This is a genomic window from Butyrivibrio sp. YAB3001 (assembly GCF_900112195.1).
Taxonomy (GTDB): domain Bacteria; phylum Bacillota; class Clostridia; order Lachnospirales; family Lachnospiraceae; genus Butyrivibrio.
Map to the genome: position 1 here is coordinate 173014 of NZ_FOKR01000005.1, position 57671 is coordinate 230684.

Consider the following 57671-nt stretch of genomic DNA (forward strand, 5'->3'; position numbering starts at 1 on the left):
TTTCAACACTTCTTTCGTCGCTACATCATTATTATAATAGCCAAGCATAACATGAGGACCTTTCATGCATACTTCGCCTTCTTGATTATAGGTTAACTCTTTTCCCGTTTCCTTATCAAAAACAGATATTGTCGTGTGAGTGAATGGGATTCCTACACTGCCTGTTTTATTATATGTCATTTGAGCAGATGCCGCTGCTGCTGCACATATTTCGGTCATTCCGTAGCCTTTAATTAAATTTGTACCACAACCATGACTCAATAAGAATGAACTGATTCCTTTTTCATGCTCTTCTTTTATCCCATCACCACCAACTACAGGAGATAAAATAAAAGACATATCCAAATTCTTAACCTTTTTGCTATCTACCACTTTCTGATAATGAGATGGTACGCCTACAATATGTGTCGGTTTATACTTTATCAGCAATTTGTCATAAGTATTGGGATCAAATTTAGGTATAATTATTAGTTCCATACCAATGCTCAATGGCAAATGGAGGCTATTACATATTCCATAGGCTATAAAAGGAGGCATAATGCCAAGCCATCTGTCTCCTCTATTAAGACAAAAACCGCTTAGATCACACTGCTTAGCACCAGCATTGATATTTTCATTTGAAAGCATTACCCCTTTTGGCATACCGGTTGTCCCTCCGGTATGCACTATAACGCAACACTCGTTTTCTATATAATCAGTGTCTGTAAGATTTGTTTCCTTGCCTGAAGCTATAAACTCTCTCCATGTGAAACATCCAGTAGCAATACTAACCTTATTTCCCATAAGATATAGATGTCTTTTTATAAATGGTAATGAGTCAGAAGGAGAAACTACAATTATGTTTTCAATAGTTGTCCCGACCACAGCCTGTGCTACTCTGCTGTATGCCAAGTCTATGACAACCACTACCTTTGCAGATACTTCTTCTATGTAATTCCTAATCCCCTCTATGCTGGTTCTTGGATCAATCATATTGGAAATTGCCCCAATACGATTAAGGCCATAGAACGTATATATTATCTCAGGAAGTGTTACGGATACAACTGCGACGATATCTCCTTTGCGCACTCCCATATTACTAAATGATTTTGCAGCACCTTCTATATTTGAAAACATTTCTCCATAGGAAATATGACTATCAAAATAGTTAATTGCCACATCATCTAAGTTGTTTTTATTATTATTCCAAATATCATCATATATTTTACATTTTGGTAAAATTGTATTTATCGCTTCGGAACTATAATATTTTAACCATGGCTTATCAATTGAAGGATATCCGCTTAATTCCATTCTTCTCACCTGTACTCTATTATCACTTATAACTAATGTTTAAAGATATAGCTTGTTTGCTAGGTTACCTGCTTTTTCGCATCATTATATTGCGTTTCAAAAATTAGACATTTTGAAACAGTATTATTAAAATGAATTCAAGTAGAGTTTATGGAATTTTATAATTGCCAGAACGGCATTTTTAGATGTTTCAGATTGCCTACTTTTCGGAACAAGATTTTTGAATAATTATCCCGTTTTGTTTTTCTTTGCACCTACGATAGAAAGTAGTATGCTTCATTCCAGCTTTTTCAGCCGCAACTCTGGACGATACTTCTCCGGAAATCCACTTATCAAACCATATATCAAAATCAGTTGTAGGCTCAATTTTTTCTCTTCCAAAATGGATTCCTTTAGCAATTGCTATGGCTATCCCTTCAGCCTGTCGCTGTTTAATGAAGTCTCGCTCGGTCTGAGATACATAGGCCAGAAGTCTAAGCAAAATATCTGCTATCAATACTCCTGCAATACCATCAATCTCTTGAGTAGTATTCAAAAGCGGAAGATCAATAACCTCTATATCCACACCTTTGGTTCTGACTATCTTTCGCCATTCCTCAAGAATTTCCTTGTAGTCTCGTCCAAGTCTGTCAATGCTTTTTATAACCAGAAGATCACCCTTTTTAAGCTTTTTCACCAACTTCTTGTAACTTGGTCGGTTAAAGTCTTTACCAGAAAGTTTGTCTGTAAAGATATTCTTTACATTCACACCATATTCCAGCATCGCTTCCATCTGTCTGTCAGTTTTCTGTTCCTTTGTGGAAACTCTCACATATCCATACTTTGCCATGGAATGCCCTCCTTTATATCCTGTTTAATATAAAAGTAGGCAATCTGAACATCATTGAAATAATGTGTACTTATTTTAAGTACATAATGCAATTATAGCATCATTCAATACTTAAAATGTACTTATATCATGTTTTTAAAGTATGGAGAATTTGACTTATGAATAAAGAAAAGGATAAACACATAGGTTTACGCATAGATTCGGAAACACATACCAAATTAAAAGATCTTGCCGAGTACGAGGGACGATCCATTAACGGAGAGATCATCTATCTTATACGTCAGGCAATCAAAAAAATGGAGAATGAAAAATAAAAGCGATCCCGATTCTCACACACGCTCCGGGATCGCTTTTTTAGTATTTACGTACTTCTCTTATGTTCTTTACAATACTCAACCCTATCTCGCACTGCCTTCACAGTTTCAGCGCGAACAGCCTTCTCGATATACGCTGATAGCATAATCTTATTTACCTTTTCATAGGTATGGTCAATCATGTTCCTGAACTGATATAAAACACTTGTATCTAGCGTTTTACTAAGCTCATTCTTGCTCTCTGTTGTAAGGTGCTTAACCTCCTCACCGATCTGAGCCATATACATAGCACACAGATCAAAAGCCATTTCATCATTACAAATGAAATTCTTTGCTTTCTGCTCAAAAGAAACATCGAAGCGACTCACTACATCTTTTATCTTCTTCTGATTCTTCATTATGCTGAGCAGTAATGCCACATCTCTGCTATATGAAGCACTACTCAAACCAAATTACCTCCCGGTTCACAGTTTTATATACGGAATCCTCATTTATTCCCAAATCAAACTCTTTTGCAATATTATCAAGCTCGATATCCTCTTTTCTGAGGAGTGGAAGGAATAATATGTCCACTTTTCTTTTAAACAGATCATGAAGATAGCTCTTTATGAAGTCTATCGCATCAAGTGAAAAGCCATCAGAATCTATTACAAGATCGATATCGCTATTCTTTTTTTCTTTTCCCAACGCAATAGATCCGGCAATACCAAACTTAAGACTGCTGATCGGAATATCATTAACGTCATTCCCGGCTATTCTCTTCTTGATCTCTGGGATAGTACGAAGTATTTCGTCCCTAAGCATAAAGAGCCTCTCCTTTCTACAAAATTTCTCCAAAATATATATCGGATTATTCTCTTATAAGTATTATAAAATATCACATCGCCCACAATCAAGTTGCCAGCTCCCACTCGGTCTCCAATCTTTCAAGAGTTTCTACTACACCATTTACTACACCATTTTTATAAAAAATTATGGTATTTTGCGATAAGTTACGATACTTTTATTTTATTGCTCATCAGCCATATCACCTGAAAACATCAGCTTTCGTGAACATTTCAGGGCCTTACATTTCATCCACAACCTGGAAGATCACGAACTTCAAATAATATGATGCAGCTCCTCCCCACAGAATCGGATGGTCTGCCGCCTGCTGTCTGAACTCCACCTGTTTTAAACGCTTATGTGCATCTCTTGCAGCCTCTTTTATAGTCTTAAGAAACAACTCTTCATCCATAAAATGTGAACATGAACAGGTTGCAAGATAACCACCATTCTTAACCAGTTTCATTCCTCTCATATTGATTTCTTTATACCCTGTCACAGCCTTTTTAATTGAAGCTCTGGATTTGGTAAAAGCAGGAGGATCAAGAATAACCACATCAAACTGTTCACCTTTTTTTGCCAGATCCGGCAGTAATTCAAAAACGTCAGCACACTCGAATTTTGCGATATTCTCAAATCCATTTAATGCTGCATTCTCCTCAGCCTGTCTGCATCCCAGATCAGAAGCATCCACGCCAAGTACAGATGAAGCCCCGCCCGCTGCAGCATTAAGTGCAAACGAACCTGTATGTGTAAAACAGTCTAAAACTTTCTTTCCTTTGCATAATCCTCTGATAGACTGCCTGTTAAACTTCTGATCAAGGAAAAATCCGGTCTTCTGTCCATTCTCAACATCGACATAATACTTTATTCCGTTTTCCTCAATCTCTACTTTTGTATCGAACTCAGAACCGATGAAACCTTTAGTTCTCTCAAGCCCTTCAAGCTCTCTGACCTTTGCATCGCTTCTTTCATAGACTCCGCGAATAGTAACACCATCTTCAAGCAAAACTTTTTTGCATGCATTAATTATTTCTAACTTGATGCGATCTGTTCCCAAAGCAAGTGACTCAATTACCAGCACATCTGAAAACTTATCAATCGTTATTCCCGGCATAAAATCTGCTTCACCAAAAATTAGTCTGCAGGACAGTTTTTTATATGCATCTTCTTTCTCAAATGAGAGGTATTCATCGATATAACTTGCCATTACTGCCTTCCTGTATTCCCAGGCATTTCTGACTCTTAATTCAATAAACTCCTCGTTTATCTCAGTTCCCTTTTTTCTGGACATCATGCGGATTCTTATCTTGGAATTCTCATTGATAAATCCATATCCAAGAAAATAATCATCAAAATCATGAACTTCTATGATATCGCCATTTTCGAATGCTCCCTGCACTTTAGCTATTTCGTTATCATATATCCAGGCACCGCCTACTTTAAATTCACGACCTTCACCTTTTTTCAAAACTGCGATTGCATCTGATTTTTTCATTTCTTTTTTGCTCATATTATCTCCACTTTTATAATAACACCCTAATCTCTCACATTCACCCTTAAGCAAAATGCAAAAGACCTCTTCAAAGACTACTTTCTTATATTTTAACACATCCATAGCGTAGCGTTTTTTATTGGATAAATCTATTTCTATCCAACAAAAAACCCCAGATTTAATCTGAGGTTTTGTAATAAAAAGAGCGATAGACGGGGCTCGAAATATTTTATCAAAGAAAAAAGAAAGGAAACATGCGGGTTTCCAGCTGTCTGCCCCGGCTATACACACACTTATACACACACCTCTTGATTGAAATCAAGTTTTGAGTGATTAGAAAAAGAAGATGCACAAGAGTACACCTTCTTTTTTATTACTTGTTTTGAGATTCTTCTCTGGCCTTCTTCATTTCCAGATATTTTTTCTTGATGTCCTCAGGGACATCTAAATCAAGATCAATAAAATTCTCCATGATATAATCTTCCAGCTTCTGAAATTCATCATCGCTTTGAGCATCAGCACCCAGGACATATGATTCTATGCCAAGCTCCTTGGCGCGTTGTTCTCTGCGTTCTGTGAACTGTCTAAGCTCATCTGATATCTTTAGAGGAGAATTGTATGTACTTGTAGGTTTGGGTTTTTCAACTATATTTACCATAACGAACCTCCTTTATATTTCGCTGTAGACGATTCCAAAAGCACTAATCTGCCTAATTACCGTATCATAGTCAATGTAATTCTTTTTCCAATCAAGTAATGTTTTTCTTGCTGATATAATCTCATTTGGTAAAAGATCGCGGGTCTTTTCTAATATGTATATCGACCCATTATTTCCAAGAACAATAAGGATAGACATATAAACTGCATCTACAAATGCTTTTATATCTGTTCCTGAAAATGGAGAGCTACTTGGATGATTGTGCATAACGAGAAATGCATAGTCTGTTCCTCTCATCTGATTGACAAGAAAATCTATTCCAACCTTGTGTGCTTCATCAAATACCGGAAGTAACACCTCGAAAGTATCAAGGTTTACAGCTCTGGCAACTTCCTTCGAATCATTCTTTTGCTGCGCTATCTCTAATACTTTCTGGCACTGTGTATGTATGAAATCGATAATGTCATTGTCCGAAATTGTGCGAAAAGCCAATGGTTTAAGCGTTAGTATGACTTCATCTGTTATCTTCTGATCCTCATCAAGGGTCTCATTAAGTATTTCTTCAGGCATAAAACTCCTTTCTGTGCCTTCATTATACCATTTATTATTAGCGCTGACTTAACTAAATGATTGTTCACAAAAGTTTAAGGGTTAAGCATGTACTTTACACCTACCAGATCCTGCCCATTCCGGAACACGCCCATCCGCCTCGATGCAACCGGGACAGGAGCCTTCAATTTTCTTAGCACAGCCTACACAGCATTCGCCACAAGCTGTTATCGTTGAAAAATCTGTCATATAATCTCCTGTAATTATTTATAATGGTGGATTACCTTCAGCTGATAAACCTTCTGTTTGTAAGATATTCTACCATTTTCCATCCAAATCGATTCTTCTTAAGGTCGTTCTTTTCTGGTCGAAAGCCTAAATCATAATATACTTTGCATGCAAGCCAAGTATTGGTCTGCGTGTGAATCTTGACGCTTTTATATCCAAGCTGCTTCATTATTCCAAGAACAAATGTAATAAGCGACTTTGAAAGCCCTTTTCCCTGCGAATCTTTCTTTATAGCAACCCAGTGAAGCTGCCCTTCATCAGGCTTGCCATTGCCATGTATATCGTAAAAAGCTGTTGCAGTAGCTACTTTCTTTCCAAATTTATCTTCTATGAAGTACATTCTTTTGGGAAGCTCAGGCTCTGCTTTTCCAAAATATCGTTGCCAACATTTCTCACCTTGCTCTTTGTCAATTATTTCTTCAGCAGATAATTCTATATCAATCCACGCGTCTTTGTCTCCAGGTTTGTAAGGGACAAAATGATAACCATTAGGTATTTCAAAATGAGGTATATCATCCAGATTTCCATCAAAAAGCAAGTCTATATAGCATAATCTATCATCATGCGTCTTAAAAGCTCTTGAATTGGGTGCCAGGAGTTTCCTTAAAACTGAGCAAATATCAGTCTCAATTGAAGACAGATATTTTATTCTGTTTATGGTGTTCTCAGTTTCTGATTCTCCAAGTCTTATTTCATCGATATTAGAGCTCACAATACCCAGGGCTCGTTTGATACTGTATTCCAGCCATTCTATCCATGTATAGGCTATTCCAAACAGCTCATCATATGATCTGAATCCATTGTCATAAGCGCTAAGATATCCTTTGAAAAAAGCTTCCAAATTATCTTTACTGAATTTACCATTTACTGTACCTGCCCATTGCAAAGACAGATCCAGACATGATGATATAGGATTGCTATAACCAAGACACTCAAGATCGATTACATAAGCTTTTCCGTCATGCCACATAATATTCTTGGGATCCATATCATCATTGCTGATTGCTTTCATGGCAGGAAGATTTTTCCGAGCTTCATTTAACTTGTTCTGAGAATCCATAAGAAGTGACATATTTGCTTCAAGTAGAGGTGCAATAACACTATCTTTAGCTTTTGCATCTTCCAGAAATGTTTCAAAATCAGCATTTGAAAGTATAGGTTCTTCCGGTGATATATTATGCGCATCAATGCGGTGTATTTTCCCCAGGATTTCACCGGCTTTAAAACTCTGCTCGCTACTAATCTTGTTGAAATCCGTGATTTTTCCTTCCTGCCAAGGGAAAATGTAATAATATCTTCCATTAGCCGAAATCATCTTTTTTCCATCAAAAGATAGAGCCGCCACAACAGGAAGAGCGTTATCTTCTAAAATCCGTTCCAACCTTTCGGCTTCAGAATAATTCTTCATTGCATTAGGACGGCTCATTATTTCCGGATTCAAGCATTTCACAGCATATGTTCCGGTTGTTGTATGCACTTTGAACATCTTGTGCATCAATCCGCCGGATAAAGGTAAAATCTCTCCTTCAATTGTCCCTAAACCATATTGCTCAATCAATATATTAAGCTTATCCATTTTACACACCATAAATTCTTGCAGTTTTTAAGATTGCTGCGACGGTTCCGTTTACGCATATTGTATTATCCATGCACATAGAAACCGCCTTCTCTAGCGGAATAAATCTATATTTTATGTCCTCTCCCATATCCAATTGCTGATCAGATACTCGTTTTATACCTTTAGCCAAATAGATATTTACTTGATTAACATCTTTAGTAGGATAATCATAGTTTGTAAATAGTAATTCCCATTCATCTGCTGAATATCCTGTCTCTTCTAATAATTCTCTTTTAGCTACGTCCAATGGATTTGTTTCGCCTAAATCAAATGTTCCACCTGGCAATTCAATTAAATGCTTATCTATAGGATATCTGTACTCGTCCTTTATAATGATTCTTTCTTCTTCATCCATTGCCACTATCAATGAAACATTTTTCTTTTCAATTACAAAAAAGTCATCAATAATAACTCCGTTGGGTAGTTTTACTTTGTCCTGTCTGACTTTTAAGAATTCATTATCAACTAAATACTGTCTCCCCAAATTTTCCCATTCCATATCTAAAAACACTCCCATTTTATGTTTTATCTACCAACAGTGAATTTTCCTTCGGCAACTATCTCAAATGGTTCTCTTTTAAAATTGAAGCAGCTAATTGTTTCACCAGTCGTTAGCATATTTTCAAGCCGCTTTTTTGTCAAAGGAAATGTTACCAGATTCAAAGCGTCATCTTTGTTAACCCATTTTACATGCAGGCTTTCATCACTTGTAGCAAGCTCTCCTCCAATGTACTTACATGAAAAGTCTATGTTAACAACATCCTTTTGAATGTTCTTACACACTCCGATAAAACCGGTTATCTCAACATCCGCTCCGGTCTCTTCCTTGATTTCCCTGATAAGTGCATCCTGAAGTGTTTCCCCCGGCTCAACCATTCCGCCAGGATATTCCCATCCTCTATTGGGGCTTTCCAATAATAGAACTTCGTCCTTATCGTTGTAGACCAGCCCTGCAACTGAAACAAAATGAGTGTATTCCACTTTTTAATCCTCCTGAAATCTATAAAAGCGTCACTTGTATCATTATACTTGATAAAATTCTCTTCAAAAAGGAATTTTTCGTGAAAAACTGGGATAAAATCGGGATAGTTATAGGGTTTTAATCATTCAATTTCTTGTGTATCTTCACTGATGCGGAGATTGCGCAGATAAAGGAAAGAATCCGTGAAGATATGAAGGATAGGAGCTATGATTTTATCGGTTATGCCATGCTCTTTTCCATTGCTACAGGTGTCCGTGTAGGCGAGATCCCAGTTATCAGATGGGAAGATATCACTGAAAAAGGTGTCCATATCCACAGACAGCAACCATGCTTTCAGAATGAGCCTTAACAGCAATGTTTTCATTCCGCTTGGTCTTCCTGTTACACAGAGGGCTTATCTTCTTGGACATTCAGTAGAGACAAATGAGAGGTTCTATTCTCATATGAAGACAGAGTCACTTGTTAATCTGAAGGATGTTCTGAACAGAGCCAGCCACACAAATGATGCGCAATCTGAACCTATACACACACATACACACACCAAAATCGTCGATTTTGGACAAATAAAAAACTCCGAAGCGCCCATAAATACTAGACATTTCGGAATTTAATCAAGCGAGCGATAGACGGGGCTCGAAATATTCCGTCAATTAAAAAAGAAAGGAAACATGCGGGTTTCCGAGTTGTCTACCTTGTTATACACACACTTATACACACAATTGAATAGTGACGAGCAAGAATTGCAAGTATTCTATGATATAATTTATTATCTACGGTAGAAGTCATCAATAAATATCTTTTTTATCACTGCTGGAGCTTTTTCGATTAGTGCCATAGTATTCTCAATCGTACAGATACTATGCTTCTCAATTGTATCCGTATCCCATTTTTTAAATTCAAAATCAAATAATTGTTTAATTCTGTTTTCGAATACTGAATCATCATAAACATCCGATATTGAATAAGATCGACCTTTTTTAAGAGTATCCACTATGTTTTTATCTTTGGAATATTCCTGGAACAAATAGTAATTCACACAATAGCTTTCATAAGAAAACTGCTTTTTCTTCTCTACTATTTCATCTTGAGCTAAAGCTTTATAAAAAGGAGCATATATCTCGTTATTAGAGCATATATCTGTTAGAACATGAACAATGTAACCTAGAAAAAAATCTCTATCATACTTATAATAATTGTTAACATAAAATTCTTTTATGCTATCAAGCCATTCGTCATATTCATTTTCACTTGCTACCTCACCCCATTTTAATCCTTCAGCAAAAAGATGACTTTTTTCTTTCAACGTTGGTGAATAATTAAGGTTTGCATGGACTGCATCAGGTGCAATAGAACCAACTATATATGTATCATAGTCTATTGGACAATCAAAATATTCTAAAACTTTTTCCGCAACCAATATATGTGTCATTGTATAGGCCATATTGTAAATGTTTCTCCCTTAATAGATAACTGTATTTTTCAATCCTTATGCATAGTTAAATAGGTAGTGCTGCTTTTCCACACCATCTTCTTCAAATTCGTTAGTCAAAATACCTCCACAGCTCATAGCCGTGCTTGCTGAAGCGATATTGTCTTTATCACAAGCAATAACTACCTGTTTAAGCGGGATCTGCTTAGCAAATTCCAGACATAGTTCTAACTGCGTTCTGCCATATCCCTTTTTCCTTTCGGAAGGTCGTATGCCATAAGCAATATGTCCACCATTCCTCAGCTCGTCTGTCAATGAATGGTGTATCTTAATGCATCCAATGAGTTTTCCATCAGAGACACGTTTGGAGAAGAATGTACTTGTTCGTACTCCGGTCTTAGGATTCAGATTCTTGATTGTATTTATGTGATTCAACCATTCATCAAAACTATCAAAATATGCCAATCCTCCAGTGCCATGAACCTGTGTATCACCATAATCAAAATGTTCTTTCTTATATTGAAGAATTTGTTCTTGCATATCTTTTGAAGGAAAGACTAATACTAACTCTTGATTACGCATTTTTTCTCCCTTAGATTATGCCATTATATTCATGTTGTATTTAATCATTTAGCTTGTTTCTGTTAACCAAAAATAAACACACAAGAATAATCATATCATAGAAATTTTTCTCGTGGAATATAGTCGATGTTTGGTGTTATAATCTCCTTAAATATTTTTGAAAGAAGACTATTTATGCTATCTGTTTATCAGTTGATGAAGTATCTTAGAAATACTCACCACATTAATGTCAAAAGTTCTCAAACACAAGCTCTTAGGAACATAGGTTATTATCATGGTTTTAAAGGATATAGGTTTATCCGTGAAGACACCAACAAGGTGAATTTTACTTCTTTGGATGAAATTATTGCATTAAACAAGTATGATATGCAGCTGAAAACAGTACTTTATCCAAAAGTAATGTTCATTGAGAATGCCTTGAAGAGTTATGTTATTGAGGCGCTGCTATCCCATAGTAAATCAGAGAATTTTGATGTCATATACAACAAGTCATTAACAGCATATAAAAATCATACGCCTGGTAGCAAGCCATATAAAACTGAGTATACAAAGAGAATGAATCTTAAGGGAAAGATTAATGCTGCTTTGGTTCGTGATTATAATAAGAGAAGTGTAGTAGCGCATTTCTTTAATAATGATATTACTATCCCTGTATGGGCCATTTTTGAAACTCTAACTCTCGGAGAATTTGGCACACTGTTTGATTGCGCATGTACAGATGTTAAGTTATATGTCTCAAACATTATGAAATTACCAACCAATTTGGATTCTGATGGTATGAATACCCAGTTCTTCATTTTTACACTTAAAGATCTCAGAAATGCAATAGCTCATAACAACGTGATATTTGATACCAGATTCAAGACAGGTAAAATAGATCAGAGACTTGTAACACTACTGGAAAAAGAAGTTAGCATTTCTAATATCGATTTCAAATACATGGATGCATATGTCATAATGATTACATATTTCCTGAGAAAAATGGGCGAAACTAAAACAGCATGTAAGCAGTTTGTAGCATCTTACCAGCAGCAGACTGAGTATTTGAGAAATGAGCTTCCTGTCAATATCTATAATCAGGTAGTTGGAACACAGCACAGACCGAATATGACTGCGCTTTTGAACTTTATTAGCATTTCATAAATTTCTTGCATGGAGCGCCTAATAGTAGTATATTATAGTTAAGAATTGCGGTGGACATCTTCGGATTACACCTGGAAGAACCTGATGCGTCGGGTTCTTTTTTTGTGCCTAAAATAATAGGCAGCAAAACCGCCTATTGATGTTATAGCTCCCGCTTATGGCTGGGAATCGCCTGTTCTGCTTCTGTTTACACATTTTCCATCACTTCATTTTCCCACTCCCTATAAATCTTCATGGATTGCACATCTTCATATCTTCCGGAAGCGACAATCTTTCCTTTATCCATGATGTGAATAACATCAGCATATTCCAATAATTCTGGATTATGGGTCGTAAAAAGAATGGAAGAAGCGCTCTTAATCAAATTTCCAAATACTTTTCCAGAAGTTATAGGATCAAGATTTGCGGTAGGTTCATCGGCAATCAGTATATCTGAGCCAGCGACCATAGCTCTTCCTATGGCTACTCTCTGAGCTTCACCTCCTGATAAGTTTTCATCGCCGTCAGGTAATATTTCTGAAAGCCTTTCATCGCCAAGATTCTTTAGCTCGGCAAGATTCTCAATCTCTTGAATACATAATTCAACATTTTTGCCATTTCCATATGATATGTTTTCATGAATCGAAACTGGGAATAACTGAGATGCAACTGGAATATAAGAGTATATACCATCGATCTGTTTCTTTACGCTTCCACTTGTCGGTGAAAGGAGGCTTAGCAGGATTCTTATAAATGTCGTCTTTCCGGATCCATTCTTACCAATAAGCGCCACCTTTGTGTTTTTAGCAATGCTAAAGTCAATTCTATCAAGTATTGTCTGACCATCTACGCTGTAACTAATATTCTTTGCTTCGATAACATGATTGTCGTCGCATTTTTCAACGCTCCCTTCTTCGCAATCAACATATTTTAAATACTTATCAAGGACATAAGAATTATCCTTTATTCCCATATAAGCAGATGTGATACGTCCCATATACTTCTTCATGGTATTATATACAGAAAACATCGTAACAATTATTCGGACGCTGCTGTCTTTTATAAATAAATGTGCTGTGACCAAAAGAAGCATATAAACAGAGGCATCTAATAGTCTGATCAGATTCGATCTTTGCGCCTGGTTAAATGCTGCCTTTTCACATTTATTCGTGTATCCATCAAATAGCTTATTGACCTCTTCTACGTTAGAGTCATACTTTCCGCTTACAATATAACTCTCAGTTCCACTGATCAAGCGCTTAAATGCCCCGGTAATCTTTGATTTTTCTTCAAAGAGTTGCTCGTTCTGCTTATTTATGGATTCACTTCCAAGCTTTCCTATGGCTAATTGCAGCACACTTCCGATAATTACCACCAATGACATCCAACTACCAATGTAAAAGCTCCAAATTCCAACAGCTATAAAAACAACCATATCTGCCAGAATCTCGTTCAGATAAAATAAAGTATTAACAAGAATATGAGCTTTGTCCGCCAAAAACGAATATGCTTCGTTCCCATCATAGTTTTTATCTATCTGAGCCATGTTTGAGTTGTAGAGCGTATTAATACACTCCTCGCGCACATTTTCAATTTCGCGGAAAAAGAACTCTCCGTTGATGAATATATCAAAACGATATTTTACTACGATATAAATAGCTGTAATCAAAAACCATATGGCTGTATAAATGGCCATTCCGCGATAATTGTAGTTTTCATATTGTTCCATCATCAGATTGATAAATGCTGGCAATAAAGCCAGCTGTATCAAATAGTATATTTCCATACAGAAATCGGCTAAAAAGAATCCTCTTGCATTTTTATTAAGCATCAATGGAACACAAGCTCTCTTAAGTTTATTTATCATGCTTCTTCCTCTTTAAAATCACTATTTATCCATCTGTAAAAATCATTCTCGTTGCTGCATAACTTTTCAAAACTACCGTTTTCCAGTATCCTACCCTGATTCATATAGACGATTTCATCGGCTATATCAAAATTTGTCTGTCTATGAGAGACCATAATTACAGCTGTCCCATTACGTGAACATTCCTTTAATTTCTCGTAAAAAATTCTTTCTTTTCCCGGATCTATAGCAGAAAAAGACTCATCTAGTAAAACAAGTTCTTTTGTGTTATACAACACACTCGCAAATGCCAGCATCTGTCTTTCGCCTGATGACAATGGATATCCGGACTGACTTATTGTAAGTTCATCTGTAAAATTGTTTTTCTTAAATACATCAAGCAGTTTGGACTCTTTCAAAGCCTTGTTATATGCAACCTCATTTAAGCTGCCATACACAATGTTTTCTCTGATTGTGCCTTGTGTAAAAACATGATTCTGTTCAACATAACCGGCTTTTTGGTAATATGACTTTCTGGTCACCTCAGAAAGATTCGTATTATTCCAACATATACTTCCGCCATCCAGAGGAATTAGCCTAGCGATTGCTTTAAGTAAGGTGCTTTTTCCACAACCGGAGGAGCCTGCAATAACGTAGAATTTCCCTTTTTCAAATTTGAAATTTATGTCTTTTATTATTTCCTGATTGTCATAACTGATTTTCAGATCTTTAACCTGAAGAAATCTGAATTCTTCATTAAGTTCGAGCTCACCTTTATCATCAGGTATCTGTTCAAACTTTATAATCCTTGATGCAATGCTTTCCAGTTCCTTCAGCTGTATCATCTGTTCCGGAAGCTCGAATATTTTCTTTTGAACACTACTAAGTGACTGAATCATTGCAAGCATATTAGCTGGCGGCATAGCCCCTATAATCATGGCTACAAAGCTCAGGCTCAATATTACTAAAGTGAACATCATATCAGCTGTCTCTTCTACAAGATACACTTTTAGTTGAGCTTCCCATGATTTACGCGCAGTATTTGAGTAGTCATCATCTCGCTTCCTGTGTTCGGAAATGATTTTTTTCTTGGAAAGGAATACTCTGATAACTTCCAGATTATCCAGGGCTTTCCACAGATAATTGGTCCAAAGACCATATTTATCATTTATTTCTTTATTGAATTCATATAGTTTTAACTTATTGTTTTTATTCAAGATACTAAGTACTATGCTGGAAACAATAATCATCAAGGTGATCCAAGCATTTATGGTTATTCCATATATTACATAGCATGGTATAACCATAAAAGAAGAAAACAGAAATGCTTTATTTATGAGACTGTCGACATATCTTTCCAGGTCTCCGGTTACAACAGATACTCTGTCATTGGAACTTAGATTCGCTCTACTCCAGCAATAGAGATTTGAATTCTTTATCAGCAGTTTATTGCTAAGTGCAAGTTGAAGCCTTCCTCGCACATGGGCTATCAGATAAGCATTTACATGAACCATAATGATAGTGATAATCATTACGGTACAAAAGATTATGCTGCTCATCATCAACCGTTCTGTTTCATGTGACAGTAAGTAATTGAGCATTCTCCTACAGATTTCTATGTTTGCAATACTAATAACTTCAATGAATACTTGCACCAAAGAGATTAGTATGATTCCACCAAGATTCAATCTTATAGGCGTATTAAGTATTTTGTTTAGAGCATTGTTCATTATTTTTTGCACTTTTTCACCCCCGTGTTTTATTGCCCATATAATGGCAAACAAAAAAGCCTATCCTGCGTACGCAAAATAGACTCACACAAATAGACATACAATACATTCAGGCTACAAGTGCATGATAATCTAATTTAAGCGTACACAAAACAGCTGCATAAGCAGCTATCCCCAAAATCATTGTGTTCACTCAAGTTAAATTATCAGAAAAATGACAGTTCACCTAAACGCAAAGCGTTCTTTCTTTATATTTTAAGACCTTTTTCATACTAACACTGATACCGTGCAGTTTCAATACATTTTTGAACAAACGGAATCTCATTATTGTGATACTATAAATCAAGAAACATTGATAATTCTCAAAGAATGTTGAGGTGACCATTTGGAACTTTGTGATTTTAGCAACGTAATGAAAATCATACGTGATTATATAAGTGATGCCAGAGCTCTCAGCCAGACTGACCTTCTTTATGAAATATTTGCAACGTTCATGGCGGATGAAGAAAATGCTGACTATGACTTTGATAATGCGTTAGTCTGTCGATGGATGAATGGACAGGCAGCCATTTCGCCAAGGATCAGTAAATATTATATGGAAAAGGATAAAGAGTCTATTCTTATTACTGATATCCGTAAAAAGATTGTACCTATTCTCTATGATGGTCCTATGTGTGTTGAAAAGCTCCATGATATTCTTATGCTGGATGATTCTGTTTCCGGTGTTATGAAAGATTATATCTGCAAGGACTATCCAAGTGCAGATAGTGGATTGATTGCGTCCTTCATGGGAAGACTGATGTATTTTATTCTTCAGCGCAAGTTTGTAAAGCATGGCAGTGAAAATGAACTTAGCATATCCGAAGGTAGGATGTCTCCAATGATAGCCACCTATATTATCGGATGTATTCCTCCAAATCCCTGTAAGCATTTTCTCGGAAGGCAGAAAGAGATAGAGTCAGTTCATAAAGCTTTTTCTTCTAATAGCAAAGTTTTTCTACACGGAGTTGCTGGTATGGGCAAAAGTGAAGTTGCAAAAGCTTTTGCTAAATACTGCAAAAAAGAATATACCAACCAAATCTACATCTTATATTCAGGCAGTCTCAAAAAAGATATAGCAGATTTGGATTTTGTAAATGACAGATATGGTACTTCTGTTGATGAGCTGTTTATACAACATAACCGCTTTCTTAATACCTTAAAGGAAGATACACTGCTCATAATAGACAATTATTATGAGATGGATAAGTCGGACCCTGTCCTCTCTGAGATTATGAAATATCAATGCCATGTGCTGATTACTACGCGTAATGCGATGAGTATTGGTGAAAATGTATTTATAGATGAACTTTCACATGATGAACAGATAGCTCTTATCACAAATCTATCTGGTGGAGTTTATAAAGAAACTGATACAGTGATAGATATCCTGTATTCAGTACATGGGCATACATTTGCTATAGAGTTGGTGGCAAGGTTGCTTAAATCAGGAATTATGAGTGCTGATGAGGTACAGCAACGTCTCTATTACGAAAGGGCGGGTATGACTGCCAATGATATAATAACAGTCACCAAAGACGGGACAACTTCCAAAGCTACTTATATGGAACATATAAGAAAGCTGTTTGGATTGTTTAATCTTTCAAGTGAACAGCTTGGTTTATTAAAGTGCGCTACCCTTATCCCCTATGGAGGCGTTTCGAAACGTTACTTTGTGCGTTGGTTAGGACATTCCTATGCAAATGGTGTGAATGAACTTATAGAACTTGGATTACTTCAGGAAGATGACAGACACGAAGTCTGCCTTAATGGACTGATACAGGATCTCGTTCTTGCAGACTATGCGCCTACAGTAACAGACTGCAAGACATTACTTGAAAACATCAGACATGACTGTACAATGCATGGAATAGATGATCCCCCATACTACGATGTCATGGCTCATTTTTTAGAGAGCTGTCTTCTGAACCTTATCAGAGACGATAAGCTGTTTCTCTTACGATTATATGAGGATGCTTTTGCATATTATGACAGGCCATTTACTACGGCAGAGCTTGATTACTTTCTTCACATAATTGAAACGACGGCAGATGAAGTTGGTGATTTAAGAGATAAAGTTTTACTTTTGGACTATAAAGCGTCTTATGCTGCGAGTTATGATAACGATGAAGAAGCATTGGAATTCGAGAAACAGGCAGCTGAACTCATAACAAATGTAACAAAAGAAAATGCACATCTCTATTCCAACATCCATTCAAACCTCGGGATGATGTATCTGGCTCATGGGGATATAAATAAAGCAAAAGAACATATTGAAGAAGGTGTCCGTATCCTCAACGAGTTTGGGCTTATGTATGTACATGATACCATCCCTCAGGCTGTTAATTTTGCAATGCTTAAGGCTGCTCTTGGTCAGCACTCGGAGGCAATGAAGATTTTGGAAAAGGCAGAGGAATATGTTGGTCATAATTGCGGAGAATATTCTTCTGATTATATGAACATTGAAGAAGCCATGGGTGCAATTATGATTTCTGCAGGACAAAAGCGCAAGGCTATAGACCATTTCCGAAATGTCCTGAAAGCTTCGGCAGAGATATATGACTATAACATGAATGATATGTGGGAAGTTGTTTCTAAGCTTTCTGAATATTTTCCTGACAAAGATAATGGTCTCGACTACCTTGCTGATTATAGTAAAGCATTATGCGATAAGAATTATATTTATTAAGCAGTGAATTTGAAAATACAGATTTCTCAATTGGCAGTCAATCAGAAGTCAATGCGTCAAAAAATGGATGCGTTACACTTATAATAACCAAAGGAATGGGAGCAAGCAGGATATAAAAATCCTGGTTGCTCTTTCTTTTTGAAGGCAGGGAATTTTCTCTGCCTTTTTCTTTTGGGCTGAGCGGCTCGCGATGCCCTTTCACAAATCCGCTGAGGTATTTGTGAAAAACAGAGTGAAGAGAAAAAGATTATCCCCATGCGAGATAATCTTTTTTCTTTGCTCTGAAGCAAGAGTGCAGAGAGAAGCATTTTCTTTGCCATTGAAAATGGGTGCACACATTTTCGATGAAAGGGGTCAAGGGGGCGAAGCTCCTTTGTCAGGTCGAGGGTGAAACCCCGCCCAGTAGATATGGCCTATTTTTTGTCGTCTGGGGCATGTTCGCCCTCGAGTGCGTAGGTTCCGCCCGCGAGCAAACTTTCTCAAAACAAACTGCTAACAACAAAAAGAAAGGAGAACTATTCGTTATGAGATGTTCAAGACACAATGGGAGATCAGGCGCTCATGGAGCTTATAATCCCAAACACAATGACAGGGAGTTCGAGCTGGAAAAAGCTGAGGAACTCAAAAGAGAACTTACAAGAAATAATCTTTACTGGAACTGTATTGACAGAGAGGTTGTTCGTCATGATCAGAGAGGTGAAGGAGATCACACCTTCACAGAAATCGAAAAGGGATTCTATGACCTTGTTTATAATGCCTATATCGAGGGACAGAATGCTCGGAATGAAGCTGCAAGACACAGTGAAAGAAACAGAACTGCGGATGATCTTAGAGAGAATCCAAAGACCTGTCCGGAAGAGACTATTTACCAGATTGGAAACCTGGACAAACATGTTGACTATGAGGTTCTTGCTAAAGTGACTTTTGAGTTCTTCAACCTGCTTCAGGAAAAGTATGGATCTCATATGCACATTCTTGACTGGGCGCTGCATCTTGATGAAGGTACACCTCACATCCATGAAAGACATGTCTTTGATGTCATCAACAAATATGGTGAGAGGCAGCCTAAACAAGAAGAAGCATTAAAGGAACTCGGCTTTGAACTTCCGAATCCGGAGAAAAAGCCTGGCAAGTACAACAACCGCAAGATGTCTTTTGATGCAGAATGCAGGAATCTGTTTTTGGAAACCTGCAAGAAGTATGGTCTTGAGATCGAGGGAAATCCCATTTATGGTGGGAAGAAATACCTCGAGAAGCAGGACTACATCATTGAGAAGCTTAACGCAAAAGTTGAGAATCTCTACCAGACCATAGATACATGGGAAGAGATCGGCAAAGAACTCCAGGCTGAAAATGACAGGCTTGTCGAAGAGAACAAGAAGCTGGAGCTTAAGCTTGATGATGTCGAGGGACTTCTTAAAGAAGTTTCTGATATCGCCTACGATAAGGCATGCGACACCCTGATCGATGACATTACTGATAAGGTCAGGGAAGAAGATGATGCCACTATCGAATACCATAAGAACTGGCTTATGTCTGGTGACAGAAAAGCTCCAAAGAACGTTAGGGAATATGCTGTCAAACAGCTCGACAACTTACAGAACAACCTTAAGGACCTAAGGGACAAGGTTGTGAATGCTGTCAGAAAGGCATTCCATCTTCCAGAGAGAAAGGCTGCTTTTATCGAGCAGATTATCGTAAAGGCTAAGCCAAGTACCCTGGAACTGATCAGCAAGTATAAGGCTCAGATCAAGGAGGATGATGCTAAAAAGCCTCGCCTCCAAAAGCAGAATCGAGGTGAGGTCAGCAGATGAGCGTGTTCGATACTGTAAGGGAGAATATCCCCGCAAGAAAAGCCTTTGAGCATTATGGTATCCGTGTTAATCGTAATGGAATGTGCTCCTGTCCATTCCACTGCGACAAACATCCGAGCATGAAGGTTGATGTCAGATACTACTGCTTTGGCTGTGGCGAAAAAGGTGATGCTGTCGATTTTGTTTCAAAGCATTTTGGCCTAGGGCTTAGAGATGCGGCAGTTAAGATATGTGAAGACTTCGGTCTGCCCTGTCAAAGTCCTGGGAATATGACCTATCATCCAAAGGCAATACCTAAAGCTTTGGATGATAAGCTTTTTCAAAAGACAGAAAGATACTGCTTTATAGTTCTCTCTGATTATCTCCATCTTTTAAAAAGATGGAAAACTGAATACGCACCTGTGGATGAAACGAGCAAGTGGCATCCATATTTTGTTGAAGCTCTGAAAGAGATAGACCATGTGGAGTATCTGCTGGATACGATACTTTACGGAAACATCTCTGACAGAGCTTTTTTGATTGCTGATTACGGAAGGAAGGTGATTTTAATTGAGCGAAGGCTTAATGAGCTTAGATCAAAAAACTAAGGATAAAATCATGGAGGCGGCAAGAATGCTAGAGGCAGAAGAAGCCGCTTCCGGAGATTGTCCTGTCTGGTTCGATGTTAAGACACACAGTATTGATGAGGTAGAATACTGCGCATGGTTTATGGGTAAGCACCCTATTAAGTTTGTTGGTGGTATCTTTTACGACATCGATGGACTTCTCTCAGAGGAGAAACTTCGAAAAGAGATCGTAGACGACCTCAAACCTTATGTGAAGACAGCCATTGTCAGAAAGGCTAACCAGATACTGGATGCACTCAGGTATGAGGCATTGTGTGATACACTGCCCAGGCATACTGATAGGGTCCATTTCAAGAATGGTACCTATTATCTTGATGGCGGTTTTGTACCGGAAAAGGAGTTCTGTTGCAACAGACTTCCGATAAACTACAACCCTGATGCAAAGGAGCCAAAAGTATGGCTTAAATTCCTTGAACAGCTCCTATATCCCGAGGATATAGCAACACTTCAGGAATTCATGGGCTATGCTTTCATCCCGACTACCAAAGCACAGGTAATGCTGATGCTCATAGGAAGTGGTGGTGAAGGAAAATCCAGGGTTGGATTTATGGAAAGGAATCTTCTGGGAGACAACATGAATGTCTGCTCCATCAGTAAGCTCTCAACAGACAGATTCAGTGCAGCCGATCAGGAAGGCAAGCTCCTTATGATCGATGACGACACTAAGACGGAAGCCCTTACGGATACTGGCCTTCTTAAATCCATTGTTACCATGGAGGATAAGATGGACCTTGAACGTAAAGGTAAACAAAGTTACCAGGGATACCTTTATGTGAGGATCATGGTCTTTGGCAATGGTACCCTCAATTCCCTGTATGACAAGACAGATGGCTTTTATCGAAGGCAGATTGTCCTAAGGGTTAAAGAAAAGCCTGCTGACAGGATTGATGACAGGGAACTGTCAGAGAAACTTGCTCTTGAAACTGAAGGCGTTGCATTATGGGCGCTTGAAGGTCTTAAGAGGCTTGTAAAGAATGGTTTTCACTTTACCATCAGTGAGCGTACCAAGCAGAATCAGGCTGAGATGAGGCGTGATGAGGACAGCATCATGGATTTCTTTGATTCAGAAGGGTATGTGACTTTTGATGAAGAAGCCCTTTGTTCTACCAAGGATCTGTACGAAGCATACAGACTCTGGGGAGAGGATAACCTTGTAAAAGTTCGCTCTGAAAGCTCTTTTTCCAAAGAACTTAGGCAAAGAGCTGATAAACTGGGTCTTACCTATATGAAGAATGTTTCCATAGATGGTAAGACCTCTCGGGGGTATAAAGGGCTCTATGCTAAGCATGCCATTAAGGATGTCCCTTTCTATGGCAGAAAAGGCGCGTAGGCGTCAGTTTATGATGCTTGTCCTTAATCATTTTATTGCCATACTGATTTTTATAACAGAGTTACCAATAACGTGCCTATGTGCCTGAGCCCAGTAAGGACGATGGCTACATAGGTTTTTTATATGCCTATTTAGTGCCTGAAGGAGCCTATAACGAGAACAATTATCCAAGAAAGGAGGTGTTCCTATGGCAAATGAATGGTTAGAGAGTGGGAGCACCTCTTCCTATGTAATGCTTGATGGTAGTATAATTTCCCTAGACGGCGACGAAACCCGCAAGTTCAGGGAAATGGTCAAAGAAAAATATGTAGCCACAAATCATAAGCGTAAGATTACTTTCGTGGAGTCAAGAGATTTATGGCGCACATTTGTCGGCAATCCCAGAAAGGAAGTGACAAGAAAAACTAAAAAAGCTCTTATTGACTATCTTTACGATTACTATGTAAAGGATTCTTTATCTGATTCTACTGTCATGGACGTGTTCAATCGCAGGCAGGAGTACAGAAGAAACAGCCTTAACCGTTCCGCCAGTACTATCGACAGGGACAGGCAGGCTTTCATCAGAGTATTTGATGAGGAATTCTGTAACATGAAGATCAAGTGTCTTACTGATGAATTGATCTCTGCCTACATCAACATGAGGTCCAGGTCTCTCCATATTAAGGAAAGAGCTTTGCAGGACGCAGTCCGTATCCTTAATGGCGTTTTCGATTATGCCATGAAAAAGGATAAAATCATCATGGACAATCCTGTGAGTAGAATTGATATGGATAACTATTACCAGAATTGTGATCTATCTATGAAGTCCTCTGATGAGAAGATTTTCACTGAGGATGAGATATCCCGCATAAAGGACAGAATCCGTGAGGAAATGGCAGGCAGAACCTATGATTTCATTGGATATGCCATGCTGTTTTCAATAGCTACCGGTGTCCGTGTAGGCGAAATTCCTGTTCTCAAGTGGGAAGATATCACAGATAAAGGTGTCCATATCCACAGACAGCAGCGTTCAACCAAGGTAAAAGGTCAGAAAAAGACTTTGGAGGAACTTCCATTTACCAAGAATGAGCGAAGACATCCAAAAGATGGTCGTTACTTCCCTATCACAGACGAGATAGATGCTATTCTGGAGGAAGTAAGAGCCAAGCAGAAGGAACTTGGAATTGAATCTGAGTACATCTTTTGCAGGGAAGATGGGACATGGTTTGATAAGGATATCTACGCACAACGCCTCAGAAGACTGTGTGAACGCATGGGTTATAACATCACCAATAATCATGCATTCCGTATGAGCATTAACAGCAACGTGTTTATCCCGCTTGGACTACCTGTCACTCAGAGAGCTTATCTTCTTGGTCATTCTGTTGAAACTAATGAGAGATTCTATTCTCATATGAAGACAGAGTCACTTGTTGATCTGAAGGATGTTCTCAACAGAGCATGCCAGACAAATGCTGCACCAGATGTACAAAATGAATCTATACACACACATACACACACCAAAATCGTGAATTTTGGACAAATAAAAAACTCCGAAACACCCATGAATACTAGGCATTTCGGAATTTAATTAGGCGAGCGATAGACGGGGCTCGAACCCGCGGTCTCCACCTTGGCAAGGTGGCGCTTTACCAACTAAGCTACTATCGCGTATATGTTAAGTCGCTCTCGCGACGACAAAAAGAATTGTACATCAATCCAAAATAAGTGTCAATACTATTTTTAATTTTTTTTTATTATTTTTTTGTTTTAATGATTCAAACTCAGAAAGTGCCGCAAATAGGCCTAATGGTGTCGGCTACACCCATGGCCTACTTGCAAACTTCTTTATAATGATTATTTTTCCGGTCCTGAATATGTACTCTTAACTGCCTCGTAGCTCTTCATATCACCAATGTCATGTCTTACTCCGGGCATTTTGTAGGCATGAAGATCTGTCTTGCTGCTAAGCCAGGCTGCAAATGAACCCGGAGCATCAGGATTACAGCCTGCATCAAGTGCCTCCTGAATCCTTATGACATCCTCTGATCTGTAAATATAAAATGGCGGTACTGCAAAATGAGAGCGGGGATTTTCTGGTTTTTCCTCGTAACTTGTGATCCTCTGATTCTCATCAAGTGTTATAACTGCTGTTTTTCTAAGCTTTTCCACTTTTTCTTCCACATGACACATCACGCAGCTTGTTCCGACATTTTTATAAAACTCAACAAATGGTTTTAGTGAGAATGACAAAACATTATCTCCGGCCATGACCAGATAGTCATCATTTTCTTTTCCTTCCAAAGCAAGCTGAAGGTCTCTTACTGCTCCAAGTCTAGTCTCATTAGTCAGTGTACCATCGTCAACAACAGTAATTTTCTCCGAATGCTTATTACTCCATTCCGTAAAATGATCAGCAAATTTGTGATTTGTAACCACTATAAATTCACTAACCACGGAGCTTAAATCATCAATAAGCCAGTCCAGAATTGGTTTTCCTCCCACTTCCAGTAAAGGCTTTGGAAAATTCTCAGTTAATGGATATAACCTCGTAGCATATCCTGCTGCCAAAATAATTGCTTTCATTTTACTCCTCCAAGATAAACTCCATCTGCTGAATCACACAATGCAGCAGTATATTTTCCGGATAATTCCGGATAGATAGAAAGATATTTTTCTTTTACATTAGCCATAACATCTTCTGAATAATCCGGATCAATAAGCGCCATGCAGCATCCCTTAAAGCCTGCTCCGCTGAAGCGCCCACCATATATTCCTCTGGTATTCACCATTATCTTGTATAAAGAAATAAGTTCAGGGCAACCACATTCATAATTCTCAACACTGCTCTTTCCGCTCTCAAAAATCAGACTTCCATATTCATCCAGATTGCCATCTCTCCAGGCTTTGGCTCCTTTTTTGGCCCTGTCGTACTCGCTGAAATAGTGCTCTGCTCTCTTACGGAAATTCTCAGGAAGCCTGCTGCCATATTCATCAAATACTTCCCTTGGAACTTGTCTTAATACCGTATCCTTAAATTTTCCATAATTCATTCCGGCATACGCAAGAAGTGAATATGCCGCAGCCTTACATTCATCCTGCCTCAAGTTATAAGCGCTCGTAGCAAGACTTCTTTCAAGTCCGCTAAAGAAAATTGCTATCTTATATGGTTTCATGGATTGCGAAGTAGATATAAGCTCATATTTATCATCAAGACAATCAAGATATAAAAGCTTTTCTTTTCTGCACAGTACTTCGCAGGACTGGTCCAGTTTTCCACAATTAACTCCCACGTAGTTATTCTCAGCTGCTTTTGCGATCATAATGGTTTCCCAGTCATCAAGTATGATTCCATTAACTCTCGCAAGCGCAGATAAAAATGCGATAATAACCGCTGCTGACGAACTAAGTCCCCCAATTGGAAGGTCGCCTTCTATAACTGCACTAAGTCCATATTTTAATGCATACTTTTCCGCAAGTTCTTTGGTTGCGCCTCTTAAATGATCCGCGAAATCTCCCTGTGCGCTCTCCGGAACGCCGGACACATGAAACTGCGCCCTCTTTCCCGGAAAATTCACTGATTGCACCTCTATTACCCCATTATTCTTGGTGCTGTAAACAATATGAATCCCCTTATCAATTGCAAGACCATTGATTACGCCGTTTTGATGGTCAATATGTGCCCCAAGCGGCGATACTCTGTATGGGCAAAAAGAAATTCCCTCCGGTTCTTTACCATAGGTCCTAAAATATAATTCCTCACATTCCATAGCGTAACCCCCATTTTCTTCATAGAAATTAAAAGACCGGCAAATAAAACCCTCCACAACGGTTTCATCTGCCGGTCTATTTTTAATTCTAAATAACTATTATTATTCATTAGTCTCCTAAGAAAAGGTTTATTAAATACCATCCCCAAGAAATATCACAAGCCTGACATGTCATATTTTTGATCTCCTTTCTTCTTTTTGTCTTCCCCCTTGATGTATTTTAAGTTTAACCTTAGACAAAGAACCTAACAATAAATTGCCGATAATCGGTCATATTTTCAGGATATTCGGTAAATCATATTACATCCGGCATTGTAATGTCTACGTCAAACATCCCATTTTCGTTGTTTATCTCAAAGAGACCATTATATCGCTTTACCGCATCCTCCACGTTACGCAGTCCATATCCATGGCCTTCCTCAAATTTTTTGATAACTCTATGTTTATCTGCCACCTGTACCTTGTTTTTTACTTTATTTCTTACAACAATAAACATATTTGTATTAAATATTCTAATATCTACATCAACGTGATTATCTGTCCCATCAACTTCTCTGCATGCATTATTTATAAGATTATAAAAAATGGTACAAAGATCGGGATTACTTACCTGAAGCACATCCGGTATTCTTCCTCGCCAATCAATTTTCACACCAGGATACTGACTCTTAATCCCTGCGATAATGGAATTGATCATATGATTACCTGTTGAAAAATCCAGTGTTGCTTTTGCCATCTGCCCATCAACAGATTCCAGATATTCCTTTAATTTGTCATAGTCGCCTTCATCGATCAGTGTCTTAATGCAATTCATATGCCCCTTAAAATCATGACGAAATCTTTTCGTCTTTTCTTCTTTGTCTAACAGGTCTGTAAAGTAGTTTTTCTGATTCTCTATCAGTCTGTCTTTTTGCGCCACATCACTACTCAATCTTCCATTCTGAGTGTGGAAGAAAATACCAATACACTGAGATAAAAAGAACAAACAACAAAGCACTATGATCACACTATTCCTAAAAAAGGACATGCGATCATCAAACTGAATACTATATTGCTCAATATAAGCTATAATCAGCGCTGAAAAAAATGCACTTGCAGAAAGAATAACTACTGACTGTTTTTCAACATTAAGTCTGAACACATTTTGCTTATCAATCATACGCGTTTTTTTGAGCATCCATATGACAAATAAAGCTGTCGTAAGTACACCATTTAATACAAATGTCAAAATTGGGTTATTGGAAATATCTTCGGCTGATACGCCAGTAAAGATCATAGCACCATAGGCAATCAAAGAATCAATAAGTGCTATTATGAAAACTCCCAGAATGGGATACCTGATTTTTATACTTTTACATAGTAGTTTAACCATAACCACTATCAGAACAGCATTAAGCAAAGAGGCAATAGACTTATCAAATGCAAATCCTATTCCCCCAATAACAATACTGCATCCTAACCAGATATATCTTAAAAATTTATTACTAAGTGGTTCAATCTTCGCACCACAAAAAATAACTCCAAACAGTAAAAGCTTACATAATTCATTGTAAAATGTAGCGATATTACTAATTGCTGATATCATAAAACCGTCTCCTAATAGCTAATAGCATGTTCTTTCGCATACTTCATATAGCGTTGGACAAAATCCGCTTTTTGTCTTCTGGAGACTGGAATTGCTAATTCATCATCAATAGAAAGTACTACTTCGTTTTGCTGTACCACCTTAACATACTTAAAGCTTACCAAATATGTCTTGTGTGTTTTATAAAAAAGATCTGGGTTTAATGTACTCTCCCAATACTTGAGTGTCTTATTGTTCATGTACTGATTGTCAGCAGTGTATATGCATGTACCATCTCCCATTGATTCAACATATACTATGTCTGACTGAACAACTATATACTTATTTCCATTAGAATTGACAATTATTTTTTCTTCCCCAATAAGCTCCTTCTCAGCTTCACTTAATGCCTCGTAAAAAGCCTTAGGCTGAATTGGCTTACTAAGGAAACGAAAGGCCCTTACTTTAAAGGCCTCTGACATAAATTCAATATGGCTTGTTAAAAAAATGATATAATCGTTTCTACCTTGTTTCCTGATATGTGCGGCTGTCCTTAGCCCATTGAGCATCCCCATCTCAATATCGAGAAATAAGATATCGTACTTTTTTCCACTTTGGATAAGTTTTTCACCAGACTCAAAATAATCTATCGTGTACTTATCCGCACTCCCATCAAGCATTCTGGTAATCTGATGACAAATCATTTTCTCGTCATCACATACAGCTATTCTGATCCCCATTTAACGCTATACTCCCGTAAATCCATTTACGTTATGATAGCACAGCACGCCTTAAATTTCAATCAACAACAGCTTGGAAACCGCTTATTGCATCAGCGTTTCCGCGTTTTTCTGAAATTTATTTTCACTTTTTTCCAAAGTCGGAATTTTTTCATTCAATTGTCAAGCAATTCTGTTCTTCGCGGATAGACAATTGCAACGAAAAATTCGTTATATTTCCATGCCTTGAACACATATTGACTAAAGTTCTTAAAACTTCCTTTTATGCATCTCTCTTCACACACTAACTCAGTTATTTCCATCACATCACTTGAAAAAAAGACACTCACTTTCAGGCATTTGATAAGAGCTTCACGAATAGTCCAAAGATAAGTCTTTTCCACATTGTTAGTTGTAAGCAGCACCTTTTCATTCTCAGAAAGCTTCATACCATCCGCTTTTGCTTCTCCAAGTTGCTCTTCGATATCGATTCCTATTATTAATTTATCAGGATAAGCAAGACTTACTGCAATATTGCCACAATGAGAAAGGCTAACCTGGGGATTCATATCTTCACCATGATTTCTTACTCTTACAACAGGCTGATTAAATACACCTTTAGTAATGTTAATGTTTTCGACACTTTTATCTATAAGAGCAGAAACAGCAGTTTTAGCTGAAAATCTCCCCAATGCAATTTCCTGCTGAAGCTTTGGATTCTTATGTCGTCTGATATAAGCCGTATCCTCTTCATCCAGATATTTTGCATTGGAAATATCTATTTCAGCTTCTTTATGAGAGTAGTTCAAAATGACATCATAATACTCATTTTGCTCTTTTAAAAAAAGACGCAACTTTTCATTATCATATTTTATTCCATCGATTTTATTGAACTCCGACAAACTCCAAGTTCTCCTTCGAACATATTCTCATGATCGCACTCTTTCCACTTACAAGTGCATCCGGTAATCCGCCGAGCGCGCTAAGCCACTGTCCGGCTATAAACATATTATCAATGCCTTCTATAACTCCACTATGTGAAACTTTGTTTGTCTCCTTAGTGAGCATAAATGCCATATACGCGCCTTTATAAGCTCCACAATATCTCTCATAGGTAAGCGGTGTAGTAACATCGACCATCTCTACCTTACCTACAGTTTCTTTAAAATACTTATGTAAAAGATTCTGGTAAAAATTCTTTATTTTTTCTTTCTTCGCAAGATACTCATCTCTTGAGAGGTTTTCCCAATTGCTGTAGTCATAGATAGTAAGGCCGGTCTTTATTATGCTTTTACCTGCGGGAGCAAAATTTTTTTCCTTGCAATAATGTGTAAAACAGCAACTATTCACTGTCTCACCCGCAATTGTTGTCTCATCGATCATGAAAATATTCTTGCTTGCATAATTAGAAAGGTCACAATCAACCCCAAAGGCAACCTGCGCTATACTGCTTGTTCTGTATCCGTCTTTTGTATAAAATCCATCGAGAATACTATCCTTATATTTACCGTCTAAGAGCTTTTTCAGTACAACATGCATATCACAGGCAGGAACAACAAAATCCGCATTGATTTCTTCTCCGCTCTCAAGAACAATTCCTCTCGCGCTGCCTTCTTCAATCTTAATACTCTTTACTTTAGCATTGCAAAAAAGTTTGCCTCCAAGTTTCAGGAACTGATCTTTCATATTATCAGTAAGTTTTTTTGAACCTCCCTGAACCCATCCAGCCTGTCCTCCTGCAACGGATCCAAGTGTGACCAATACACCCTGAGCAAGATTGTCCCTAAACGAAAATGCCAAAAGTGCATTCCTTATAAGCTCTGATTTAAAGCGTTTGCCATATTCTTCTGTAGTCAATGAGCATATCGGTCCCAGTGTTCCAAACACTGTCATCATATTCTTGATGAACCCTCTTTTCTCTACAGGACTCATCAGATCCATAGGCTTTCCTGCCGGAAACTGAAATCCCTTGAGTGCCTCCAAAATGCCAATAAGTTGATTTATTGGTTTTTCATCCTCCGGTGATATTCTAAGCAGCTCTTCCTTCAAAAGTGAAAGATCCGCATACCATGTAAGAGTATTCTCACCATCATGAACTTGTGCAAAAACAGGTTCTTTAACTATATTCTCTTTTTCGAAAGCACCTGTTTCCTGCCAACAGTTATAAATATCTGTGCCTTCGCCAACGCCAGTAAGCCAGCTTATCGAGCCGTCAATTCGATATCCTTTTCTGTTCCAGGCAGTACACTCTCCGCCAGAAACTGCATGTTGCTCATAAATATCACATTCAAATCCGTTCTTTCTGGCATATATTCCAGCTGCAAGTCCGGCAACCCCTGCCCCTACAACAACAATCTTTTTCAACGCTTCAATCCCCTACTATAATAAAATCTCTTTTCCTTCAAATGCCTCGCAATCATGACCGCAAATGACATATTCACATTCATCAGCCATTTTCTGCATCCTGTCAATCGCACTAAGTGCTTCCTGTTTTTTGAAAGGTATTGTAGAAATTACGCCATCATCCAACTGCTTCCTTGTATATGCTGCGTCTCCAACAAGCAGCATCTTCTTATTCTTTCCTTTAAGGAGCAGTGACTGATGCCCTGCTGAATGTCCATAAGTAGCCAGACATTCGATTGCCTCATTTCCATCTACGACAGAATCACCTTCTACCATTGACACATTAAGGCGTTCTTCCAGGCAATTAAGATCATCCGACTTATATTCAAAAGACCTTCCACCTACCAGCTTCTTGGCTTCCTCATATTCTCTTTTCTGCACAACAAGAGGAACATTTGTGTTTTCAAAAACTGATATACCGCCTGCATGGTCAAAATGAAGATGGGAAACAATTACAGCCTTTATACTCTCTTTATCTATTCCATATTCTTTAAGCCTGTTTGCAAGTAGTTCATCTTTATTTACATCCACCTCAATGAAATGAGTAAGATTTTCCATTATCTTTTCTTTATCGCTGTAAAACAACGGATTCAGCCCCGAGTCAAACAGATAAACATCCCCATTTTCCATATAGATCAGATATCCGTATACTCTAAGAAACTGTTTATTAAATTTAAAGCCCACTTTTCCAAGATACATGGGAACGACTTTACTTACAGGATTAATCATGATGCCATTCCTTTCAGGTCCAATTCACTTTCTGTTTTTTCCAAAAACTTCTTAACTGTATAAAGTGCTCCAAAAAAGCCAAATGTTGCGCCCCAGTTACCTACAACATAAACATCTTTTACCTGACTATTAAGATTGTAGATAAGGTTTGCAGTCATATTATTTGCATTATTTCTCTTCCAGCCAAAAACAGCTCCACCCTTGTTAGCAGTCATATTTCTCTTATGCTCAGGAGATGATTCAAGTATCAGTTCCAGATTACTTTCATTTTCCTCCAGTGCCTGACTTGCAAGTTTTTTGGCTGTACTCAAATACTCATCTTTAGTCAGTTGTTTATCACTTACAAAGGTAACCATAATATTGCAGCTATCCTCTTCAAGAGTTGATACAATTGCGGGGAAATCGCCCATTATTACATTTTCCTGCCTTGTCAGCTGCTTTTTGGTTTTTAAATAGAATCTGTATGCAGAAGGTCCAACCTCCATCGCAAACACTTTCTTTAACGGATTGGAGGTGATTTCTTCATTCTGGCAATAACCGGAAAGAATATCATTAAAATAACTTGCAAATACGACTTTAATTCCTTTTACTGACTGATGGTTTTTACTTGTGAGAACATAGCATCTGTCTCTTTCATCGTATGACATTGCCATTGCCTCATAATCATAAAACATGTCGCCCAGTCCACTCTCTAAAACACACCTTGACAGCTCTTTTATAAACCATTCTGTCTCAAGATAATATGCACCGGAGCCATAGGTAACAACTAAAGATGCAAAAGTAAAAGCGGAATCTTCCTTTGTTACACCACCATAAGATGGTCCTATAAATGACAACAGATCGATGAGTTCTTCACTCTTGAAATATTTCCTTAAGAATCTCTCAAAAGAAATTGAACTCAGTTCTACAAAGAACTTACGAACAGCTCTGTCATCACCTGAATAAAGAACATCAGAAAAATCTGTCATATACTTAAAATACTTTTCAGCACTATCTGATTCCTCCGGAAAGAGTTCTTTTATCTGTTCCTTCTGCATGGAAAGTTCAAGCGATAACCTGATAGTCTTTTCATTTCTTAAAACATTAACTTCATCGGCATGTCTTAAGTGTTTTTCAACCGGAATATTCAAGGCTCCAGTAAACTGCTGAAGTATTGTCTTATTCGGTATTCCAATGTGATGAGCTCCAAACGGAACTCCTGGAATAATATCCTGAAGATACCCACCGGCAACTTTATTTTTTTCTAAAACCGCAACTTTCTTATTATCTTTTGTCAACATAGCAGCAGTAAGCATCCCTGCAATTCCTGCTCCTACAACAATGTAATCGTAAACCATATCTTTTCCTTTATGAATTTCACCCCAGCCAATAAATATCAGCCTGTCAACTAATATAATGTGTACAACAGGATGTACCTATTTCTTTGTTTCCCAGCATAACCTTTATTTCAGTCTTTACGTAATGTCCGGTCTGCATAAGTTCTTTTGCGATAAAGCTCACCTCTCTGGCTTGCTTTTTTGACAGCCCTGGATATGTTATTTCTGATACATTTGTCAGAAGTGCCTCTTTTATCTCCGGTTTGCACATTCTAAGGAGTACTTCCCCATTCTGACATACCGACTCTGTCCAAAGAGAGATGGGGATAATGCTATACTCGCTGATTCCATCGTACTTAGGAGATGAATAAAGACAGTTATCCACAATTTCAAATTCATCCAAAAGCACCATGCTTTCACCCTGTGCAAGGTAATCAGCAGCCAACAACATATGTCTCTTCTCCTTCTGCAACCTTCTTGCCATCAACTGTAGCTTTTACTCTTACAGTTACATAATTTCCAATCTGATCTACAAGCTCAGTTCTGATAACAAGCTGATCTCCCGGTCTTACCACTTTTACGAACTTGAAATTGCCTACCTTTACAAGCATTCCACCGCGTTTTTTCTCTTCATCATCCTTATTGTAAAAAATGAATCCACCCGCCTGCGCAGCTGATTCTATGATCATTGCGCCGGGATAAATAGGCTTACCTGGAAAATGTCCCTGTGACCAAGGCTCATTTACACTGACATTCTTTACTGCTTCAACAAACTTTCCATATTCAAAATCTGTGATCTTATCAATCATTAAAAATGGATATCTGTGCTCTAAGACACTCATTATCTCATCTATTGTAATCTGCATTTTCTCTCCTTATACTGTTGCCAGTGCATTCACACCCTCAAGCTCAAGGCTATAAAGATTTCTGATGCACTCAACAAGCTGCTCTTTATCTTCAATTTCAAACTCTTTTTCTGAATCATTCTCAAGCATTTTGGAATACTGTTTCCAGTTTCTGTATAGCTTTGTATAAATCGATGCTGCTTCAGCAATCTTAGGCATTACAAGAATCTTGTTTGCCTCATCCAAAAACTGGCCATACATCCTTCGGAAATTGCCTCCACCGGTACCAACCTTTTCAAACAAAGCACTCATCATGTAAAAATTGGTCTGTAATCTTTCAAGCGGCATTTTGGTAAACCAGTTTGAAAATTCATTTTGGAATATCCTAAGTCCGTCCAGTCCCATCTTAAATGCATATGGTTCTTTATACTTATGAACATTTACCCTGATAGCAGTCTTAAGTGTCTCAGAAAGATCCTCGCCATTATACTCAGGAAGCACCATCACTTTCCATCTATTGTGCGGTCTGATCGGCGCATCCATCGAATTGCGCGCTTCCTTGAGCTGCCATATCGGAACCTGTATCGGTTTCCACCACATGTAATCGAGTACATAAGCATTCTCTTCATCATATCCAATGAGTAAAAGAGAATGGAGTCCAAAGTGAAATTCACGCTTTAGATTAAGCTTTTCTCTTATGTACGGGAGTTTCATCATATCAACTTCCAAAATAACAGGAAGTCCCCTGTCAAGGTAATAACACACTTCACTCCAGGCTTTATCGTTGTCATCACTGTTTCCCTTAAGAAGCTTTCCCCCGAGGACATTAACCATGTTTTCCTCAAGGCACTCATTTCTTCCGGTGAAAAAATAGTACTCCACTCCAACATACTTTTGATATGTAAAGCCAAGTCCACTGGCAAGGCCAAGACACATTGCCTCTGAAAATGGATATCCGGCTGCATTTGTCAGGGTTCTGAGGATTGTAGTTGCACAGTGTGAACCAACACCATGATATTTGGTATACTCATCAAGAATCATACTCTGCACTCTCCTCCTTTAAAACTTCTCTCATTCCATCCATGAGCTTGTCTTCAAGTTCAAACAACTGCTTTATCTGCGTTGTATCAAATCCCTCTTCCATGCTGCTCAAAAGATTTCTATACTCTTCAAGGCTTTCCTTAAGACTCTCATCTTCAAGAAACTCTTCTGCAATCATCATTGCTCCGTAAAAAAGCTTTCTATCCTCGACATCTTTCCTGCTCATTTCAAGGACTGCTTTTTCCAGCACTTTATCTGAATCTGTCTCATAAATTTTTCTATATACACTGGTATTTTCCAGATCTCTTCGCTTTAATATTCTTAACAAGGCCTCTTTTATAAGCTGACTTCTATCCCTGAAAACCGGTTTGATAAACCTCGGGCTATTCATCATATACCATGGCTTTCTGCATGCCACCCTGGTTTTATCCACACGGACAACGTCCTTATCCACAGGTGATATCACGTTATAAGTGTGATCATCAAACACCCCGCATACGATAGACAAATATTCTCCCTCGGGATACTCTACCGAAATCATTGGAGGTGCAATATTTATGGCACTGTTTTTCTTAATTGCCTGGTAAAAAGATTCCTCACTGTTTTCTTCATAATCCTCAAGATATATTCCAAGGCTGCCAGACAGATCATTTAAAAATGTGTCATTAAAAAGAATCAGTCTGTCATCTGCAATTTTTCTTGAATAACCATCCCCAAGTAAATAAATAAGCTCCGGTGAGAGCTCAAGGCCATCCGCCCAGAGCTTCGTGTGAATCGCGCTAAGCTCCGGGGATACCTTTTCATTTAATTCATAAGCTTTTTTCATGCCATTTGTTACGATCTTTTTCTCTAATTTTTCCATGTGATAAAATACTCTTCTTTATCTTGCATTTTCTTTTTTATTGTTTGTTCAAAATCTTCCGGCATTTTCAGAAGAAGCTTGTTATCCTTAGTTATCGCATGCTGTGTTCTTCCTGCAAAATATAATGTTCCATTTTTATCTTTTATCTCATAATCAAATGAAAGCTTTGCAGCCGGTCCGCATGTCAGTAAGATATCTATCTGAATTGGCTGTCTGGCCGAAACAGACTTCTTATATTTTCCTTCTACGCTTATTACCGGGAATCTCAAGGAATTATTTTCCATCCAGTCTACTGTAACTCCGACAAGTTCCTCAAGAACCTGTATTCTTGCTTCTTCAATCCACCTGAAATAATTACTATGGTGCACTACACCATAAAGATCCGTATCACTAAACCTTGCTATTGTCGTATAAGTGTATGGCTGCATTATTATCACCTTTCCTTTTTATCTGGCGGTATATCCTCCGTCAATCACAATGCACTGACCAGTTATACTATCATTTTCTCCAAGCATCATTATTGCATTCACTATGTCATCAAGATTCACTTTGCTCTTAGGAAGCAGGTTAGTTACTGTCATCCACTCTCTTTTCATTTTGGTGCCTTTTTCTACCTGTGCAAGGAACGGGGACTCAAAAAATCCGGGGCACACACAATTTGCTCTTATTTTTTCTTTTGAATAATCCAATGCAATGCACCTTATCATATTGATCATTGCTGCTTTTACAGCACAATATGCAATAGATTCATAGGCTCCAACCAATCCAAACTGTGATGCTACTGCTATTATTTTTCCGCCTTCATTCATATGTGGTAAAAGATGGTGTGAAATCCTGTAAAATCCATTCACATTTATGTTCATTGATTTTTCCCAGACATCTCCGGAAATCTCAGTTACTTTTCCCGGTGAGTATGTTCCCACTGTATAGATAAAAATATCTATCTTGATCTGACGCTCCTGCAAACTTTCAGATATTTCTTTTACACTATCTTCATCACACACATCACACCTTAAATACTCTGCCTTATCAGGCATTGATTCAGGCTTTTTTATATCCAGCAGATATAAATTATCATCAGTATATTTTGAGACCAGCTTATCCCCAAGTGTTCCAGATGCCCCTACAATCAGAACATTCCTGTTCATGCTGTAAGTCCTCCATCAACTACGAGCACCTGTCCGTTGATATAATCAGCAACATCAGATGCCAGGAACATTGCTGCATTTGCAATATCATCCACATTACCAAGTCTTGATGCAGGGATGCTTCCGATGATTCCGTTCTTAATCTTGTCCGGGATTGTATCCAGCATCTCTGTAGCTATATATCCTGGAGCAATGCAGTTGACATTGATATTCTTACCTGCAACTTCCTTGGTAAGACTCTTAGTGAATCCGATAATTCCTGCCTTTGATGCCGCATAGTTAGTCTGCCCTGCAGCGCCAACAAGTCCTCCTACAGAAGTCATATTGATGATCTTACCTTTTTTATTTACAAGGAAATGAGTAAGAAGCTGCTTTGTTACATTGAATGTACCTGAGAGATTAACGTCCAGAACCTTTCTCCAGTTATCTTCTGACATAAGCATCATATAGCCATCTTTTGTGATTCCTGCGTTATTAACAAGGACATCAACCTTACCAAAATCCTTAATGATCTCGCTAACTACCTGCTTTACACTCTCAAATTTGGAAACATCTGCCTGATAGCCTTTAACTCTGACTCCCTTGGCAGCCCACTCTTCTTCAAGCTTTACAGCTTCTTCCTGAGATCTTCCGTAAATAAAAGCTACGCTTGCTCCGTTGGATGCAAATGCGTTAACCAGCGCTCTTCCAATACCTCTTGATCCACCGGTAACCAAAATATTCTTTCCATTAAAATCGAACATATATCAAACCCTCTCTTTGCTCACAACATATGCTTCAATAGTTCCTGATACTTCTGTTCCAAGAACCAGCACTTTTTTATATCTGTTGTTCTTAACAAGAACTGATCCAACTATCACAGATGAAACTGCTGAAGCACCGAAGCACTCTCCAAGCTCATCTTTGATGAATCTTCTTTCCTTATCTTCTCCAAAGATTTCAACAACAGCAGCTTCTTCATATGCTCGTACTCCGCTGCCTGCGTCTCCTGACATCAGTACAAGATCTACATCTTCAGCCTTCAGTCCTGCTTCTTTAAGAGCTTTCTCTATTACTCCCTTATAGTTGTCTTTAACATCGCTTGTATCCTGATAAAGAGGTGAATATCCAATTCCGGACTGAGCATCACCAACTATATATCCCCAGTCAGAATTCTTATTATTCTCAAGAATTACAGCGCCAACGCCCTCTGACACAACATTTTTGCCATATTTCTCTTTCGCATAATTGGCAATAGGTTCGCAGTACTCATCAGCACCACAGAAAATAATTTTCTGTTCAGGCTTCTTTTCAAGCTGTCTGATAGTATATGAAAGACCGTTACTTCCCATAAGAAGTGTGCTGGCGCCCTTAAGACCAAAATAAAGAGTTACATGACCAAGAGCTGCGTTAGATACTGTATTGGCAAAATCACTTGGGCTTGAAAGATCTGGTGTCTTTAATACTTTTCCGAATTCAATGTTTAAATTGATTGAACCATAGTCTGTATTCATGATGATTCCTGTATTATCACCGGGCTCTGCCTGAGACATGGCAAGACACTTCTCTGATACAGCCGCTGACATCTTCGCAAGTCTGCCCATTCTTCTGATCTTTGCCGGCTTTAAATTGTGGTCAAACTCAAGGCTTCCACCCTTTACTTCTGTTTTTTCGTCATAACTTTTTAAAATCTGTTGTTCATCATTTCCCATCTCTGAAATGAGTCCCCAACCTGTAATTGCTATATTACTCATACATTTCCTCCAATTATCTTTCCAAATTTGCAAGTGCTACTAAACAACAGGTAAAATGCCCATTTCCCCAATGTGATAAATCCATAAGCTTCTTATTTTTTAAAACAATCGGATTTTTACAATTTTCTTTTGTGTTAAAAGCCCAACCTGCAAAATGACCGCTTCCATATTGACGTTTTAACTCCGTATATCCAACTTGTTTTTTAATATGGATTTCACTTAGTTTCTTTCTTACATATTCTGTTACTTCATCATCTGATCTGCTGCTTTCGTAATATACATCCAGACGTCTACTACCTTCTTCACTCCAAAGAATCATCTGACTGATTCCGGACTGTTCCATATCGTCAAAAGCACAAAATACTACTTTTTCCTTCGCGTCCTCATCGCTCTCAACATAATATGTTGTAAGCTTTACCAGTGGATCTGCATCCTCATAAAGCTTTATAAACGCTTCATAATCTTTACCTTCTAAATCCAATTCTTCGAAAGAATTAAGTTTTATCTGCTTATTCTCACTAAGACTGCTGATTAACTCTTTGGCAAGCTCAGAGATTTTATTCTCATGCCCGCTTCCGTCAAAAAGCTGACTGTATATATACCCTGCTGCAGTATTCAGCGAAACATCTCTTCTCGGAACAAATGACTTAAAAATAGTTTTGATTTCATCATTTTTGATATTCTTAGTAAGAAAATCACTGTAGCCTTTCATAAAGTTCCTGGCCATAATGCTGTCCATGGATGTCTTTATATTAAAGGTATTCTCTACTGTTTCTATCCACTCTTTTCCAATTTCGGATATTGCTGCTAATACATTTTTAGTTTCATCAGAATCATCTGATTCCTTTATCCAATTGCAAAAATTTTTGAAATCCCCCGGGATATATTTGATACCACCATCTGTATAAACGCCAATTTCTTTATCACCTGAACTATCAAGGCTTCTCCCAAGTAACTCAAGGGCTCTTTTTTCCATTCCGCTGGTAACATCATTTAGATAAAAAGTGTAATCATCTATGTTTTCAGTGTAGTATCTGATATAATCAATACCCTTTTGTTCAAAGTAAGCACATAAGAATAATGCTGATATATTATTTCCTGCTACGATGATCATCAGCTTACTCCTTACTGATACTTTTTAAGCACCACGCAAGCTGTATTACCTGCAAATGCAAATGAATTTGACAATACATAATCAACCGGATGATCAAAGCTCTTTCCTAATGGAAGTTTTATATTCTCTTCACACTCCAATGCATCCTCTGTTCTAAATGTTCCGGGAATGAACTGATTCTTAAGAACCAATGCTGAGATTGCAAGCTCTATGCTTCCTGCAGCTCCAAGACAATGTCCTGTAATAGCCTTTGTAGATGAAACATATACATTTGGAAGCTCTCCAAAAAGTTTAGTCACTGCTTTTAATTCCATCTGATCGTTAGCACCAGTACCTGTACCATGTGCATTAACGTAGATATTCTCATCCTTTAGCTCAACTCCGGAATCCTCAAGTGCTTCCTTCATTACGATATAAGCGCCTTCTCCGTCCGGTCTTGGTGAAGTAATATGATAAGCCTCGTTTTTAGCTGCATATCCCATTACCTCTGCGTAAATTGTTGCATTTCTTGCCTTAGCATGCTCAAGTTCCTCAAGTACAAGGAATGCACTTGCTTCTCCAAGATTGATTCCTGTCTTATCCTTTGCAAAAGGCTTACATTCTTTTTCTGCTACAGCCTTAAGTGCGCTGAAGCCTACTGTTGAGAAGAGTGTGAGAGCATCTGTACCGCCCACAATTGCAACATCTGTTGTACCTCTTCTAATCTCATCTATAGCAACACCGGCAGCTGCTGAACCGGCTGCACATGCTGACATTGTTGTATATGCAGGGCCATTCACGCCTAGTCTCTGCTGAATCTTATTGATAAAATCCGGAACTATATATACGAATTTTTCATCTTTCTCAGGTGTTTCAGAATCAACATATCTCATCATATTCTGGTTTCCTGACATTGATGTAGCAAAAGACAATACTATATCGTCTTTGTTCTCGCTGATCATCTTCTTTATTTCTTCATCTTTGTATAAATCATCTATAGCTTCAAATGCGATAGCTGTTGTTCTCTCATCGCATGCTTTTTCGAACTTCAATTCTTCTTTAATCTGACATCCAACGTCTGTTCTAAGTCCTTCTGTCTTATATAAATCGATCTTGCACTGTCCAGGTCTTAACTCTCTTAATGCTGTAACCAGATCCTTTGCATCTCTGGCATTTGAACTTCTAACCCCAATTCCTGTAATTACAATTCTTTTCTTCATCCGCTTATCCTCTTTCACCTAGTAAGTTCCCCCGCTTTATCGTTACTATTCCCAGCCTTGTGACTGTTCATAGCAACGATCCTGGGTGATATCAACCGGAAGCAAATACATATACTTAACTCAATAGCAATGCCCCATCACCAATGATTTAGCCGGGTCAATAATCAAATTAGTTCTTGTGCTCTCTGATGTAATCAGCGATTGTTGTGATGCTCTGGAAGATTCCCATCTCCTCATCAGAAATCTCAAGACCAAACTTCTCCTTAAGGCCTACAACAAGCTCCAAAGCGTCTACTGAATCAAGTCCAAGACCTTCACCCTCTGAGTCAAATGAAGCAAAGATAGGTGCATCATTGTCTACTTCTTCCTTTGTTACATAGTCAATTCTGAGTCTCTCAAAGATCATGTCCTTTACTTCTTCCTCGATTGTTACTACTGCATTTGTGTTTTCCATAATTTTTTTCCATCCTTTTCTTTTATTTGTTTTTGTTTTTTAGTTTTTTAGTTTTTTATGTTCAAGAAGCTTTGCTTCTTTACATCGTTATGAAATTTTCTTGTTGTAATCGTAAAGATCTTTTCTCATATCGCAGGTGAGTACTTTATCTGCTACTCTCATAGCCATATCTGTTGTAAAGATAACTCCGTCACCTACACCGCCCCAGTGTCCTGTTGCAAATAAGTTTTTAACAAGCTGTTTGCCATCGATTGCAGAATAGTTTTCCACAAGATCTGGTGTACATTTATATCCGCCATAGGCTCCTTTTGAATTACCGGTATATCTTTCAAATGTTGCAGGACTTGCTGTTTCCATCACTTCTATGTGATCACTAAGCCCCGGGAAGAATTTCTCAACCTTCTTCACCAACCTGTGGGCAACCTCAGTCTTTCTCTTCCTATACTCCTGCATATTTGTTTTTCTAAGTTCTGCAAGATTTTCGAAATCATAATTACACATCATTCCGATCATTATCTGGCCTTTTCCTTCAGGAGATGACTTGGGATCATTATTTGCTGAAAGACTTATCAGCACAAAATCGTTGTCTCTCTGCACGCTGCCATCAGCTATCAGCTTTGCCTTGTCAGATAGAACGCTGTCTTTTTCCGGATAGTAAGTAAGATTTCCAGGCTCATAGCCAAGTTCCTTTACATCCTTATCAAGTCCAAGCCATACAGAGAAACATGATGGGCTTTCTGTAAATTTTTCTCTTACTTTTTTTACAAGTCTTGGGTTTAAATACTCTTCACCAACAAGGTTGTATAATGTTGTATTCATGTCACAATTTGTAATAATGTAATCTGAATAGTATTCTTTGCCTTTGCAGATGACGCCTTTTGCCTGTCCATCTTCCATGATTATCTTTTCTACCGGACTGTTAAGCAAAATCTCACCGCCAAGTTCGACAATTCTATCTGCCAGTGCCTTGATTATTGCACTTGCTCCACCTACGGGCTGGTATGTCAGTTCACTGCAATTCGCGAATGCTACCATTCTTACAAATGCGAACACTGCGCCTCCTGGCATTGCATCTGAAACAGCAACCAAAATTCCTTTTATTTCCTCATTTACAAAGAACTCTGACAGAAACTCATCTATTGATACTGTTCTGTACTTTTTAAGAAGTTCCAGATCTTTTGGTTCAAAACGAGCTATTCCTTCATTCGCGCCCTCATCGATTGTTGTAAGAAGATCATTTATCTTCATTACCTCATCCCAGAAACGCTGAATATTCTCTGACTCCTCAGGGAAGATGGTTTTCAAAGACTCCGCAACATTCGAGTTACACATGTTGATAACTCTGTCTCCAACCTGCACCTTTTCCCTGAATGAATACCATTCCGGAAGCTGTGTTACTCCTACTTCCTTTAAGATGCAGTTTACGTTGTCTCTTCCATAAATCCCGCCAACTCTGTGAATAGCCGCTCCAAAGGTAAAACCTTTCCTCTTAAAGTTCTGGCAATAACCTCCAAGTACCGGTTGCTTTTCGAATACCCTGACTTCATATCCTTTATTAGCCAGTGCGCATGCGCATGTCATCCCTGAGATTCCGGATCCGATAACTGCTACTTTTTTCATTTATCCGTCCTTCCATGTTACTTAATACTTGATATTCTGTATCAAAGCACTGATACATTTTTCTTATGGTAAGATTATCTTTTTCATAGATTGAAAGATTTTTCTTAAGCAAACCTCTTTCTTTCTCTGAAATATAGACACTTTTCTTTAACTCGCTGTAAATCTGGCTTCTAGAAAGTATGAATCCCGGATCCACATCCACTAATGCTCTTGGTGGCATCGATTTTCTTGCCTTATTATTGGAAAGACACTTCATTCGCTGCACCCACCTGGAAATATATTTCTCTTCAATAGATTCAACATGGCTCTTTTCTCTTACAAAGAAAGTCACATCTTCATATACTGCCCAGTCGTTAAAGTTTTGGAAGCATTTCTTATATGCTGCATTTAGTTTTATACGGCTTATGCTGCTTCCATCTTCAAAGCCCAGATTCCATCCGTTAAAAGATCTAAATATCTTTACCACTCTCTTATATAAAAAATCTTCAACATTCTCTGCAGACTTTTCATACACCCTGATAAATACCAGGTTTGATCCTCTAATATTTTTTCTAAGTCGCCTTAGTTTCTTAACAGACAATTTCTGATGACAATGCTGTGTTTCAACGCCCAATAGATTTTTTACGAAATCAAATCTATTGTCTTTAAAAGCTTTTAATTCATACTTTCCGTTTGGCTGTTTATCCAGCCTAAAGGACATTGTATTTAAATATTTTCCAATTTCATCAAAGCTTTGATCATCAAAAGCTGCTTTAAGCACATCCTTCAACTGTTCTTTTGTTTTTACCATGCTTCACTTACCTCACACATTCTAAGAACAGCTTCTTCCTCTGTATCTTTTATGGTTTTCATGAAATCCATGCACTTTTTGCCGATCATCCTGTCTTTTACCGAAATCTCTTCATCTAAAAACAAAGATGCAAGTTTGTTCCATGTGAAATCTGATTTTTTCAAAAGTGATGCTATAGATTTAAGATCATCTTCGTATCCAATGTACTTTGTAGCTTCCTCCAGGAATCTTGCATATATTTTCCTGAACATACCGGGAGAAACATATTTGATAAGGCTTCCTGTGATCTTAAGAGACGTTCCGCAAAGTCTGTCTCCATACAAGTCGTAGCAATTCGGTAAGTTTTCCATAAAACTATCAAATGCTTTTTTACCAAGCCGCTCATTTGGATTATCACAATAGGCCCGCATGTTTCTGGATATTGATTTTTTTACACCCATCTCCATGGATCCATCTTCAAATTCATCCGGTATTACATAGTAATGAATTTTATGATGAGGATTTAAGTAGCTGTCTTTTCCTGTATCTCTTGCTTTAGCAAAAATTTCTCTGGAAACCGACATCACATCTTTGCTGTAATTCTCGCAAAAATACACTTTTTCTTCGTCTATCCCAATCACTTCTGTTATATGAGAAGTGATTGGTCCTTCTAGCTTGATTCCATCCCAAAAATGGGTGCCTTCCTTTTGTGTTTCCTTTTTATACTCTTCAGGAGATACTTCACATAGAACCGGGTTATCATCATATCTTAGGATATCTTCCATAAGCTCAAATCCATCTTCAGCCTTTGTTATTACCTGATATTCAACTCCTAAATTCTCTGCAAAGTTTTCAAATTGGAACAGGTTAGGTGATAATGCTTTAAAAAACCTACTTTCTACTTCTTTATCAGGCATTACAAAGGAAAAATTAAATCCTCCACCTAATCCGAAAACAAAATCTTCTTTCCAGTCGAAACCATTTCTAGCCATTAAATTTCTGATTGCTATTGTTCTACATGATTTACCTGTTTGATGATCATAATTAGCTAAAATCATATCTGGCTTCCTCTACACCCAGTTTCTTTTTATGCTTGAGAATAAACATTGTTCCGTAATAAATGATTGTTGTCATGCAAACTGATACCAGGATGCCTTTTGGATCAATCTCAGCAGGATACTTTATACCTGATGCCTTTACTGCTATTGAGAAAATGATCTGCATTATCATGAATGAATATGGGATACTTATTGCAATTCCAAGTACAAGGAAAATGTTATATGCTCCGTAGATCATTCTGTTCATGCTGCGCTCACCAACTCCGTTTGCTTTAAGGATTGTGATCTCACGCTTATTCTGTGAAATAAGTACTGAAACGGTGATTGTTATAAGTATTACAGGAATCATTACGCCGAGTACTGCCATAATAACTGATGCTGCTTTGATAACATCCTCTGACTGTTTGTAATTATCAATGATCTCCTGCTTAGACATTACATTTACGATATTTCCTTCTACTGCAATATCTTTCTTATCTGTATACATTCCAGAGAAACCTTCCTCGATGATTTCTTCATCAACAAGACTCTGGTAGTCTGCAAATACTTCTTTGCCAACGATTCTGTTGCATACATACTCAACAGTGAACTCTACTTCCTTTTCGCCAATTGCAAGCTTTAGCTGATCGCCTTCCTTGACTTTAAGAATTTCTGCTGCTGTCTGATTCAAAATGACATTTCCTGGTTTGATTCCATCTTTGCCATAGTCAATCTTGTCACCTTCTGTAAGTGCATATATCTGTACTGATGTGTTATCAGCTGTTGATACGCCTTCAACTCTTGCGAAGTACTGGTTACCTTCCTCTGTATCTTTTACTTTCTCTGAGAAATAAACCTGATTCTCAAAATTCATTGATTCTGTTTGAACACTGATCATCTTGTTATTCATGTTGTAGATCGTGTAGCTAAGAAGGAACTGCACGCCTGCTGCAAAAACGCTAAAGAGTACAAGTATCAGCAAAAGCTTACTTCTTACTGCGAATGAAACCTTCATTCTTCTTACAACATTCTTAGGTCTTACTACCTTTTTAACAAACTTCTCAAATTTGCTTACATTCTTGATCTTATTGTTCTTCAAAAGCTCTGTTACTGTCTTATTCAGGATTCCAACGGTAGCAAGTACTGTGGAGAGAAGTGCTATCCAAAGGATAATTCCTGAAATCATTCCTACAAACTCCGGATGAATCTCAAAATCCAATACCGGGAGTGAAATATCTCTTCCTAAAATTTCATCGAAGTAAGGTGCTGCAAAACTTCCAGCTATAAATCCTGCGATTCCTGATGGAAGCATAAGTGAAAGGATCATAAGCAGATATGAATTCCATATTGTAAGACTCTTCATTCCGTTTGCTTTAAGGATTCCAATCTGCTTTCTGTCCTCACTTATCAGGATGTAAACGAACATGATCAGAAGAATTACAATGATTACGGAAAGTACACATAGGGAGATGACAGTCAAAAGGAAATATACACTGATCTTTCCGTCTAACGCTGTAATGCTTGAATTATCTGCCTGGCCGGTAACTGTTATAAACTCGTCACTTCTTAATATCTCTGCCAGAACATCTGACTTGGTTTCTTCTGATATGCCGCTAAACTTAGCAAGATACCTTACTCCAAGTTCTCCTTCCTCTAAGGAAAGAAGTTCATCCTTATCCATGATCACCAAAAGCTGGTTTTTAGGATCGTAGTTATAATTGCTATCGCTCACATGCATCTTAACGTAATTGACCAGGTTCGCGATTGCCGTAACAGTGTACTCTTTACCCTGGATCTTAAGTGTGTTTCCAACAAGAACACTGCTTTTTTCTGCATATTCAGGATTTACTATCACCTGATCTGCATCATCTGAAAGCTTTCCTTCTGTTACATAAGGAACATCTATATCCTCTGTCTTACTGATCAATCTGTATGTCAGCCCATTTTCTTCAAAATCTCTTGTATACTGAGCTTCATATTTAAATTGATATTTGTCAGCCAGGTCATCCAACGCTGAGAAATCAGTCGGTACAAAATTAAAATCTTCTACATTAGTTGCTTCAAAATAATCTTTCTTAAAAGCATTATTTGTTGAATAAAGATTAAGTGAAAACGCTACTACAAACATCCATAACAAAGTGATTGCAATTATGCCTATGCTCTGTATCTTCCTCTTCTTAATCTTTCTGAAAAGCATTTTTTTCATAATAATCAGTCCTCTTCTTATGCCCAAACTACATCTTCTGCTGCTATAACATCATCGTTTAAGATGTCATCCTTGATCTTGCCATCTACAACTCTGATAATATGATTTGCCATCTTCTGCATTCCTAAAAGATGTGTAACAACTACAACAGTTGTGCCTGCCTTGTTAAGATTCTGAAGAATCTGAAGTACCTTCTTACCATTCTTTTCATCAAGCGCTCCTGTAGGCTCATCACAGAAAAGAATCTCAGGATTTTTAGCAAGTGCTCTTGCGATTGATACTCTCTGCTTCTCTCCACCTGAAAGCTGACCTGGGAACTTATCAGCATGTTTCTCAAGATCCACCTTCTTTAGGATTTCCTTTGTATCAACCTTCTTTTTGGTAATAACACTCATAAGTTCAATGTTCTCAGCCACTGTAAGGTTCTCAATAAGTGCATAATCCTGGAATACAAATCCAATCTTCTGTCTGTACTGATTCATCTTCTTGGAATCACATTTACTAAGATCAAATCCAGCACTCTCTACTGTTCCACCTGTAACCCTGTCAAGTCCTCCAAGGATGTTTAAAAGAGTTGATTTTCCTGCTCCACTTGGTCCTACTATTACAGTGAATTCACCCTTATCTATAGAGAGGTCCATACCTTTAAGCAGTTCCTGCTCTACATCCCCAACCTTTATCTTTTTTACAAGATTGTCTACTTTACACGCCTTTAACATGCCTCTTTCCTCCTGCTAACGCATTTTTCTGTTTTAGTTACTGTTTCTGTTAACCTATCTATGATAAAATCGCAAGTCGTTTTATCCACATTCAATGCCGGTGCCAGGATGAGCGTTTCATCGCTGTCCGGATAAAGTAACATTCCGTTATTAACAAGGAATCTTGTTACAATATTGGAAATTCCAAACTGAGGCATACCTATCACTTTGTAATCCTCAAATATTATTGCAAGCATCAAGCCTTTTCCACGGATTTCTTTTATCAAAAAGCTCTTTCCTATAGTCTCTCTTAGACCTTCTAACAGATATTTTCCAATTTCCTCTGAATTCTCAGACAGCTTTTCTCTCTCCATGATCTCTATATTCTTAAGAGCTGCTGCACATGCTACCGGATGTCCTCCTGTTGTAAATCCATTATCCAGAGAAACTGTCATTTCACCGGTAAAGCTCTCATATACTTCTCTTGTAGCAAGAACACCCCCCATCGGTACGTATCCTGATGTAACACCCTTGGCAAACATCATTAGGTCGCCCCAGATTCCATAATGCTCCGATGCAAACATTTTTCCTGTTCTTCCAAAACCGGTTGCTACTTCATCTACTACAACCAGAACATCATTTTCATGACTTATATCTACAATTCCTCTTACGAACTCTTTTGGCAGCTCATAAACTGAATTTGAAAGCTGGATCAGTTCCATATAAATTGCGCCAATACAGTGTTCCTTGATTATTTTTTTGTATTCTGCAAGGCTCTTTTTTACAGCTTCTTTTTCTGTAAGTCCCTCTTCCTGATATGTTGAAGGAATTGTCAATTTGTAATAGCCTGTTGTATCTGCTGAGTACTGCTCACTATCATATTGATCCTGGCATAACCTCATGGCTGTCATATTAGATCCGTGATATGCACCTTCAAGAGCTACAACTCCAACGTTTCTTTTTCCTTTGTTATAGTTATATTTCATAGCGATCTTCATCGCTGTATCACAACTCTCTGATCCGCTATTAGTGAAAAATGCACTGAAAAAATGATTATCTGTAAGCTCACAGAGCTTCTTTGCGCATTTTATTGAAACATCGTTTGTGGCACAAAAAAGCGAAGTATTATCCAACTTCTCGAGCTGATCTGTGATTGCCTTGATCATCTCTTTATTCCTGTGACCTATATTTGTATTTAAAAGAGTTGAAACTCCGTCATACATTTTCTGACCTTTTGTGTTGTAATAGTTGTTATCCTCATCAACACGGTCTATTATCTGAAAGCTTTTATCAAGGTATGTATCCATCTCTTTAAAAGCTGCCCAAACCTTTTCTCCATCATCTTTCTGGTACATTTCTTATGCCTCCAATACTTCTATTGCTTCTTTTACTGCTTTTTCCAATCTGTCAGCATATATTCCAAGATCTGAATCCTGAAACATGAGATTGGGATAAAGTGTAAGTGGTGTCTCTACTAATAATCCGTTACGCTGCATACAATCATTCAGTACTATTTCTTTCATCAGTATTTCCTGAGTGTAGTCATCCGGGCTTTTAAGCACCTTGTCGCTGCAATGAATTGCACTGCATAACAGCGGTCCCTGAACAGTCATTGGAAATTCTGTATACCGTGAAACTTCACTAGTTACACTTTTTATCTTTTCTGCCTGACGCTGAAGATATTTATAATTTTTCAAGTCATTGTCAAAAAGAATACTCATCGTTGTATTTATTGCTGCCATTCCAAGGGAATAACCATTGTAATCACCACCCTGGATCACTTCCTGTGTCTGATAGAGACTCATCAATTCTTTCTTTCCTGCTAGTACACTTATTGGAACACCACCTGCAATTGCTTTTCCAAGAATCATCAGATCTGCTTTTACTCCGTATAATTCCTGTGCACCACCGTAATGAGCCCTTATTCCGGTATTTGTTTCATCAAAAACAAGTACGATCCCGTTCTTATCACACCGCTTTCTTATCTGCTGTAAGTAATCCTTTTCAGGTTCAATACTTCCATGTGATACACTGACCGGCTCCATCACTACGCATGCAATCTCTTTGCCATGCTCTCCTATAACTTCATCAAAAGCAGCTATTTCATTCCATCTGATCACATAACTATCTTCGAGCCCTATATTTCCCATGGACTGTGTTCTGCGGAAATCGTTATTATTATCGCCAAGAAGATTATCATTGCTTCCTATATATTGATTTTCAAATCTTACAATTTTCTTTCTACCTGTAAATACCCGCGATAGCCTGATTGCATCGTTTATCATCTCTGATTCAGATACTCCAAAACGAATCATCTGCGCCGCACTGAAAGTTTTATGTATAAGTTCTATGGTCTGCAGCTCAAAATCTGTATGAGCTGCACCCATATTGTTTTTTACTACATCATGCATCACTGCACTGTATTTTTTATTTCCGTTTCCAAGTATTGTTGCTCCATGATATGAAAACAGATCCAGATATTCTTTCCCATCCATATCCCATATATGTGAATTCTTTGTCCTCACACTATAAATTGGAACTTCTCGCCAGGGAAAATTAAAATTCTGATGTACGCCACCTGGAAGGTAATGCCTTACTTGTCGGTTATATAAATCCATAATGCGCACAATATTTGGTCCCCCTCACCCATCAATACTTTCTGAAACGCTTGTATCTCATAGCTGCAACATCTCCACTTGCATGCTTGTCGAAGAATTCAGTAATTCCGGCTCTAAGTTGACTGCATACATCGTCCATGTTTTCTGTCGTTACAGGTTCTTTTTCATAAATAATCTTGTCAATTACACCAAGATCATACAGATCCTTAGCTTCAAGCTTCATCTTCTTTGCTGCATCAGCGGCCTTGTTATTGTCCTTCCAAAGAATACTTGCATATCCTTCAGGTGTAAGCACTGAGTATACCGAGTTTTCAAGCATCCAAACTTCGTTACCTATTCCAAGTGCCAGTGCTCCACCGCTTCCACCTTCGCCTATAACAACTGATAAAGTAGGAACTTTAAGAACAGACATTTCCTGTAAGACATTTGCTATAATCTGTCCCTGACCTTCTTCTTCTGCCTTCTTTCCGCAGGAAGCTCCGATAGTATCCACAAAGAAGACAATCGGTCTGTGGAATTTCTCAGCTTCTTTTGCAAGGCGTAACGCCTTTCTATATCCACTAGGAAGCGGCATTCCCCAGTTATAGTACATTGCCTCTTCCAGAGAATTCTTGCCCTTCTGAGTTCCGATAACAGTAACAGGCATTCCTCTGAATCTGGCAACACCACCAATTACTGCATGGTCATCTTCCTTTACTCTGTCACCTTTAAGCTCATAGAAGCTTTCAAACAATGTGTTTATGTAATCAAGACTTGTAGGTCTTTCCTTGGATCTTGCAATCTGTACTCTTTCCCAGGGAGTTCTTTCTGTGATCTTTCCATCTTTTATCTCGTAGAAAAGTCTGAATCTTCTCTTAAAGAAAGAGCTCTTTTTCTCATGAATGGATAACAGGAATGCCAGTTCCTGTCTAAGATCCTGACGTTCAACCACTCTGTCAACAAATCCATGCTCCATCTGGAACTCTGCTGACTGGAATCCTCCTGGAAGCTTTTCGCCCGTATTCTGCTCTATTACTCTTGGGCCTGCAAAGCCTATCATTGCATTCTTTTCAGCTAAAACAACATCAGCTATAGTCGCAAAACTTGCTGTAACGCCGCCCATTGTAGGATTTGTTAAAACGGATACATAAAGAAGTCCTTCTTCACTATGTCTCTTTACAGCTGCAGCGGTTTTTTCCATCTGCATAAGGGAAATTATTCCTTCCTGCATCCTTGCACCACCTGAACAGCAAAACAGGATAACCGGAAGTTTCTTTCGTGTTGCTGTTTCAAATAAGCGGGTAACCTTCTCACCTACGATGTGGCCCATACTTCCCATCATGAATCTGGTATCCATTACTCCGATTGCCACTTCATAACCGCAGATTGTAATTTCTCCTGTAAGCACTGCCTCATTTAAATGATTCTTTTCTCTTGTTGCTATAATGCTATCTGCGTATCCTTCATCTTCCAGCGGGTTATACATATAAAGATCTTTATCCCACTCAGTGAATTTCTGCTCATCAGCAAGATAATCGATTCTTCTCTTTGCATGTACTCGCATATAAGTTCCGCAGCCTGGGCAAATGTCATAATTTTTTCTAAGCATCGCTGCCGGATATTCCGTTTTGCACTTTTTGCATACTCTCGTTTTTATTCCATCCATATCTTTAGCCCTCTGTTATAAACTGTTCAAAATCAACATTGTTACTCATAAGATAGACTTTTACTCCTCGATCTATTCCTTTTATCATGCTGGCCATTGTTCTGCCGACTCCGGTCTCAGCGATTTTAATATCTTTTTCTTTTAACAAAAGATTCATGCAATCACACCACTTAACTACGTTTGTGCACTGATTTATAAGATCTGTCTTAATCTCTGATTCATTATCAGCAAAGTTGCCTTTGGCATTTAATAAAATCCTGGTCTGTGGAGCCTTGAACTCAATGGATTTCACAAATTCTGCAAACGGTTCAACCATTGGCTCCATCATGTATGTATGAAATGCATTGCTTACTTTTATCTCAACTATTCGGAGCGCTCCGGCTTCTTTAAGTCTTTCGACAGCTGCATTTACCTCTTCTTCTTTTCCACCGATAACTGTCTGCTGTGTAGCATTTTCAAGTGCAACCTGTACTTTTCCAACTTCTTTGCTCACTTCTTCGCAAACTTTATAGATGACTTCTCTGTCAAGACCGAGTATTGTTGCAAGTTTTCCTGATTCCTTAAGCTGTCCCATCAGTTCCGCTCTCTTGCCAACAATCCTGAATAAGTCATACAGTGAAATACATCCTGCAGCTGCCACAGCGGAAAGCTGTCCCAAGCTGTGTCCTGCAACTATGTCCGGCTTAATTCCTCTGTTTTCCAAAAGTCTAAGGTAAGCCATGTTCATTGCCGTAACACTAAGCTGCGTATTTGCAGTCTGCTTTAATTCTTCATCTGTACAGTCTCTGCAGAGGGAAAGGACATCTTTTCCAGTAGCTTCACTGGCAATTTTAAATACCTCATCCACTTCTGCTTCTTTTCCTGTTAGCAGGCTGTACATTCCTGCTTTTTGTGTTCCCTGTCCCGGAAATAAAAATGCTTTCATATTTTTTCCCATCTTCCTTTTTTCTATAGCTCTACTCAAATCAAATTTTCATTCAGAAACATTCTATAAACTGTTTGCTGATTTCTTTTTGACTTGTTGTGCTCACCTCGTGATTACACAATACCCTACAAGAAACATGCTCTCAATAATTTGCCGATTATCGGTTCGTTTTAATCGGTTATCGGTATTATTATTGGAATTTAATCCCTTTTTTACAGCGAAAAAGATCATAAAAACCGGCTTTGATAAACCAAAAAAGGATAATGGTGAAGGTCATTTAAAACCTTCAACATTATCCTTTTCATCACCAGTAATCCTCAGACTTTTCTGCGATTTACAATAATATCATCTTGTCTTTTATTTCTTCTGTTTTATTTCCTCATATGTGCTTTTACAGCGCTACTATAAGTCTTCCATTAGAAGCCTCATTATGAGAAAGAGCAAACACGCCCTGCTTTACACCTACCCACCTGCCAGCCTCAGCGCTTATTTCTGCCACTTTGTTATAATCTTTGCCATCATAGCTCATGTAATACCTGACAATTTCTTCAGGAGCAACCGGTATTTCTTTTTCTTTACGCATTCCGATATTCTTCACTTCATACTTAATATATACATGATGTGGAACATCGCTGCATATTTCTGTTTCACTTTCATTATAAAGAATACCTCCGTCCGTAAACTCCTGTCTTCCGCTAATACTACTTGCAACTATCTTGTCTTCTTTCTTTTCAAACACAACTGCAAGATATGACATTCCAAGGTTTATTACCCCCACATAATCACCTTTGCATAGTTGAGATAGATCAAGCTTGTAAGTATGTTCAAACTCAGGAGCTTCCCACTTCTTTAAGAGAATGCACGGTAATTCTGGTATATATCTTTCCTTTTCATCATAATTGCAGTAAAGAGTGATAGATTCGTCATCGTTTTCATTCGTAATCCAACTATCTTCATGATTAGCATTCCATTGCCAGCCTCTTAGATAAAGATCTGTAATACCTGGATTAGTAGTTTCTTTCTCATTGTAGCTTGCAACTTCAAGCGGTTTCTTATAGGTTCTCACAGGTTCGCCGCAGCACTCACCCTCAATCTTTTTTCCAATAACAGGCCAGTCATCCTCAAAGGTCATCGGTTGCAGATGTACGATTCTTCCTGCTGCGTAGACATCCTGAAAATGTAAAAACCAGTTATCTCCCTTTGGTGTATCTACCCAAGCCCCCTGGTGAGGGCCATTTATATCTGATGAACCTTGTTTTAAGACTATGCGCTTCTCGTAAGGCCCATATATATTGCGTGAACGCAGAACCAATTGATATCCTGGCTTAACTCCTCCTGCCGGGGCAAAAATGTAATAATAGCCATTTCTTTTATATAGCTTGGGGCCTTCCGTTGTTCTGTCTCCTGTCTGATTTCCATCAAATACCTTTACAGGTTCACCCTTTACTGACATTGCGTCGCTTGCAAGCTCTGTCACATAAAGAACGCTATTGTAGCCTATTCTGCTCTTGGCAACTCCTGATACAAGATAAACCTTCCCATCATCATCCCAGAATGGACATGGATCAATCCACCCTGCACCAGGTCGTATATTCACCGGCTCGCTCCACACACCATATGGATCAGATGCAGTCGTCATGTAGATACCCTCATCCGGCATAGGAAAACATACGTAAAATAATCCGTCATGATATCTTATGGAAGGCGCCCACACGCCTTCTCCGTGTCTTGGTTTTCTAAAAGAAGAAACATCCTCAGGTACATTCTTTACACAATAATTTATTAAGTTCCAATTAACCAGATCTTTTGAATGAAGTATCGGAAGTCCCGGTGTGTTCGTAAAGCTCGATGCAACAAGATAGTAGTCTTCGCCAACTCTGATTGCATCCGGGTCAGAATAATCACAGTAAAGAACTGGATTTGTGAAGGTTCCATCGCCATTATCAGAAATATATACTTCAAAAAACTTATCCAAAGCCCAATTTTGCATTTCCAGATACATATTCCCCCTAAGTTCATTGTATTCTACCCACTCAAATTTGTGATCTTCTTCTGTGGGCTCAGCAACCATTTCTATCATTTTCCCAACATAATAAGTCTGAATCGGATGAAAGTATCCTATTCTCTCATGAATTCCATAGGTTTCTGCGGAGCATAGCTGATATCTTACATTAACAGTACAGCCTGCCTCTTCCAGACATTCCCTATTAATACCATCCCATCAGTTGTTAATTCAGTTTATTTTGCACCTATTTTGAGAATTCTCAAGACATTATAACACAGGATAACACGGAATAATCATGTGAATAAGAACGTTTACCATTATTGTCGGAGAAAGCTAAATTGCTCTCTCCGCCTTTTTATCATGATTAAATATCAAATTCATTTGTAAACAGTATCAAAGTTCTATTGTTCCTAATGCATGTTTTGATAATTCCGGTATAACGCTCCATGCCAATTTGAGTAATAAATCACCAAATACTAATTCTTTTATTAGGAGCAATATACATCTGATCCTTATCTGTTACTCCAAAAGCTTCATACCACTCACTAAAATTCCTTGGAGGAATATTGGCACGGATTGGTGCAGGAGCATGAACATCTCTGGCAAGAAGAAGCTGAATCATTTCCTCCTTGGCTTTCATACACCATATTCTACCCCAGTTTTCAAAATAGGCTTTAAAATCAGCATCAGGAATAGTATGCATAATTTCTAATGTTACACCCATTCCTCCATTATCAGCTATATTTTCAGATACGGTAAGTTCACCATTTACTTTGCCACCATGATAAGGGATTCCATCAAACTGCTCTTTCATGTCATCTGCAAGTTTTTCAAATGCTTTGAAATCTTCTTCAAGCCACCAGTCCTTCAAATTTCCTTTTTCATCAAACTTAGCTCCGTTGGTGTCGAAAGCATGAGATATTTCGTGACCGATTACTGCACCAATACCACCAAGATTCTCACTTACACTCTGTGATAGGCTATAGAAAGGCTTCTGCAGGATTGCTGCAGGAAATGTTATATCGTTACAGCTAGGATTATAGCAGGCGTTTACGAGGTGGCCTGGCATTACCCATTCTGAGCGGTCTACTTCCTTATAGAGCTTATCAAACTGGTCTTTTCTGCGAATCGTGTTAATCTTGCTTACTGACTCATATAAAGAATCACTCTCTTCAAACCTTAGCTTTGTCCAGATTTCCCTTATGGCATCAGGATAACCCATTTTTACAACAATTGTAGATAGCTTTTTGATTGCCTCTTCCTTGGTAGAATCTGCAAGAAATGTGTTTTTCCTCATTCTAAGCTTATAGGTGTCAATTACTTTTTGAGCGATTGAGGCAATATCCTTTTTAGCCTCTTCTCCAAAATAGGTTCTACCGTAATACACACCAACCGGCTCTTTGTAAAACTCAGATGCCAGCTGATATGCTTCTTTTTCGATCACTGGATCAGCCGCTATTCCCATAAGTGCTCTTCTATAGCTTGTTCCAATGGATTTAAGTTCCAGAGAAAGGCATGGAGTAGCAGTCAAAAGAGTTTTCACATATAACCAGTGTGTGTAAAGTTTAAAATTCTCCTCTGAGAAATAGCCATTCATCTCCTTAATGGCTTTAGGATCATAAACTATCAGCGTGTCAGGAATCTTGTCCCCATAAAGATCTTTAAGTACTTTCTTGATATCAAAAGGCGCTACATATTCAGCAACTTCATCTACGTCCATAGGGTTCTGATTCTTATAGTATTCAGACCATTCCAGTTGGCTTTTTACTTTCTTGGCAACAAGAGCATCAAAGGCAAGTGCATCCTCTATAAAGAGCTTCTTTTCTCCCTCAGAAAGAGGAGCAAATTCAAGAGCTTTCGCAGCCATATCAGCATAAACAGCCAAAAGTTGTTTGCCAGATTCATTATCATCTGCATAATACGGAGTATCCGGGAGAATTATAGCTGGTCCTTGCACTATAAAGCAGTGCTTTGTAGTGTCAGCCATGTCTACATCTGCAGCCATATCTATTGGAAGCTCGAGTCCTTTAAGAAGAAACTCCGTAGCTACATTATTAAGGTCTTCCACTGTTTCAAGTGCCTTGATCCTATTTAAAAGAGAAAGGACTGGCTCTAATCCTTCTTTATTTCTTCTTTCTGTATCAAGTACTTTCTTGTAAAGAGATATTGCATAGGCCATTTCAGGAATGTCAGAAGTCTTATCTCCTTCTGCAAAAGCCTTAAAATCAGCCATCATTGTTTTTTCAACATCCTCTGCCAACGTGTTAAATCCACCTGTCATAGGCTTATCATCAGGAATAATAGCCGTTTTAAGCCATTCTCCATTAATCGCATGATAGAGGTCGTCTTGAATTCTCACTGTTTCACCCATAAAAAATCCCTTTCTTTTATCGCTTTAAATCAATGAAGAGATTATAACAAAAAAGAAAGAGATAATGCTAGTATTTCCTGCATTTTCTCCTTCTTTTTTGTTTGATTTAAAATGAAATATATTTAGATGTAGTCAAAGATTCCCTGCAATCATTACAGACACATATATTTTATTCTTTAAAACTTCTTTCATGTATCTCCTCAGTTTTTGTTTATTACGCAGCTATCATTTTAAATCCGTATAAAAGCCCCTTTGCTCTTATAAGGTCACTATATGTTCCATGTTCCTGTATCCTTCCGGATTTCATGACGAGAACTTCATCCGCCTGATTAAGCGTCGCATCATTGATACGGTGTGTTATCATGATTACAGTTACGCCTTCTATATTCATGATAAGGTCTTCAATATAGCGTTCCTTTGATACATCAAGATTTGATGTAATCTCATCCAGGATAAAGACTTTTGCTCCTGCAAGGAGTGCTCTGGCAATACCAATTCGCTGCTTCTCTCCACCGGAAAGATTGTATCCGTTACCATTAATCCTTGTATCTAATCCTTCTTCAAGACCGTCTATGTATTCCGTAAGTCCGGCACTATCAATAGCATTCTGCAATTCTTCATCAGAATAGTTCTTGAAAAGAGTTATATTGTTCCGGATTGTATCATCAAAAAGAAAGACTTCCTGCTGCATGTAATTCACAACACTGTAGAGCTGTTTATCAGGAATATCACTGATATCCTTGTTTCCAAGAAGCACTCTTCCCTTTGTATTCTCAGACATTTTTAGGAACAGTTTTACCAACGTGGACTTACCGCATCCGCTATCGCCCATGATTATGTACT

54 protein-coding genes and 1 tRNA gene (2 of these 55 only partly in view) are annotated in these 57671 nt (G+C 38.1%); 8 read left to right on the forward strand and 47 right to left on the reverse strand.

Annotated elements, in window-relative coordinates; genetic code table 11:
* Both BM086_RS07665 and BM086_RS07670 read right to left on the reverse strand, forming a co-directional pair.
* Positions 1 to 1293, reverse strand: the 5' portion of a protein-coding gene (locus tag BM086_RS07665; RefSeq protein ID WP_092325423.1) for a class I adenylate-forming enzyme family protein. 411 nt of this gene lie to the left of the window's left edge; only the first 1293 of its 1704 coding nucleotides appear in the window; its start codon is at positions 1291 to 1293; its stop codon lies off the left edge, out of view.
* A gap of 199 nt (positions 1294 to 1492) precedes the next feature.
* On the reverse strand, positions 1493 to 2122 hold the full coding sequence (locus BM086_RS07670) for a recombinase family protein (protein WP_074891808.1): 630 nt from the start codon (positions 2120 to 2122) through the stop codon (positions 1493 to 1495).
* A 158-nt stretch (positions 2123 to 2280) separates the two neighbouring features.
* Between BM086_RS07670 and BM086_RS07675 the strand changes: the two genes are divergently transcribed.
* Entirely contained in the window at positions 2281 to 2436 is a 156-nt protein-coding gene (locus BM086_RS07675; protein WP_074891810.1) for an Arc family DNA-binding protein, read from the forward strand.
* Between the two features lie 47 nt (positions 2437 to 2483).
* Here the strand turns inward: BM086_RS07675 and BM086_RS07680 are convergent, their stop codons facing one another.
* From BM086_RS07680 to BM086_RS07715, 9 genes are all read right to left on the reverse strand, one after another.
* A complete protein-coding gene (locus tag BM086_RS07680; protein WP_092325424.1) occupies positions 2484 to 2882 on the reverse strand; it encodes a hypothetical protein in 399 nt (132 codons plus the stop codon).
* On the reverse strand, positions 2875 to 3240 hold the full coding sequence (locus BM086_RS07685; RefSeq protein ID WP_074891814.1) for a nucleotidyltransferase domain-containing protein: 366 nt from the start codon (positions 3238 to 3240) through the stop codon (positions 2875 to 2877). The genes BM086_RS07680 and BM086_RS07685 overlap by 8 nt, the downstream gene beginning before the upstream one ends.
* 262 nt (positions 3241 to 3502) lie before the next feature.
* On the reverse strand, positions 3503 to 4774 hold the full coding sequence (locus tag BM086_RS07690; RefSeq protein WP_092325425.1) for a class I SAM-dependent rRNA methyltransferase: 1272 nt from the start codon (positions 4772 to 4774) through the stop codon (positions 3503 to 3505).
* Positions 4775 to 5129: 355 nt separating this feature from the next.
* Positions 5130 to 5414 carry a hypothetical protein gene (locus BM086_RS07695; RefSeq protein ID WP_026664109.1) on the reverse strand — a complete coding sequence of 95 codons (285 nt, stop codon included), beginning with the start codon at positions 5412 to 5414 and terminating at the stop codon, positions 5130 to 5132.
* A 12-nt stretch (positions 5415 to 5426) separates the two neighbouring features.
* On the reverse strand, positions 5427 to 5984 hold the full coding sequence (locus BM086_RS07700; RefSeq protein ID WP_092325426.1) for a hypothetical protein: 558 nt from the start codon (positions 5982 to 5984) through the stop codon (positions 5427 to 5429).
* Between the two features lie 81 nt (positions 5985 to 6065).
* Positions 6066 to 6212, reverse strand: a complete 147-nt coding sequence (locus BM086_RS20845; RefSeq protein WP_175560156.1) for a hypothetical protein — start codon at positions 6210 to 6212, stop codon at positions 6066 to 6068.
* Between the two features lie 37 nt (positions 6213 to 6249).
* Positions 6250 to 7827: a GNAT family N-acetyltransferase gene (locus tag BM086_RS07705; protein WP_175560157.1), complete on the reverse strand. Its 1578-nt coding sequence runs from the start codon at positions 7825 to 7827 to the stop codon at positions 6250 to 6252.
* A gap of 1 nt (position 7828) precedes the next feature.
* Positions 7829 to 8368, reverse strand: coding sequence for an NUDIX hydrolase (locus BM086_RS07710; RefSeq protein ID WP_175560158.1), 540 nt, complete (start codon positions 8366 to 8368; stop codon positions 7829 to 7831).
* A 26-nt stretch (positions 8369 to 8394) separates the two neighbouring features.
* Positions 8395 to 8850: an NUDIX hydrolase gene (locus tag BM086_RS07715; protein ID WP_092325429.1), complete on the reverse strand. Its 456-nt coding sequence runs from the start codon at positions 8848 to 8850 to the stop codon at positions 8395 to 8397.
* A 191-nt stretch (positions 8851 to 9041) separates the two neighbouring features.
* On the opposite strand from BM086_RS07715, the gene BM086_RS20850 reads away from it, so the two are divergent.
* Positions 9042 to 9200 (forward strand): hypothetical protein, encoded by a 159-nt coding sequence (locus BM086_RS20850; protein ID WP_175560159.1) that lies wholly within the window; start codon positions 9042 to 9044, stop codon positions 9198 to 9200.
* Between the two features lie 417 nt (positions 9201 to 9617).
* Here BM086_RS20850 and BM086_RS07730 read toward each other — a convergent pair whose 3' ends face one another.
* Positions 9618 to 10292, reverse strand: a complete 675-nt coding sequence (locus BM086_RS07730; protein ID WP_092325432.1) for a zinc dependent phospholipase C family protein — start codon at positions 10290 to 10292, stop codon at positions 9618 to 9620.
* 45 nt (positions 10293 to 10337) lie between these two features.
* Entirely contained in the window at positions 10338 to 10862 is a 525-nt protein-coding gene (locus BM086_RS07735; protein WP_092325433.1) for a GNAT family N-acetyltransferase, read from the reverse strand.
* 174 nt (positions 10863 to 11036) lie between these two features.
* On the opposite strand from BM086_RS07735, the gene BM086_RS07740 reads away from it, so the two are divergent.
* Positions 11037 to 12005: an Abi family protein gene (locus BM086_RS07740; protein WP_092325495.1), complete on the forward strand. Its 969-nt coding sequence runs from the start codon at positions 11037 to 11039 to the stop codon at positions 12003 to 12005.
* A 187-nt stretch (positions 12006 to 12192) separates the two neighbouring features.
* Here the strand turns inward: BM086_RS07740 and BM086_RS07745 are convergent, their stop codons facing one another.
* Together BM086_RS07745 and BM086_RS07750 are read right to left on the reverse strand one after the other, a co-directional pair.
* The gene (locus BM086_RS07745; protein WP_092325434.1) at positions 12193 to 13851 is read right to left on the reverse strand and encodes an ATP-binding cassette domain-containing protein; all 1659 of its coding nucleotides are present in this window, start codon (positions 13849 to 13851) and stop codon (positions 12193 to 12195) included.
* A complete protein-coding gene (locus BM086_RS07750; protein ID WP_141107712.1) occupies positions 13848 to 15572 on the reverse strand; it encodes an ATP-binding cassette domain-containing protein in 1725 nt (574 codons plus the stop codon). Before BM086_RS07750 ends, BM086_RS07745 begins: the two co-directional genes overlap by 4 nt.
* A 373-nt stretch (positions 15573 to 15945) precedes the next feature.
* On the opposite strand from BM086_RS07750, the gene BM086_RS07755 reads away from it, so the two are divergent.
* The 5 genes from BM086_RS07755 to BM086_RS07775 all read left to right on the forward strand — a co-directional run bounded on the left by BM086_RS07755 (position 15946) and on the right by BM086_RS07775 (position 23628).
* Entirely contained in the window at positions 15946 to 18288 is a 2343-nt protein-coding gene (locus BM086_RS07755; RefSeq protein ID WP_092325436.1) for a tetratricopeptide repeat protein, read from the forward strand.
* 524 nt (positions 18289 to 18812) lie between these two features.
* Positions 18813 to 20102: a hypothetical protein gene (locus tag BM086_RS07760; RefSeq protein ID WP_092325437.1), complete on the forward strand. Its 1290-nt coding sequence runs from the start codon at positions 18813 to 18815 to the stop codon at positions 20100 to 20102.
* Complete coding sequence (locus tag BM086_RS07765; RefSeq protein WP_092325438.1) at positions 20099 to 20689, forward strand: CHC2 zinc finger domain-containing protein; 591 nt, start codon at positions 20099 to 20101, stop codon at positions 20687 to 20689. The genes BM086_RS07760 and BM086_RS07765 overlap by 4 nt, the downstream gene beginning before the upstream one ends.
* Entirely contained in the window at positions 20667 to 22058 is a 1392-nt protein-coding gene (locus BM086_RS07770) for a DNA primase family protein (protein ID WP_242952148.1), read from the forward strand. Before BM086_RS07765 ends, BM086_RS07770 begins: the two co-directional genes overlap by 23 nt.
* A 187-nt stretch (positions 22059 to 22245) precedes the next feature.
* Positions 22246 to 23628 carry a tyrosine-type recombinase/integrase gene (locus BM086_RS07775; protein ID WP_092325439.1) on the forward strand — a complete coding sequence of 461 codons (1383 nt, stop codon included), beginning with the start codon at positions 22246 to 22248 and terminating at the stop codon, positions 23626 to 23628.
* A gap of 7 nt (positions 23629 to 23635) precedes the next feature.
* Here BM086_RS07775 and BM086_RS07780 read toward each other — a convergent pair.
* The 32 genes from BM086_RS07780 to BM086_RS07935 form a co-directional block, all read right to left on the reverse strand.
* Positions 23636 to 23708, reverse strand: a tRNA-Gly gene (locus tag BM086_RS07780).
* 186 nt (positions 23709 to 23894) lie between these two features.
* Positions 23895 to 24623, reverse strand: coding sequence for a nucleotidyltransferase family protein (locus BM086_RS07785; protein ID WP_092325440.1), 729 nt, complete (start codon positions 24621 to 24623; stop codon positions 23895 to 23897).
* The gene (locus tag BM086_RS07790) at positions 24620 to 25807 is read right to left on the reverse strand and encodes a GHMP family kinase ATP-binding protein (RefSeq protein WP_092325441.1); all 1188 of its coding nucleotides are present in this window, start codon (positions 25805 to 25807) and stop codon (positions 24620 to 24622) included. The genes BM086_RS07785 and BM086_RS07790 overlap by 4 nt, the downstream gene beginning before the upstream one ends.
* 295 nt (positions 25808 to 26102) lie before the next feature.
* Positions 26103 to 27392: a sensor histidine kinase gene (locus BM086_RS07795; RefSeq protein ID WP_092325442.1), complete on the reverse strand. Its 1290-nt coding sequence runs from the start codon at positions 27390 to 27392 to the stop codon at positions 26103 to 26105.
* A gap of 11 nt (positions 27393 to 27403) precedes the next feature.
* Positions 27404 to 28111: a LytR/AlgR family response regulator transcription factor gene (locus tag BM086_RS07800; protein ID WP_092325443.1), complete on the reverse strand. Its 708-nt coding sequence runs from the start codon at positions 28109 to 28111 to the stop codon at positions 27404 to 27406.
* Between the two features lie 155 nt (positions 28112 to 28266).
* A complete protein-coding gene (locus tag BM086_RS07805) occupies positions 28267 to 28992 on the reverse strand; it encodes a 4'-phosphopantetheinyl transferase family protein (RefSeq protein ID WP_092325444.1) in 726 nt (241 codons plus the stop codon).
* Positions 28976 to 30454: a phytoene desaturase family protein gene (locus BM086_RS07810; RefSeq protein ID WP_175560160.1), complete on the reverse strand. Its 1479-nt coding sequence runs from the start codon at positions 30452 to 30454 to the stop codon at positions 28976 to 28978. The genes BM086_RS07805 and BM086_RS07810 overlap by 17 nt, the downstream gene beginning before the upstream one ends.
* Before the next feature lie 15 nt (positions 30455 to 30469).
* Complete coding sequence (locus BM086_RS07815) at positions 30470 to 31222, reverse strand: N-acyl homoserine lactonase family protein (RefSeq protein ID WP_092325446.1); 753 nt, start codon at positions 31220 to 31222, stop codon at positions 30470 to 30472.
* Entirely contained in the window at positions 31219 to 32559 is a 1341-nt protein-coding gene (locus tag BM086_RS07820; protein WP_092325447.1) for an NAD(P)-binding protein, read from the reverse strand. Before BM086_RS07820 ends, BM086_RS07815 begins: the two co-directional genes overlap by 4 nt.
* Positions 32560 to 32605: 46 nt before the next feature.
* The gene (locus BM086_RS07825) at positions 32606 to 32989 is read right to left on the reverse strand and encodes a hypothetical protein (protein WP_092325448.1); all 384 of its coding nucleotides are present in this window, start codon (positions 32987 to 32989) and stop codon (positions 32606 to 32608) included.
* On the reverse strand, positions 32973 to 33404 hold the full coding sequence (gene fabZ, locus BM086_RS07830; RefSeq protein WP_092325449.1) for a 3-hydroxyacyl-ACP dehydratase FabZ: 432 nt from the start codon (positions 33402 to 33404) through the stop codon (positions 32973 to 32975). Before fabZ ends, BM086_RS07825 begins: the two co-directional genes overlap by 17 nt.
* Positions 33405 to 33413: 9 nt before the next feature.
* Entirely contained in the window at positions 33414 to 34424 is a 1011-nt protein-coding gene (locus BM086_RS07835) for a BtrH N-terminal domain-containing protein (protein WP_092325450.1), read from the reverse strand.
* Complete coding sequence (locus tag BM086_RS07840; RefSeq protein ID WP_092325451.1) at positions 34414 to 35286, reverse strand: hypothetical protein; 873 nt, start codon at positions 35284 to 35286, stop codon at positions 34414 to 34416. Before BM086_RS07840 ends, BM086_RS07835 begins: the two co-directional genes overlap by 11 nt.
* On the reverse strand, positions 35274 to 35714 hold the full coding sequence (locus tag BM086_RS07845) for an acyl-CoA thioesterase (protein WP_092325452.1): 441 nt from the start codon (positions 35712 to 35714) through the stop codon (positions 35274 to 35276). Before BM086_RS07845 ends, BM086_RS07840 begins: the two co-directional genes overlap by 13 nt.
* Before the next feature lie 18 nt (positions 35715 to 35732).
* Positions 35733 to 36434, reverse strand: coding sequence for an SDR family NAD(P)-dependent oxidoreductase (locus BM086_RS07850; RefSeq protein WP_092325453.1), 702 nt, complete (start codon positions 36432 to 36434; stop codon positions 35733 to 35735).
* A complete protein-coding gene (fabG, locus tag BM086_RS07855; RefSeq protein WP_092325454.1) occupies positions 36431 to 37177 on the reverse strand; it encodes a 3-oxoacyl-[acyl-carrier-protein] reductase in 747 nt (248 codons plus the stop codon). Before fabG ends, BM086_RS07850 begins: the two co-directional genes overlap by 4 nt.
* A gap of 3 nt (positions 37178 to 37180) precedes the next feature.
* Positions 37181 to 38167 (reverse strand): hypothetical protein, encoded by a 987-nt coding sequence (locus BM086_RS07860; protein ID WP_092325455.1) that lies wholly within the window; start codon positions 38165 to 38167, stop codon positions 37181 to 37183.
* Between the two features lie 13 nt (positions 38168 to 38180).
* Positions 38181 to 39281 (reverse strand): hypothetical protein, encoded by a 1101-nt coding sequence (locus tag BM086_RS07865; RefSeq protein WP_092325456.1) that lies wholly within the window; start codon positions 39279 to 39281, stop codon positions 38181 to 38183.
* Positions 39282 to 39292: 11 nt separating this feature from the next.
* Positions 39293 to 40480, reverse strand: coding sequence for a beta-ketoacyl-[acyl-carrier-protein] synthase family protein (locus tag BM086_RS07870; protein WP_092325457.1), 1188 nt, complete (start codon positions 40478 to 40480; stop codon positions 39293 to 39295).
* Between the two features lie 169 nt (positions 40481 to 40649).
* A complete protein-coding gene (locus tag BM086_RS07875; protein WP_092325458.1) occupies positions 40650 to 40934 on the reverse strand; it encodes an acyl carrier protein in 285 nt (94 codons plus the stop codon).
* Positions 40935 to 41021: 87 nt separating this feature from the next.
* Positions 41022 to 42554 (reverse strand): phytoene desaturase family protein, encoded by a 1533-nt coding sequence (locus tag BM086_RS07880; RefSeq protein ID WP_092325459.1) that lies wholly within the window; start codon positions 42552 to 42554, stop codon positions 41022 to 41024.
* Positions 42490 to 43344, reverse strand: coding sequence for a hypothetical protein (locus tag BM086_RS07885; protein ID WP_092325460.1), 855 nt, complete (start codon positions 43342 to 43344; stop codon positions 42490 to 42492). The genes BM086_RS07880 and BM086_RS07885 overlap by 65 nt, the downstream gene beginning before the upstream one ends.
* On the reverse strand, positions 43338 to 44381 hold the full coding sequence (locus BM086_RS07890; protein ID WP_092325461.1) for a BtrH N-terminal domain-containing protein: 1044 nt from the start codon (positions 44379 to 44381) through the stop codon (positions 43338 to 43340). Before BM086_RS07890 ends, BM086_RS07885 begins: the two co-directional genes overlap by 7 nt.
* A complete protein-coding gene (locus tag BM086_RS07895) occupies positions 44368 to 46566 on the reverse strand; it encodes an ABC transporter permease (protein ID WP_092325462.1) in 2199 nt (732 codons plus the stop codon). The genes BM086_RS07890 and BM086_RS07895 overlap by 14 nt, the downstream gene beginning before the upstream one ends.
* A 17-nt stretch (positions 46567 to 46583) precedes the next feature.
* On the reverse strand, positions 46584 to 47285 hold the full coding sequence (locus BM086_RS07900; RefSeq protein WP_092325463.1) for an ABC transporter ATP-binding protein: 702 nt from the start codon (positions 47283 to 47285) through the stop codon (positions 46584 to 46586).
* The gene (locus BM086_RS07905) at positions 47279 to 48619 is read right to left on the reverse strand and encodes an aminotransferase family protein (RefSeq protein WP_092325464.1); all 1341 of its coding nucleotides are present in this window, start codon (positions 48617 to 48619) and stop codon (positions 47279 to 47281) included. Before BM086_RS07905 ends, BM086_RS07900 begins: the two co-directional genes overlap by 7 nt.
* 3 nt (positions 48620 to 48622) lie before the next feature.
* On the reverse strand, positions 48623 to 49882 hold the full coding sequence (locus BM086_RS07910; RefSeq protein WP_092325465.1) for an aminotransferase class III-fold pyridoxal phosphate-dependent enzyme: 1260 nt from the start codon (positions 49880 to 49882) through the stop codon (positions 48623 to 48625).
* A 31-nt stretch (positions 49883 to 49913) separates the two neighbouring features.
* Positions 49914 to 51527 carry an acetyl-CoA carboxylase carboxyltransferase subunit alpha/beta gene (gene accA / locus BM086_RS07915; protein ID WP_092325466.1) on the reverse strand — a complete coding sequence of 538 codons (1614 nt, stop codon included), beginning with the start codon at positions 51525 to 51527 and terminating at the stop codon, positions 49914 to 49916.
* Positions 51528 to 51531: 4 nt separating this feature from the next.
* On the reverse strand, positions 51532 to 52452 hold the full coding sequence (locus BM086_RS07920; RefSeq protein WP_175560163.1) for an ACP S-malonyltransferase: 921 nt from the start codon (positions 52450 to 52452) through the stop codon (positions 51532 to 51534).
* Positions 52453 to 52843: 391 nt separating this feature from the next.
* Positions 52844 to 54532: a glycoside hydrolase family 43 protein gene (locus BM086_RS07925; RefSeq protein ID WP_242952149.1), complete on the reverse strand. Its 1689-nt coding sequence runs from the start codon at positions 54530 to 54532 to the stop codon at positions 52844 to 52846.
* Between the two features lie 391 nt (positions 54533 to 54923).
* Positions 54924 to 56828: a M13-type metalloendopeptidase gene (locus BM086_RS07930; RefSeq protein WP_092325468.1), complete on the reverse strand. Its 1905-nt coding sequence runs from the start codon at positions 56826 to 56828 to the stop codon at positions 54924 to 54926.
* A 214-nt stretch (positions 56829 to 57042) separates the two neighbouring features.
* Positions 57043 to 57671, reverse strand: the 3' portion of a protein-coding gene (locus tag BM086_RS07935; protein WP_175560164.1) for an ABC transporter ATP-binding protein. Its footprint extends 1054 nt past the window's final position; the window shows 629 of its 1683 coding nt (coding positions 1055–1683); its start codon lies off the right edge, out of view; it ends in the stop codon at positions 57043 to 57045.

Coding starts and splice junctions, on each gene's coding strand:
- BM086_RS07670 (WP_074891808.1), bottom strand. CDS start 2,122: ATGGCAAAGTATGGATATGTGAGAGTTTCCACAAAGGAACAGAAAACT.
- BM086_RS07675 (WP_074891810.1), top strand. CDS start 2,281: ATGAATAAAGAAAAGGATAAACACATAGGTTTACGCATAGATTCGGAA.
- BM086_RS07685 (WP_074891814.1), bottom strand. CDS start 3,240: ATGCTTAGGGACGAAATACTTCGTACTATCCCAGAGATCAAGAAGAGA.
- BM086_RS07690 (WP_092325425.1), bottom strand. CDS start 4,774: ATGAGCAAAAAAGAAATGAAAAAATCAGATGCAATCGCAGTTTTGAAA.
- BM086_RS07695 (WP_026664109.1), bottom strand. CDS start 5,414: ATGGTAAATATAGTTGAAAAACCCAAACCTACAAGTACATACAATTCT.
- BM086_RS07700 (WP_092325426.1), bottom strand. CDS start 5,984: ATGCCTGAAGAAATACTTAATGAGACCCTTGATGAGGATCAGAAGATA.
- BM086_RS20845 (WP_175560156.1), bottom strand. CDS start 6,212: ATGACAGATTTTTCAACGATAACAGCTTGTGGCGAATGCTGTGTAGGC.
- BM086_RS07705 (WP_175560157.1), bottom strand. CDS start 7,827: ATGGATAAGCTTAATATATTGATTGAGCAATATGGTTTAGGGACAATT.
- BM086_RS07710 (WP_175560158.1), bottom strand. CDS start 8,368: ATGGAATGGGAAAATTTGGGGAGACAGTATTTAGTTGATAATGAATTC.
- BM086_RS20850 (WP_175560159.1), top strand. CDS start 9,042: ATGAAGGATAGGAGCTATGATTTTATCGGTTATGCCATGCTCTTTTCC.
- BM086_RS07730 (WP_092325432.1), bottom strand. CDS start 10,292: ATGGCCTATACAATGACACATATATTGGTTGCGGAAAAAGTTTTAGAA.
- BM086_RS07735 (WP_092325433.1), bottom strand. CDS start 10,862: ATGCGTAATCAAGAGTTAGTATTAGTCTTTCCTTCAAAAGATATGCAA.
- BM086_RS07740 (WP_092325495.1), top strand. CDS start 11,037: ATGCTATCTGTTTATCAGTTGATGAAGTATCTTAGAAATACTCACCAC.
- BM086_RS07745 (WP_092325434.1), bottom strand. CDS start 13,851: ATGATAAATAAACTTAAGAGAGCTTGTGTTCCATTGATGCTTAATAAA.
- BM086_RS07760 (WP_092325437.1), top strand. CDS start 18,813: ATGAGATGTTCAAGACACAATGGGAGATCAGGCGCTCATGGAGCTTAT.
- BM086_RS07765 (WP_092325438.1), top strand. CDS start 20,099: ATGAGCGTGTTCGATACTGTAAGGGAGAATATCCCCGCAAGAAAAGCC.
- BM086_RS07770 (WP_242952148.1), top strand. CDS start 20,667: ATGAGCTTAGATCAAAAAACTAAGGATAAAATCATGGAGGCGGCAAGA.
- BM086_RS07775 (WP_092325439.1), top strand. CDS start 22,246: ATGGCAAATGAATGGTTAGAGAGTGGGAGCACCTCTTCCTATGTAATG.
- BM086_RS07785 (WP_092325440.1), bottom strand. CDS start 24,623: ATGAAAGCAATTATTTTGGCAGCAGGATATGCTACGAGGTTATATCCA.
- BM086_RS07790 (WP_092325441.1), bottom strand. CDS start 25,807: ATGGAATGTGAGGAATTATATTTTAGGACCTATGGTAAAGAACCGGAG.
- BM086_RS07795 (WP_092325442.1), bottom strand. CDS start 27,392: ATGATATCAGCAATTAGTAATATCGCTACATTTTACAATGAATTATGT.
- BM086_RS07800 (WP_092325443.1), bottom strand. CDS start 28,111: ATGGGGATCAGAATAGCTGTATGTGATGACGAGAAAATGATTTGTCAT.
- BM086_RS07815 (WP_092325446.1), bottom strand. CDS start 31,222: ATGATTAATCCTGTAAGTAAAGTCGTTCCCATGTATCTTGGAAAAGTG.
- BM086_RS07820 (WP_092325447.1), bottom strand. CDS start 32,559: ATGGTTTACGATTACATTGTTGTAGGAGCAGGAATTGCAGGGATGCTT.
- BM086_RS07825 (WP_092325448.1), bottom strand. CDS start 32,989: ATGTTGTTGGCTGCTGATTACCTTGCACAGGGTGAAAGCATGGTGCTT.
- fabZ (WP_092325449.1), bottom strand. CDS start 33,404: ATGCAGATTACAATAGATGAGATAATGAGTGTCTTAGAGCACAGATAT.
- BM086_RS07835 (WP_092325450.1), bottom strand. CDS start 34,424: ATGATTCTTGATGAGTATACCAAATATCATGGTGTTGGTTCACACTGT.
- BM086_RS07840 (WP_092325451.1), bottom strand. CDS start 35,286: ATGGAAAAATTAGAGAAAAAGATCGTAACAAATGGCATGAAAAAAGCT.
- BM086_RS07845 (WP_092325452.1), bottom strand. CDS start 35,714: ATGCAGCCATACACTTATACGACAATAGCAAGGTTTAGTGATACGGAT.
- BM086_RS07850 (WP_092325453.1), bottom strand. CDS start 36,434: ATGAACAGGAATGTTCTGATTGTAGGGGCATCTGGAACACTTGGGGAT.
- fabG (WP_092325454.1), bottom strand. CDS start 37,177: ATGTTCGATTTTAATGGAAAGAATATTTTGGTTACCGGTGGATCAAGA.
- BM086_RS07860 (WP_092325455.1), bottom strand. CDS start 38,167: ATGAGTAATATAGCAATTACAGGTTGGGGACTCATTTCAGAGATGGGA.
- BM086_RS07865 (WP_092325456.1), bottom strand. CDS start 39,281: ATGATCATCGTAGCAGGAAATAATATATCAGCATTATTCTTATGTGCT.
- BM086_RS07870 (WP_092325457.1), bottom strand. CDS start 40,480: ATGAAGAAAAGAATTGTAATTACAGGAATTGGGGTTAGAAGTTCAAAT.
- BM086_RS07875 (WP_092325458.1), bottom strand. CDS start 40,934: ATGGAAAACACAAATGCAGTAGTAACAATCGAGGAAGAAGTAAAGGAC.
- BM086_RS07880 (WP_092325459.1), bottom strand. CDS start 42,554: ATGAAAAAAGTAGCAGTTATCGGATCCGGAATCTCAGGGATGACATGC.
- BM086_RS07885 (WP_092325460.1), bottom strand. CDS start 43,344: ATGGTAAAAACAAAAGAACAGTTGAAGGATGTGCTTAAAGCAGCTTTT.
- BM086_RS07890 (WP_092325461.1), bottom strand. CDS start 44,381: ATGATTTTAGCTAATTATGATCATCAAACAGGTAAATCATGTAGAACA.
- BM086_RS07895 (WP_092325462.1), bottom strand. CDS start 46,566: ATGAAAAAAATGCTTTTCAGAAAGATTAAGAAGAGGAAGATACAGAGC.
- BM086_RS07900 (WP_092325463.1), bottom strand. CDS start 47,285: ATGTTAAAGGCGTGTAAAGTAGACAATCTTGTAAAAAAGATAAAGGTT.
- BM086_RS07905 (WP_092325464.1), bottom strand. CDS start 48,619: ATGTACCAGAAAGATGATGGAGAAAAGGTTTGGGCAGCTTTTAAAGAG.
- BM086_RS07910 (WP_092325465.1), bottom strand. CDS start 49,882: ATGGATTTATATAACCGACAAGTAAGGCATTACCTTCCAGGTGGCGTA.
- accA (WP_092325466.1), bottom strand. CDS start 51,527: ATGGATGGAATAAAAACGAGAGTATGCAAAAAGTGCAAAACGGAATAT.
- BM086_RS07920 (WP_175560163.1), bottom strand. CDS start 52,452: ATGAAAGCATTTTTATTTCCGGGACAGGGAACACAAAAAGCAGGAATG.
- BM086_RS07925 (WP_242952149.1), bottom strand. CDS start 54,532: ATGATAGAAATGGTTGCTGAGCCCACAGAAGAAGATCACAAATTTGAG.
- BM086_RS07930 (WP_092325468.1), bottom strand. CDS start 56,828: ATGGGTGAAACAGTGAGAATTCAAGACGACCTCTATCATGCGATTAAT.